This window comes from Nocardia sp. NPDC019395, assembly GCF_040632335.1.
Lineage (GTDB): Bacteria > Actinomycetota > Actinomycetes > Mycobacteriales > Mycobacteriaceae > Nocardia.
This window is the reverse complement of the sequence record NZ_JBEYBT010000007.1, coordinates 57,056-114,726: the sequence shown is the minus strand read 5'-3', so window position 1 is coordinate 114,726 and position 57,671 is coordinate 57,056. Positions and strand designations below refer to the sequence as shown.

Annotated in this window: 50 protein-coding genes and 1 pseudogene (2 of these 51 running past the window's edge); 15 read left to right on the top strand and 36 right to left on the bottom strand. The window is 68.2% G+C overall.

Translation table 11 applies throughout. The features are described 5' to 3' along the window. Together ABZ827_RS19020 and ABZ827_RS19015 are read right to left on the bottom strand one after the other, a co-directional pair. Nucleotides 1–947 carry the 5' portion of a sulfate ABC transporter substrate-binding protein gene (locus ABZ827_RS19020; RefSeq protein WP_357238197.1) on the bottom strand. The gene continues 88 nt to the left of window position 1, outside the view, so the window shows 947 of its 1,035 coding nt (coding positions 1–947); the start codon lies at nt 945–947; the stop codon falls past the left edge of the window. A gap of 139 nt (nt 948–1,086) precedes the next feature. Next, nucleotides 1,087–1,293: a hypothetical protein gene (locus ABZ827_RS19015; RefSeq protein WP_357238195.1), complete on the bottom strand. Its 207-nt coding sequence runs from the start codon at nt 1,291–1,293 to the stop codon at nt 1,087–1,089. A gap of 82 nt (nt 1,294–1,375) precedes the next feature. On the opposite strand from ABZ827_RS19015, the gene ABZ827_RS19010 reads away from it, so the two are divergent. Beyond that, on the top strand, nt 1,376–2,038 hold the full coding sequence (locus ABZ827_RS19010; protein ID WP_357238193.1) for a class I SAM-dependent methyltransferase: 663 nt from the start codon (nt 1,376–1,378) through the stop codon (nt 2,036–2,038). 44 nt (nt 2,039–2,082) lie between these two features. After that, nucleotides 2,083–4,101: a glycoside hydrolase family 15 protein gene (locus ABZ827_RS19005; protein WP_357238191.1), complete on the top strand. Its 2,019-nt coding sequence runs from the start codon at nt 2,083–2,085 to the stop codon at nt 4,099–4,101. Nucleotides 4,102–4,146: 45 nt separating this feature from the next. Here the strand turns inward: ABZ827_RS19005 and ABZ827_RS19000 are convergent, their stop codons facing one another. The 3 genes from ABZ827_RS19000 to lepA all read right to left on the bottom strand — a co-directional run bounded on the left by ABZ827_RS19000 (nt 4,147) and on the right by lepA (nt 10,566). Continuing rightward, nucleotides 4,147–5,952: a dynamin family protein gene (locus ABZ827_RS19000; protein WP_357238189.1), complete on the bottom strand. Its 1,806-nt coding sequence runs from the start codon at nt 5,950–5,952 to the stop codon at nt 4,147–4,149. A 105-nt stretch (nt 5,953–6,057) separates the two neighbouring features. Then, nucleotides 6,058–8,472, bottom strand: a complete 2,415-nt coding sequence (locus tag ABZ827_RS18995; protein WP_357238187.1) for a hypothetical protein — start codon at nt 8,470–8,472, stop codon at nt 6,058–6,060. A 216-nt stretch (nt 8,473–8,688) separates the two neighbouring features. Then, the gene (gene lepA / locus ABZ827_RS18990; RefSeq protein ID WP_357238185.1) at nt 8,689–10,566 is read right to left on the bottom strand and encodes a translation elongation factor 4; all 1,878 of its coding nucleotides are present in this window, start codon (nt 10,564–10,566) and stop codon (nt 8,689–8,691) included. A 123-nt stretch (nt 10,567–10,689) separates the two neighbouring features. On the opposite strand from lepA, the gene ABZ827_RS18985 reads away from it, so the two are divergent. Further along, complete coding sequence (locus ABZ827_RS18985; protein WP_357238183.1) at nt 10,690–11,253, top strand: type II toxin-antitoxin system PemK/MazF family toxin; 564 nt, start codon at nt 10,690–10,692, stop codon at nt 11,251–11,253. 21 nt (nt 11,254–11,274) lie between these two features. On the opposite strand, the gene ABZ827_RS18980 is transcribed toward ABZ827_RS18985, so the two are convergent. Then, nucleotides 11,275–12,072 (bottom strand): aquaporin, encoded by a 798-nt coding sequence (locus ABZ827_RS18980; RefSeq protein WP_357238181.1) that lies wholly within the window; start codon nt 12,070–12,072, stop codon nt 11,275–11,277. Between the two features lie 401 nt (nt 12,073–12,473). On the opposite strand from ABZ827_RS18980, the gene rpsT reads away from it, so the two are divergent. Further along, on the top strand, nt 12,474–12,734 hold the full coding sequence (gene rpsT, locus ABZ827_RS18975; protein ID WP_357238179.1) for a 30S ribosomal protein S20: 261 nt from the start codon (nt 12,474–12,476) through the stop codon (nt 12,732–12,734). Between the two features lie 167 nt (nt 12,735–12,901). Further along, a complete protein-coding gene (locus tag ABZ827_RS18970; protein WP_357238177.1) occupies nt 12,902–13,147 on the top strand; it encodes a hypothetical protein in 246 nt (81 codons plus the stop codon). Nucleotides 13,148–13,163: 16 nt separating this feature from the next. On the opposite strand, the gene holA is transcribed toward ABZ827_RS18970, so the two are convergent. From holA to ABZ827_RS18955, 3 genes are all read right to left on the bottom strand, one after another. Beyond that, a complete protein-coding gene (holA, locus tag ABZ827_RS18965) occupies nt 13,164–14,135 on the bottom strand; it encodes a DNA polymerase III subunit delta (RefSeq protein WP_357238175.1) in 972 nt (323 codons plus the stop codon). 172 nt (nt 14,136–14,307) lie between these two features. Beyond that, complete coding sequence (locus ABZ827_RS18960; RefSeq protein ID WP_357238173.1) at nt 14,308–15,186, bottom strand: GntR family transcriptional regulator; 879 nt, start codon at nt 15,184–15,186, stop codon at nt 14,308–14,310. Between the two features lie 19 nt (nt 15,187–15,205). After that, complete coding sequence (locus tag ABZ827_RS18955; RefSeq protein WP_357238171.1) at nt 15,206–16,465, bottom strand: carotenoid oxygenase family protein; 1,260 nt, start codon at nt 16,463–16,465, stop codon at nt 15,206–15,208. Nucleotides 16,466–16,661: 196 nt separating this feature from the next. On the opposite strand from ABZ827_RS18955, the gene ABZ827_RS18950 reads away from it, so the two are divergent. Next, nucleotides 16,662–17,321, top strand: coding sequence for a GAP family protein (locus ABZ827_RS18950; protein WP_357238169.1), 660 nt, complete (start codon nt 16,662–16,664; stop codon nt 17,319–17,321). A gap of 58 nt (nt 17,322–17,379) precedes the next feature. Here ABZ827_RS18950 and ABZ827_RS18945 read toward each other — a convergent pair whose 3' ends face one another. The 11 genes from ABZ827_RS18945 to ABZ827_RS18895 all read right to left on the bottom strand — a co-directional run bounded on the left by ABZ827_RS18945 (nt 17,380) and on the right by ABZ827_RS18895 (nt 27,487). After that, complete coding sequence (locus ABZ827_RS18945) at nt 17,380–19,005, bottom strand: ComEC/Rec2 family competence protein (protein ID WP_357238167.1); 1,626 nt, start codon at nt 19,003–19,005, stop codon at nt 17,380–17,382. Between the two features lie 88 nt (nt 19,006–19,093). Continuing rightward, nucleotides 19,094–19,990 carry a ComEA family DNA-binding protein gene (locus ABZ827_RS18940; protein ID WP_357238165.1) on the bottom strand — a complete coding sequence of 299 codons (897 nt, stop codon included), beginning with the start codon at nt 19,988–19,990 and terminating at the stop codon, nt 19,094–19,096. A gap of 247 nt (nt 19,991–20,237) precedes the next feature. Further along, a complete protein-coding gene (locus tag ABZ827_RS18935; protein ID WP_357238163.1) occupies nt 20,238–21,080 on the bottom strand; it encodes a DegV family protein in 843 nt (280 codons plus the stop codon). Between the two features lie 3 nt (nt 21,081–21,083). Next, complete coding sequence (gene octT, locus ABZ827_RS18930) at nt 21,084–21,803, bottom strand: diglucosylglycerate octanoyltransferase (RefSeq protein ID WP_357238161.1); 720 nt, start codon at nt 21,801–21,803, stop codon at nt 21,084–21,086. A 19-nt stretch (nt 21,804–21,822) separates the two neighbouring features. After that, complete coding sequence (locus tag ABZ827_RS18925) at nt 21,823–21,987, bottom strand: hypothetical protein (RefSeq protein ID WP_357238160.1); 165 nt, start codon at nt 21,985–21,987, stop codon at nt 21,823–21,825. Beyond that, nucleotides 21,977–22,636, bottom strand: coding sequence for a histidine phosphatase family protein (locus ABZ827_RS18920; RefSeq protein WP_357238158.1), 660 nt, complete (start codon nt 22,634–22,636; stop codon nt 21,977–21,979). Before ABZ827_RS18920 ends, ABZ827_RS18925 begins: the two co-directional genes overlap by 11 nt. Beyond that, a complete protein-coding gene (gene rsfS / locus ABZ827_RS18915; protein ID WP_357238156.1) occupies nt 22,633–23,037 on the bottom strand; it encodes a ribosome silencing factor in 405 nt (134 codons plus the stop codon). The genes ABZ827_RS18920 and rsfS overlap by 4 nt, the downstream gene beginning before the upstream one ends. Continuing rightward, on the bottom strand, nt 23,034–23,708 hold the full coding sequence (gene nadD, locus ABZ827_RS18910; protein ID WP_357238154.1) for a nicotinate-nucleotide adenylyltransferase: 675 nt from the start codon (nt 23,706–23,708) through the stop codon (nt 23,034–23,036). The genes rsfS and nadD overlap by 4 nt, the downstream gene beginning before the upstream one ends. Nucleotides 23,709–23,817: 109 nt before the next feature. Beyond that, nucleotides 23,818–25,224 carry a VWA domain-containing protein gene (locus tag ABZ827_RS18905; protein ID WP_357238152.1) on the bottom strand — a complete coding sequence of 469 codons (1,407 nt, stop codon included), beginning with the start codon at nt 25,222–25,224 and terminating at the stop codon, nt 23,818–23,820. Between the two features lie 2 nt (nt 25,225–25,226). After that, complete coding sequence (locus ABZ827_RS18900) at nt 25,227–26,120, bottom strand: MoxR family ATPase (protein ID WP_357238150.1); 894 nt, start codon at nt 26,118–26,120, stop codon at nt 25,227–25,229. Between the two features lie 101 nt (nt 26,121–26,221). Further along, nucleotides 26,222–27,487, bottom strand: coding sequence for a glutamate-5-semialdehyde dehydrogenase (locus ABZ827_RS18895; protein WP_357238148.1), 1,266 nt, complete (start codon nt 27,485–27,487; stop codon nt 26,222–26,224). A gap of 65 nt (nt 27,488–27,552) precedes the next feature. On the opposite strand from ABZ827_RS18895, the gene ABZ827_RS18890 reads away from it, so the two are divergent. The 3 genes from ABZ827_RS18890 to ABZ827_RS18880 all read left to right on the top strand — a co-directional run bounded on the left by ABZ827_RS18890 (nt 27,553) and on the right by ABZ827_RS18880 (nt 30,271). Next, nucleotides 27,553–28,416: a ribokinase gene (locus ABZ827_RS18890; RefSeq protein ID WP_357238146.1), complete on the top strand. Its 864-nt coding sequence runs from the start codon at nt 27,553–27,555 to the stop codon at nt 28,414–28,416. A 38-nt stretch (nt 28,417–28,454) separates the two neighbouring features. Then, the gene (locus ABZ827_RS18885) at nt 28,455–28,868 is read left to right on the top strand and encodes a hypothetical protein (protein WP_357238144.1); all 414 of its coding nucleotides are present in this window, start codon (nt 28,455–28,457) and stop codon (nt 28,866–28,868) included. Between the two features lie 185 nt (nt 28,869–29,053). Further along, nucleotides 29,054–30,271 carry an RtcB family protein gene (locus ABZ827_RS18880; protein ID WP_357238142.1) on the top strand — a complete coding sequence of 406 codons (1,218 nt, stop codon included), beginning with the start codon at nt 29,054–29,056 and terminating at the stop codon, nt 30,269–30,271. Nucleotides 30,272–30,356: 85 nt separating this feature from the next. Here ABZ827_RS18880 and ABZ827_RS18875 read toward each other — a convergent pair whose 3' ends face one another. Then, on the bottom strand, nt 30,357–30,845 hold the full coding sequence (locus ABZ827_RS18875; protein WP_357238140.1) for a hypothetical protein: 489 nt from the start codon (nt 30,843–30,845) through the stop codon (nt 30,357–30,359). 297 nt (nt 30,846–31,142) lie between these two features. Here ABZ827_RS18875 and ABZ827_RS18870 point away from each other — a divergent pair, with 297 nt between their 5' ends. Then, on the top strand, nt 31,143–31,667 hold the full coding sequence (locus ABZ827_RS18870; protein WP_357238138.1) for a hypothetical protein: 525 nt from the start codon (nt 31,143–31,145) through the stop codon (nt 31,665–31,667). A 246-nt stretch (nt 31,668–31,913) separates the two neighbouring features. On the opposite strand, the gene tnpB is transcribed toward ABZ827_RS18870, so the two are convergent. The 4 genes and pseudogenes from tnpB to ABZ827_RS18850 all read right to left on the bottom strand — a co-directional run bounded on the left by tnpB (nt 31,914) and on the right by ABZ827_RS18850 (nt 35,218). Continuing rightward, nucleotides 31,914–33,344 (bottom strand): IS607 family element RNA-guided endonuclease TnpB, encoded by a 1,431-nt coding sequence (tnpB, locus tag ABZ827_RS18865; RefSeq protein WP_357238136.1) that lies wholly within the window; start codon nt 33,342–33,344, stop codon nt 31,914–31,916. Then, nucleotides 33,341–33,919, bottom strand: coding sequence for an IS607 family transposase (locus tag ABZ827_RS18860; RefSeq protein WP_357238134.1), 579 nt, complete (start codon nt 33,917–33,919; stop codon nt 33,341–33,343). Before ABZ827_RS18860 ends, tnpB begins: the two co-directional genes overlap by 4 nt. Before the next feature lie 53 nt (nt 33,920–33,972). Beyond that, nucleotides 33,973–34,637 (bottom strand): annotated as a pseudogene (locus ABZ827_RS18855) (SDR family NAD(P)-dependent oxidoreductase). Between the two features lie 110 nt (nt 34,638–34,747). Next, the gene (locus ABZ827_RS18850) at nt 34,748–35,218 is read right to left on the bottom strand and encodes a YdeI/OmpD-associated family protein (RefSeq protein WP_357238132.1); all 471 of its coding nucleotides are present in this window, start codon (nt 35,216–35,218) and stop codon (nt 34,748–34,750) included. A 43-nt stretch (nt 35,219–35,261) separates the two neighbouring features. On the opposite strand from ABZ827_RS18850, the gene ligD reads away from it, so the two are divergent. After that, nucleotides 35,262–36,221 (top strand): non-homologous end-joining DNA ligase, encoded by a 960-nt coding sequence (gene ligD / locus ABZ827_RS18845; protein WP_357238130.1) that lies wholly within the window; start codon nt 35,262–35,264, stop codon nt 36,219–36,221. 14 nt (nt 36,222–36,235) lie between these two features. Here ligD and ABZ827_RS18840 read toward each other — a convergent pair whose 3' ends face one another. The 3 genes from ABZ827_RS18840 to ABZ827_RS18830 form a co-directional block, all read right to left on the bottom strand. Beyond that, nucleotides 36,236–38,365, bottom strand: coding sequence for a RecQ family ATP-dependent DNA helicase (locus ABZ827_RS18840; protein ID WP_357238128.1), 2,130 nt, complete (start codon nt 38,363–38,365; stop codon nt 36,236–36,238). Nucleotides 38,366–38,431: 66 nt separating this feature from the next. Beyond that, nucleotides 38,432–39,190, bottom strand: a complete 759-nt coding sequence (locus ABZ827_RS18835) for an ABC transporter permease (RefSeq protein WP_357238126.1) — start codon at nt 39,188–39,190, stop codon at nt 38,432–38,434. A gap of 52 nt (nt 39,191–39,242) precedes the next feature. Beyond that, complete coding sequence (locus ABZ827_RS18830) at nt 39,243–40,523, bottom strand: glycosyltransferase (protein WP_357238124.1); 1,281 nt, start codon at nt 40,521–40,523, stop codon at nt 39,243–39,245. A 26-nt stretch (nt 40,524–40,549) separates the two neighbouring features. Here ABZ827_RS18830 and ABZ827_RS18825 point away from each other — a divergent pair, with 26 nt between their 5' ends. Next, nucleotides 40,550–43,237, top strand: a complete 2,688-nt coding sequence (locus ABZ827_RS18825) for a cytochrome P450 (RefSeq protein WP_357238122.1) — start codon at nt 40,550–40,552, stop codon at nt 43,235–43,237. On the opposite strand, the gene ABZ827_RS18820 is transcribed toward ABZ827_RS18825, so the two are convergent. From ABZ827_RS18820 to ABZ827_RS18785, 8 genes are read right to left on the bottom strand one after another with little or no spacing between them, the layout of a single operon-like run. Further along, nucleotides 43,213–45,072: a Na+/H+ antiporter gene (locus ABZ827_RS18820; RefSeq protein ID WP_357238120.1), complete on the bottom strand. Its 1,860-nt coding sequence runs from the start codon at nt 45,070–45,072 to the stop codon at nt 43,213–43,215. The genes ABZ827_RS18825 and ABZ827_RS18820 overlap by 25 nt on opposite strands. 57 nt (nt 45,073–45,129) lie before the next feature. Then, the gene (locus ABZ827_RS18815) at nt 45,130–46,101 is read right to left on the bottom strand and encodes a hypothetical protein (protein ID WP_357238118.1); all 972 of its coding nucleotides are present in this window, start codon (nt 46,099–46,101) and stop codon (nt 45,130–45,132) included. Nucleotides 46,102–46,144: 43 nt separating this feature from the next. Then, entirely contained in the window at nt 46,145–47,107 is a 963-nt protein-coding gene (locus ABZ827_RS18810; RefSeq protein ID WP_357238116.1) for a ScbA/BarX family gamma-butyrolactone biosynthesis protein, read from the bottom strand. Next, nucleotides 47,104–48,048, bottom strand: a complete 945-nt coding sequence (locus ABZ827_RS18805; protein ID WP_357238114.1) for a nucleoside-diphosphate kinase — start codon at nt 48,046–48,048, stop codon at nt 47,104–47,106. Before ABZ827_RS18805 ends, ABZ827_RS18810 begins: the two co-directional genes overlap by 4 nt. Then, the gene (locus tag ABZ827_RS18800) at nt 48,045–49,121 is read right to left on the bottom strand and encodes an SDR family oxidoreductase (RefSeq protein ID WP_357238112.1); all 1,077 of its coding nucleotides are present in this window, start codon (nt 49,119–49,121) and stop codon (nt 48,045–48,047) included. Before ABZ827_RS18800 ends, ABZ827_RS18805 begins: the two co-directional genes overlap by 4 nt. Continuing rightward, entirely contained in the window at nt 49,118–49,378 is a 261-nt protein-coding gene (locus ABZ827_RS18795) for an acyl carrier protein (RefSeq protein WP_357238110.1), read from the bottom strand. Before ABZ827_RS18795 ends, ABZ827_RS18800 begins: the two co-directional genes overlap by 4 nt. Continuing rightward, complete coding sequence (locus ABZ827_RS18790; RefSeq protein WP_357238108.1) at nt 49,375–52,722, bottom strand: AMP-binding protein; 3,348 nt, start codon at nt 52,720–52,722, stop codon at nt 49,375–49,377. Before ABZ827_RS18790 ends, ABZ827_RS18795 begins: the two co-directional genes overlap by 4 nt. Next, nucleotides 52,709–55,492 (bottom strand): PEP/pyruvate-binding domain-containing protein, encoded by a 2,784-nt coding sequence (locus ABZ827_RS18785; RefSeq protein ID WP_357238106.1) that lies wholly within the window; start codon nt 55,490–55,492, stop codon nt 52,709–52,711. The genes ABZ827_RS18790 and ABZ827_RS18785 overlap by 14 nt, the downstream gene beginning before the upstream one ends. 343 nt (nt 55,493–55,835) lie before the next feature. Here ABZ827_RS18785 and ABZ827_RS18780 point away from each other — a divergent pair, with 343 nt between their 5' ends. The 3 genes from ABZ827_RS18780 to ABZ827_RS18770 form a co-directional block, all read left to right on the top strand. Further along, nucleotides 55,836–56,534, top strand: coding sequence for an ESX secretion-associated protein EspG (locus tag ABZ827_RS18780; protein ID WP_357238104.1), 699 nt, complete (start codon nt 55,836–55,838; stop codon nt 56,532–56,534). A gap of 81 nt (nt 56,535–56,615) precedes the next feature. Next, a complete protein-coding gene (locus ABZ827_RS18775; protein ID WP_357238102.1) occupies nt 56,616–56,987 on the top strand; it encodes a hypothetical protein in 372 nt (123 codons plus the stop codon). 58 nt (nt 56,988–57,045) lie between these two features. Continuing rightward, nucleotides 57,046–57,671 carry the 5' portion of a hypothetical protein gene (locus ABZ827_RS18770; protein ID WP_357238100.1) on the top strand. Its footprint extends 394 nt past the window's final position, so 626 of the gene's 1,020 nt are visible here — the first part of the coding sequence; its start codon is at nt 57,046–57,048; its stop codon lies beyond the right edge, outside the window.

The window sequence follows — 57,671 nt, the reverse complement described above, 5'->3', positions numbered from 1 at the left end:
TCGGCGACGGTGTACAGCGTGACCGGTTGCGGGAAGTCCCCGGCGTACTCCGCGGCGACTCCCGGATCGACCGGGCGGAAGCCCGCCTCCGCCCAGGCCCGCTGCGCGTCGGGGGTGTAGAGAAAGTCACGGAACGCGAGGGCTTGCTCGGGATGCTGGGCATGTTCGAGCACCGCGACCGGATTCTCGATCTTGAAAGTCGACTCCGGCACGATATGTTCCACCGGATCGCCGTGCCGCTCGGCGAAAATCGCCTCGTTCTCGTAGCTGATCAGGACGTCGCCGGTGCCCTGCAGGAAGGTCTCGGTGGCCTCCCGGCCCGATTTCGGCTGCACCCGCACATGGGTGAGCATCTGGTTCAGGTAATCGACCCCGGCCTGCGGATCCCGGCCGCCGGTACTGGCGGCGGCATACGGGGCGAGCAGATTCCATTTCGCCGAACCGGAACTGAACGGGTTGGGGGTGACCACCTCGACATCCGGGCGCAGCAGATCGTCCCAGCCCCGGATGTTCTTCGGATTCCCGGCGCGTACCACCAGCGTGACGACGGAACCGAACGGGACACCCCGGGTGGCGTCGGCATTCCAATCCGGATCCACGAGGCCGGCGTCCACCAGCCGGGTGATATCGGGTTCGAGGGAGAAGCTCACGATATCCGCCGGGGCGCCACGAGCGATCTTGCGGGATTGGTCGGCCGAGGCGCCGTAGGACTGGCGCACCTCGACACCGGAACCCGCCTCGGTCTCGTTGAAGGCGGGAACGACCTTGTCGTATCCCGGTTTGGGAATCGCGTACGCGTACAGATCGACCGTGCCGCCGCTACCGTCGGCCCCACCGCCCCCGACGTCGTCGCTGGAACCACCCGCGCACGCGGTCAGCAGCACCGGCAACGCCGCGAGTACGGCGAGCAACCGGCGGCGTCCGGCCGGACGATTCGCACGGAGCATCGGGGACCTTTCCCCGCGGAAACCACACCTGGCCGGTGCGGACCCGCGGCCATCGGCGCGGATCACAGGGTCAACAGCCAGGCGATGACCACCAGCACCAGCAGCGCGGCCAATGCGAGCTGCACCCGTGAGCGCGGCATCAGCCCACCTCGCTTCCGGTCTCGTGATCGGAGTCCTCGTCGCGGCCCAGCGCACCGGCCGCCACGTGCAGGGTCCGGTCGATGAGGTAGGCGATACCGAAACTGATCGGCACCATGCCCACCAGCACCACGAGGAACTGCGGGATGAAGGGCAGCCCCGCCACCCACAATTCGAACCCATCCCACCAGTCGGCAATACGCTCCACGGCGACCAGCGTAGAACACCGCCCGCCGGGCACTTTCCGCCTGTATTGACCTCAACCCCACTAGAGGTTGCAGGCTGAAGTCATGACTCAGGCCACCGAAGTATGGAACTCCGCCTACGACAACGACACCGCGCCGTGGATCATCGGCGAACCGCAGCCCGCGATCGTCGCCCTGGAACGAGGCGGCCGGCTTCGCGGCCGGATCCTCGACCCCGGTACGGGTGCCGGCGAACACACCATCGCGCTGACCGCGGCGGGCTACGACGTGCTGGGTGTCGACCTGTCCCCCAGCGCGGTCGCCTACGCACGCCGCAACGCCGCGGCCAAAGGCGTGACCGATGCCCGGTTCGAGGTGGTCGATATGGTCGCCCTCGCGACCGCGGCCGATAATCCGCTCGGCACCTTCGACACCATCGTCGACAGCGCACTGTTCCATGTGTTCCTGGAGGACGACGAAGCCCGGGCCGCATATGTGCGCACCCTGCACAGACTGTGCGACCCCGGCGCTCATGTGCACATCCTGGCGCTCTCCGACACCGAACCGGGTTTCGGGCCACGTATCGGCGCCGGCCTCATCCGTGATGCCTTCGCCGGGCCCGGATGGGAGATCGAGGAGTTGCGTCCGGACAGCTACTACGGCCGGATCACCGAAGCCAACGCCGAGCAGGCCCGCGGCCTCGAACCCGACGCGGAGGGCAAGGTCGAACTCGCCGCGTGGCTCGCCCGGATCCGGCGCACCGGATAACCGGTGGTGGACGACTCGGGGTTCGCCGACACATCATGGTTTGTATGCCGAGCCCCGAGCACGCACCGTCGGACAGCGCGATACCGGGCTCCACCGTGACCGCACCGCGCCGCGACAACAATTTCCCGGCGATCGACGACTACGCTTTCCTCTCCGACTGCGAGACCACCTGCTTGATCGCCAGTAACGGTTCGGTCGAGTGGATGTGCGTGCCCCGCCCCGATTCGCCGAGCGTTTTCGGCGCCCTGCTGGACCGCAGCGCCGGGCATTTCCGGTTGGGACCGTACGGGCACCGGGTCCCCGCGGCGCGGCGCTACCTGCCCGGCGGAATGATCCTGGAAACGACCTGGCAGACCGCCACGGGCTGGTTGATCGTCCGAGACGCCCTGGTGCTGGGGCCCTGGCACAGCACCGAGCAGCGCAGCCGGACCCACCGGCGCACACCGACGGACTGGGACGCCGGCCATATGCTGCTGCGCACGGTGAAATGCGTGAGCGGCACCGTCGAGCTCGAGCTGAGCTGCGAACCGTCCTTCGACTACCACCGCGCCGTGGCCTCCTGGGAGTACACCGGCAAGGTGTACGAGGAGGCGACGGCGGTCTGCACCGCGGACCCGACGGCCGGGCCGAATCTGGTACTCACCACCGATCTGCGGCTGGGCCTCGAGGGTCGCGAGGCCCGCGCCCGCACCCGGATGACCGAGGGCGACTGCGCCTATGTCGCGCTCACCTGGACCGAATTGCCCGCGCCGCAGAGCTTCGACGAGGCCGCGGACAAGATGTGGACCACGATCGAATGCTGGCGGCAGTGGATAACACTCGGTGATTTCCCCGACCATCCGTGGCGTCGTTTCCTGCAGCGCAGCGCACTCACCTTGAAGGGCCTCACCTACGCACCGACCGGCGCGCTGATGGCGGCGGGCACCACATCGCTACCGGAAACCCCCGGCGGGGAGCGCAACTGGGACTACCGCTATTCGTGGGTGCGCGATTCCAGCTTCGCCCTCTGGGGCCTCTACACCCTCGGCCTGGACCGCGAGGCCGACGATTTCTTCGCCTTCCTGCACGATGCCACCACCGGGCCCGACGACGAACCGGTGCCGCTGCAGGTCCTGTACGGGATCGGCGGCGAACGGCACCTGACCGAATCGACCCTCGACCATCTCTCCGGCTACGGCCACGCCCGGCCGGTGCGGATCGGCAACGGCGCGTACGACCAGGAACAGCACGATATCTGGGGCACCATGCTCGACGCGGTGTACCTGCATGTGAAATCGCGCCAGCATGTCCCGGAAACCCTCTGGCCCATGCTGAAACGCCAGGTCGACGCCGCGATCGCGAATTGGCGCAAACCCGACCGCAGCCTCTGGGAGGTCCGCGGCGAACCTCAGCATTTCACCTCCTCGAAGGTGATGTGCTGGGTGGCACTGGATCGCGGGGCGAAACTGGCTGAACTACACGGCCAGACGAGCATCGCCCGCCGCTGGCACGAGATCGCCCAGGAGATCCGGGCCGATATCCTGACCCACGGTGTGGACGAACGCGGGCGGTTCACCCAGATCTACGGCGGCACCACGTTGGATGCTTCGCTACTGCTGGTGGTGCTCACCCGGTTCCTGCCGGCCGACGACCCGCGTGTCCGGGCCACCGTGCTCGCCATCGCCGACGAGCTCACCGAGAACGGACTGGTGCTGCGCTACCGGACCGAATCCACCGACGACGGGCTCTCGGGCACCGAAGGCACCTTCACCATCTGCTCGTTCTGGCTGGTTTCGGCGCTGGTGGAAATCGGTGAGGTCAATCGCGCCCGCGTCCTGTGCGAGCGGCTGCTCACCCACGCCAGCCCGCTCAAGCTCTATGCCGAGGAAATCGACCCGCATACGGGCCGCCACCTCGGTAACTTCCCGCAGGCCTTCACCCACCTGGCGCTGATCAACGCAGTCACCCATCTCATCCGCGCCGAGGGCGCCGAACCGGCAGGCTCCTTCCGGCCCGCGCACAGCAAATCCAACAGCTCCACCCCGTGGCGCAGCCGCCCTCGCGATATGGGCGGGATCCACTGAGGAGCACATCTCGTGGCCTGCCCGCGTTCGATCCGACGGCAACCGTCAGGCGGCGGCGATACTGCCCGCCTGCTGCTTGAGGTCGCGCAGCTTACTCAGATCGGTATCGAGCCGGGCGAGCCGTTCGGCACCCCGATCGCCGTACTGAGCACCGGCTTCCTCGGCTACCCGCAACGCCTCGTCGGCCGCGCGCAGCGCCTCGGTGGCGATATCGGTGAAATGGTCACGTAGTACCCGCTGGATCTCCCGCAGCCGGGTCCGCGATTCCTTACCCACCTGGAAGATCACATCGTCCATCAACCGCGACAGCGCCACCTTCGCCTCGGCCTGCCGCCGCAACCGGCGCGCCCGGCGATCCTCCCACAGCGCGTGCAGGCCGAGCAGGATGCCGGCCCCGGCGGAATACCAGTTCACCAGCGACATTCCGAGCAAGCTGGTGGCGAGGCCGACCATCAGGATACCGCCGTAGGAACCGCGTAACGCCGAGAGGAACTGTTCGGTGACACCCGCTTTCGCGCTCTGCAGCGGTTCCAGCGGTGCGACGTCCTCCAGCAGATCCGACGGGTACTGCGGACGGATATCCGGCAGCTCGGGCCGGCGATGCTCGGCGGGGAATCGCGCGGCGACCTGTTCGCCGAGTTCCTCGGCCCGATAGTTGGCCGTATCGAAATTCTCCGCGATGGCCTCGGCGATCCGGCCCTCCAACTCGGTGCCGAACCGGTTCCAGCGGGTCGTCGGATCGGTTCCCGAGATCTCGGATTCGGCATCGCGCATCACGATCCGCAACCGATGCCGCAGATCGTGCTCGATATCGGCCATCAGTTCGGTACTGCCGTCGGCGAGGGTGATCTGCCAGTTGGCGCTGCGCTGGCGCAGCTGGTCGGCCTGGTCGCGGGCGATCGCCAGCTGCTGGGTGACATGCGCGCGCCGGCGCGGATCGCGCAGCGTATCGGCCTCGGTGCGCAGCTCGACACCGAGATGATCACCGACCAGCTGGATATCGCGTACGGCCGACTTCACGGCCATCGCGTCGGCGTGGGCCACCACATAATCGCGCAGATGGTCGATCAGTTGGGGTAGCCCCGATTCGATCGCACGCTGCTGGTTACCCGCCCGCTCCGCCTGATAGTGCAGCTGCGCCGAAACCGGCGCCACCGCGTATCCCAGCCCGGCCTCGTCGAGCAACTCCCGGTTGTTCTCCTGGATATGCGCCCAGTGCGGATTGCGGTCGATCTTGTTGAGAACGCAGATCACCGTGGGGCAGATCTGCCCGATCCGCCGCAGATGCGCGATCTGGTCCTGGGTGTACTCGGCACTCGCGTCGCTCACATACAGCACCGCATCGGCCGCGGCGATCATCGACCAGGTCGTCCGGTCCTGCACGGCGGCGCCGGGAGCGTCCATCACGACGATCCCCTCGGCCAGCAGCGGGCTCGGCTGGGTGAAATCCGCGCGGATAACCCCCTTGGCCGACAGCGCCGGAGCCGGATTCAGGGGGTCGACCGGCTGACGCCGGACCCGGCCGCCGCCTTCCCGCTGAATCAGGGTGGCCGTGGGTTCCGGGCCGTACTCGACGATCGCCGGCACACTGATCGGGCTGTCCGTGGCGCTCACCGGGGCGCCGGCGAGCGCGTTCACCAGAGTGCTCATCCCGCTCTTCGGCGGACCGACCACCACCAGCCGCACCCGCGTATCGGCGACCCGGGCGCGGACCATCCCCAGCCTGCCCCGTAGATCGTTACGGCTGGCAGTACGGGAAACGTCCCGCAACTCGTCGATGATCTGGATGAGCGGCGCCATCACATCCGGGTTCTTCACCGTCGCGGCCCGCGGTCCGGCTACGGCAGACAAGGCCTGCTCCTTCACTCTCGGTCACAACACGTCACTCGACCAGGATCAGCCGATATCCTCCCCCGCCCACCCGACCGGACCGAATCCGGGATCGTCTGTGAACCGTCAGAAATATACCCAGAAAGCGTGGTCGGCAACCGAATCATCGATCATCTGCGTCGGATGTGGCAGCAATCCGGCCGAAAGGCCGGCAGTCAACTCGCCGCCACCGAAACCGAGCACGCTGTGATCGGTATACGGCGTAACACCGACGGCGTGCACATCGTACGGAACGGCCGCTGCGCCGTGATCGGCGATGGGCTGGATCTGTGACCCGGGCAACGGTGTCGGCATCGGATGCGGCACGGCGGGTGGATCCTGGAAGCTCGGCTGCTGTGTCGGCACGCTGACGGTGGGTACCTGCGGCGCGGGCTGATCCACGGTCGGCTGCTGGTGCGTGGGGATGTCGACCGTGGACGGGCCGGTGCCCGAGGACGGACCGTCCTGGGCGGGCGCGCCGGTTCCGGATCCGTCGATGGGTTCGGTGGTACTGCCGGCGTCACCGGTGGTCGGGCTGGGGCCGGTGGTGGTCGCACTGCCGGATTCGCCGGTGGTCGACGAACCTTCCGTGGCGGTGCTCGACTCCGCCGAGGAGCTCGGCGTGGACGATCCGCCGGTCTCGGTGGTCTCGGTGAGCTCCGATGTGCTGGTAGCGCCGTCGGATGTGGTGGTAGAGCCGTCGGACGTGGTGGTGCTGCCGTCCGAAGTGGTGGTACTGCCGTCCGGGCCGGTCGTCGTGGACCCGTCCGCACCGCTGGTCGTGGAACCGCCGGGGCCGGTGGTGGTCGTCTCCGGGGTCGTGGTGGCGTCGCCGGAGGTGGTGATGGGCGCCGTAGTGGTCGGCAGCACAGATGTGCTCTCTCCCGGCAGCACGGGATGCGCCGGCGGCTCCGGCGCCGGCGGGACCGGTTGCGGGAGCCGATGGAACAGGTCCGGCAACTGCGCGGCCGGTGCGGTCAGCGGCGACTGTCCCGCCGGCGCCTGGAAAACGTGTGCGACCGGTGTTGTCGCGACATCCGGCTGCACGGTGGTCTGCAGCGGGGTCGCCGCTACCGGCTGTACGGCAGGTACCGCGACAGCGGGGACGACCGGCGGCGGGACAGGTGCCGGGGCGACCATCGGGACGGGTGCCATCGGCGCCGATGCCATCGGGGCGGGGGCCACCGGACCGGCCGACATCGGTGCCGGAGCCGGAGCCATCGGGGCGGGGGCCGCCACGCCGGGAAGCGCTCCGGATATCCCCGGGGCACCCGGGGCCGCGGCTGCACCGGGCATCGCCCCCGGGCCGGAAGACACAACCGGACCGGTCCCGGGGGCACCGCCGATCGGAGTCGCGGAGCCGTCCTTGTGCGGTGCTCCGTCGATATCCACCGGTACGGCGGAGTCGGACGAACCCGGCTGCCCGGGCGCTCCGACGCCGGCCTGCATCCAATCCAGGTACTGGTCGAGCTGATCGTCGACCATGGTGGGGTCGCCCGTTGTGATGTCGTACTCCCACTCGCCGGCCACCCGGACACCGTCCGGGCCCGCCGAGATATCGAGACCCATATCCCGCTCGATGGTCACCGACCCGCCGACGCCGCCGACGGAGAAGCCGCCGAACCAGTCGGCGTCGGCGTCGATGGACAGGGTGAACCAGTCGGCATCGGCATCAGCGCTCACGATGCCGGCGGAACCGTTGTCTGCCGCAATGGATTGCGGGCTTCCCGAGAGATCGGGCAGGCCGAGGCCCCAGTCCGGGGCAGCGGGATCCGATGTCTGTGCCACCGGCTTCGCCGCAGCGCCGGCGCCCGGCCCGAATCCGGGCAGGTCGAAGATATCGGTGCGGAAGGCGTCGCCGGGCGCGGGCAGCCCGAAATCACCGGGGACACCGAACCCTTCGGCTCCCGGAACCGGAAACTCCCCACCGAGACCCGGAATATTCTCGAACCCCGGGATTCCCCCGGGGGGCTCCGGCGCACCGAAGCCGGGCATACCCGGAAAACCCGCGTCCGGCACACCGGTGCCGGGCCCGGACCCGGCATCGGGGGCACCGGATTCCGGGCCGCCCGGTACCAGTTCCAGCCCGGGTACCTCCTCCAGATACGGCGCCCGGTAATCCTCGAAGTCGAAGTTCCCCGGTTCGCCGAACTGGATCTCGATATCGAACGTTCCGTGTGGCAAGGGCATGGTGACGCTCGCGTCGTCCGGGGAGCCGAACGGCATATCCCCCGGATCGATCGGTTCCGGATCCGGGAACGTGACCACGGGGCTCGGCTCGTCGGGATCCGGATCGACGCTGCGCGCCCACCCGGCATTCCGGCTGTCCAGCTCGCTGGGCGGTGCGGGGGTCCCACCGCCGTTGGCCGCTATCAGCGCGCCGCCGGTCACGTAGGCGCCGCCGCGGGCAACTCGCGCAGTGGCGCTGGCAATACGGTAGGCGGTGTCACCGCCTTGTTCGGCGACCTCTTCCGCACCGTCGAACGGCAGATCACGCGCCATTCCTCAACTCCACTCTTCGCGTTCACCAGCGACCGCACAGCCGTCGATCCGTTACCAGCCTATTGTCGACATCTACAGCTGTCACATTTTCGTTATCAGCCGATATCCAGTACCGGTCGGGCGGCGGTGATCACCGCGGTGGGCCGGGCTATCGCACAGCCACTTTCCACGTGGGAGCAGCGGGCGGACACGTACCTCGCGAACGGGGGACGGCGGCTACTTCTTGTCCTTCGGCTTATCGGACTGCGAATCCGAGGACAGCGCGGCCACGAACGCCTCCTGTGGAACGTCCACTCGGCCGATGGTCTTCATCCGCTTCTTGCCTTCTTTCTGCTTCTCCAGCAGTTTGCGCTTCCGGCTGATATCGCCGCCGTAGCATTTCGCCAGCACATCCTTGCGGATGGCGCGAATGTTCTCGCGGGCGATGATCTTCGAACCGATCGCCGCCTGGATCGGCACCTCGAACTGCTGGCGCGGAATCAGCTCACGCAGTTTGGTGGTCATCTTGTGGCCGTAGGCCTGCGCGGCATCGCGGTGCACGATGGCACTGAACGCGTCGACCGCCTCCCCCTGCAGCAGGATATCGACCTTGACCAGCTGCGATTCCCGTTCGCCCGCCTCCTCGTAGTCGAGCGAGGCATAGCCGCGGGTCCGGGATTTCAGCAGATCGAAGAAGTCGAAGATGATCTCCGCCAGCGGCAGCGTGTAGCGCAGCTCGACGCGGGTCTCGGACAAGTAGTCCATTCCGCCCAGGTCACCGCGCCGCGATTGGCACAGTTCCATGATGGCGCCGATGAATTCGCTCGGCGCGATGATGGTGACCTTGACCACCGGCTCGAAAACCTCGCGTACCTTGCCTTCCGGCCAGTACGAGGGATTCGTCACGGTATGTTCCGCGGCATCCTCCATCGTCACCCGGTAGACCACGTTCGGTGCGGTGGAGATCAGGTCGAGGCCGAACTCCCGCTGCAGCCGCTCCCGCGTGATCTCCATATGCAGCAGACCCAGGAATCCGCAGCGGAAACCGAACCCGAGCGCCACCGAGGTCTCCGGCTCGTAGGTGAGCGCGGCATCGTTGAGCTGCAGCTTGTCCAGCGCGTCGCGCAGATCCGGATAATCCGACCCGTCTACCGGATACAGCCCCGAGTACACCATCGGCCGCGGCTCGCGATACCCGGTGAGGGGTTCGGTGGCACCGTTGCGGGCGGAGGTGACGGTATCGCCGACCTTCGACTGCCGGACATCTTTCACACCGGTGATCAGATAGCCGACCTCGCCGACGCCCAGCCCCTGGGTGGCCTTGGGCTCGGGTGAGACGATCCCGATCTCCAGCAGCTCATGGGTGGCGCCGGTGGACATCATCTTGATCTTCTCGCGCGGGGTCAGTTTCCCGTCCACCACACGGACATAGGTGACGACGCCGCGATAGGTGTCGTAGACCGAGTCGAAGATCATCGCCCGGGCCGGTGCGTCCGCTTCGCCCACCGGCGGCGGCACCCGGTCGATCACCCGGTCCAGCAGTTCGGTGACCCCCACCCCGGTTTTCCCGGATACCCGCAGCACATCCTCGGGCTCGCAGCCGACGATATGAGCGAGCTCGGCGGCGTAGCGCTCCGGATCGGCGGCCGGCAGGTCGATCTTGTTCAGGACCGGGATGATCTCCAGATCCTTGTCCAGCGCCAGATACAGATTCGCCAGTGTCTGCGCCTCGATGCCCTGCGCGGCGTCCACCAGCAGGATCGCGCCCTCACAGGCCTCCAGCGCCCGCGACACCTCATAGGTGAAGTCCACGTGCCCCGGAGTATCGATCAGGTGCAGGACGAAATCCTCACCCGCGTGCTCGCCGGATCCGGGCGTCCAGGGCAGTCGTACGTTCTGGGCTTTGATGGTGATACCGCGTTCGCGCTCGATATCCATCCGGTCCAGGTACTGCGCGCGCATCTGCCGTTCCTCGACGACCCCGGTGAGCTGCAGCATCCGGTCGGCCAGCGTCGACTTGCCGTGATCGATATGCGCGATGATGCAGAAGTTCCGGATCCGCGACGGATCGGTGAACGTCGTATCGGCGAAGCTGGCGGGCACTCCACTCCTCATGAGGTATCGGGCGTACTGGCCCCCATCGTCCCATGGTGGGCCGGGCCGCTCGTCCCCCAGGTCCCGCAGGCCCGCGTGCCGCGGCAATAGTCGGCCGGCCGGGCGGGCCGTTATCCTCCTGGCATGGCCCGCAGTTGGAACAGTCTCGGCAAGCAGCTCACCGCGATCGCGATACAGCAGGGGCCGAAGCTCGTACGGAAACAGGCACCGCGACTGGTGGCGGCCCTGATGGGCGCCCGCACCGCACCGCGCACGCCGGCCGGCCCCAAAGCCATCCCGGTGCGCCCCGCCGCCTCCACTCCCGTGCCCACCGCACAGCGGGCGCGGCAGCTCGTCTACGCCCCCCAGCTCGACGGTCGCGCCGATCCCGGCGAGATCGTGTGGACCTGGGTGCCCTTCGAGGAAGACCCGGACAACGGCAAGGACCGCCCGGTGCTGGTGGTCGGGCGCGATAGCGACACGCTGCTGGGCCTGATGCTCAGCTCGAACCCGAACCGCGAGAACGATCCCGACTGGGTCGGCATCGGCGCCGGCACCTGGGACCATCAGGGCCGGTCCAGCTGGGTCCGGATGGACCGGGTACTCGACGTCCCCGAGGACGGGATCCGCCGCGAAGGCGCCATCCTGCCGCGCCCGCTGTTCGACCGGGTCGCGCATCGCCTGGTCCGCGAATACGGTTGGAGCTGACGCGCGCCCGGCCGCCCGCGATCAGGACTTCAATTCGCGGGACCGCCCGAACAGCAACCCGTACAGCAGAGCTCCGAGCACGCCGCCGATCAGGGGGAACACGATGAAGGCCCACAACTGGACCATCGCCCCGTCCTGGTAGGGCGCCACGGCGAGGCTGCGGGCCGGGTTCACCGAGGTGTTGTCGATCGGGATCGAGATCAGGTGGATAACCGCCAGGGTGAAACCGATCGCCAGGCCGGCCTGCGGCGCGTCGGAGAGCTGATCGGTCGAAGCCAGGACGACGAAGACCAGCAGCGCGGTCAGCATCACCTCGATGATGATCATCGCGGCCAGCCCGTATCCCTCCTGGATCACCAGCTGGCCGGCCGGGCCGGTCACCGCCGACGGACTGTGCTCACCCCAGCCGTTGGCGCCCAGCCCCGACTCCGCCCGATCGTAGGAGGGGAGGTTCTTGGCGATCGCGAACAGCACCAGACCCGCCACCAGACCGCCCACGGCCTGGGCCACGATGTAGCCCGCCGCGCTGATGGGTGACAACCGGCCCAGCAGCAGCTGCCCCACCGTGACCGCCGGATTCACGTGGCAGCCGGAGATCGGCCCGATCGCGTACACGAGCACCAGCAAGCTCAGGCCGAAGGCCAGCGCGACCCCCAGCGGCCCGACCTTGTCCCCGGCGATCACCGCCGTGCCGACACCCCCCATCACGAGGACGAATGTGCCCACCGCCTCGGCCGCCCATTTCTTCGTCTCGGGCTGCTCGTTGGTCACTTCGTGACTGGCCTGGACGACCTGCTGTTCCTGCGCGCTGGAGGACATAGAAAGACCGCCTTCCGAGAGGATCACTGCGCCGCGGGGGCACACACCGGATAATTCCTGGTCCTGCTGGGAAACACTGGGTCCTGCTGGGAAACGCGTGCTGTATTCGATTCGGTATGAGCGAGGCCCTACGTGATTACACTTCGCTTCCGGGCCCGGCTCGCTCATACCGGAGATTTCCTGGGACGTTACGCTGGACAAACGATGTTCTCAACGGCATCGGGCCAGGTCGTGGTGTGACACAGCACCCATGATTTCGCTGCCCCGCCACGTGCTGGTAATCTGACCAACCGGCGTTGCCGTACCCCGTGCCCGGAGAAATCCAGGTCGACCGAATCCAGGGCCGGGACGCGCACAAGAGACTTTCCGACCGAACCAGACAGGAACCAGAGGATACCGGCGTGGCCAATATCAAGTCCCAGATCAAGCGGATCCGCACCAACGAGGCGGCGCGGCAGCGCAATCAGTCGGTGAAGTCCGAACTGCGCACCCATATCCGCGCATTCCGGGCGGCTGCCGCGGCCGGTGATAAGGACACCGCCGCCGACCGTCTCCGTTTCGTGAGCCGCAAGCTCGACAAGGCGGCCTCCAAGGGCGTCATCCACGCGAACCAGGCCGCCAACAAGAAGTCGGCGATGGCCCTCGCGCTGAACAAGCTCTGATCGACCGAACTCTTTCGCACAAAGCCGCCGCGGCGTCGACGACCACGGCGGCTTTTGGTGTACCCGGGCTCGGTCAGACCGCGTTTCCGGAGCGGTCAGAGCGTGTTTTCGGAGGCAGACCGGATGGCGGGCGCCCGGAGTTCGAGCACCTGTCGTAGCATGCGGCCATGGTTATGTTGTATGCGAACCAGTCGGTCGTCCAAGCCGAGGATCTGCCCGGCGTCATCCGCGCCGCCGAGGTGCTCGGTATCGGCGTGAAAATCGAGAATGTGCTGGTATCCGCCGATGACGACGGCAGCCAGGTCGCCGTCTGGATGGTCACCCGCGACGAAGAGACCCCCGTCTACGAAGAGTGGGAGGGACGCTTCGAGGAGGTCGCGGAGGAGGCGCTGGAACTCAGCGCCGTGGAATAGCCGCCCACGATATCTCTCAGCCGCGGCCGTGGAGGGCCAGTAGCTTCAGCACGGCATCCTCCAGCGCGAACCCGGAGTCCGCGGCTCCACCCTTCACATCAGCGTTCAGTGTCGCCACGACCTGTAGCGCGGAGCCGATCGTGGCCGGGGTCCAGCCACGGGCCTGCCCCTGCGCCTTCTTCACCTTCCACGGCGGCAAGCCCAACGGCCCCGCGAGTTTGAACGGGTCGCCGCGACCGGCCGAGCCGACCTTCGCGATGGTGTGCACGGAATCCGCCAGCGCGTCCGCGAGAACCACATGCGGGACCCCGCGGTCCTGCGCCCAGCGCAGGGCCTCCACCGCCCCGGCCCGGTTCCCGGCAACCGTCAGGTCCGCGACCTCGAAACCGGATACTTCGGCCTTCCCGGAGTAGTACCGCCGCACGGCGGCGAGGTCGAGCTTCCCACCGGTATCGGCGACCAGCTGCGAGCAGGCCGCGGCCAGTTCACGCAGCTCCGATCCCACCGCGTCCAGCACCGCCTGCACCACATCGCCGGATACCCGCGCCCCCGCCGCCCGGAACTCGGCGCGCACGAATTCCGCCCGTTCCGATGCCTTGGTGAGCTTCGCGCATTCGTGCACCACCGCCCCGGCCTTGCGCAGCGACGGGACCAGTGCTTTGGCCCTGCCGCCCCCCGAATGGACCACCATGAGCACCACACCCTCGGGCGGCGCGGCCACCGCATCCGATATCACGGCCACGGCATCCTTACCGGCCTGATCCGCCGATTCGAGGATGACCACCCGGTCCTCGGCGAACAACGACGGGCTCAGCAGCTCCGCCAATTCCGCGCTGCCGGCGTCGCCGGCACGCAACCGGTCGACCGGTACCCCGTCCGGGTCGGGCGCGGCCGCCCGCACCTGCGCGGTCACCTCCGCCACCGCCCGCTGGATCAGCAGCTCTTCTTCTCCCAGAACCAGATGCACCGCCGCCGCTCGCTCGCTCACGGGTCCGATCGTACGGCCGAACCAGGGTTGTCCCCGGGAGCGGCCTCACCCGGCAGGGCGGCCGGTCCGCAGGCGGACCGTGCGGGCGTCGAGATCGAGTTCGCGGCCCTGGGCGATATCCACCCGGATCATCCGCCTGCTCTCCAACGTTACCGGTGCGACCGTAGGCCGATCAGCGGCGCGACCCCGGGCTCCCGAGCACGACGGTGAGCCCGTCGAGCAACCGTTCGAGACCGAAGGCGAACAGGGAGTCCAGATCCACCTCCGCCCCCTGATCGGCGATCCGGGCCACCAGCGGCCCGTCGACGCTGAGCCGGGCCCTGCCCCATTCCGTGCTGGTCATCCCGGTATCCAGCAGCGCGACGGCCTCGGTCTCGATATTCACCGCTGTTCCGCGCACATAGTTGACCAGGGTCGCGTACACGTGCAACCGGGTGCTCGGGTCGAGGTCCAGGCCGTCGAGCGCACGGAGGGTCCACACTCCGTATGCGAGCAGCCCGGGCAGCGGGGCCGGCCGTGTGATGGATACGAGCCGCGGCAGCCACGGGTGACGCTGATATGCGGCCCACTGCAGCTCCCCGGCCACACGCAGGTGGGAACGCCATCCGGGCGGCGGCTCCGGATAGTCGATTTCGGCGAAGGCGGCGTCGGCGATCAGCTGCGTTAGTTCCGCTTTGTCGTCGAGGTGCCGGTAGAGGGTCATGGTGGCGACGCCCAGCTCGCCGGCGACCGCGCGCATGGACAACGCCTGCAGACCACCGGCGTCGGCGATCCGCACCGCCGCGCCGACCACCCGGTCACGTTCGATACCGCGGGCCGAACGTGCGGGTTTCCGCTGCGCTACCACCGCGCCCACCCGGGCCCTGGACTCGATCGACCCGTCCTGTTTGAGCACTGCCAATGCCTTGGTGGCAGTGGCCATCGCGACCCCCCAGTCGCGCATGATCGCCCTGGTTGTGGGAACCGGGTCACCGGGCCGCAGTTCCCCGCCGGCGATCCGGCGCTGGATATCGGCGACGATCCGGAGGTATGGCGGCTGCCCGGCGTTCACCGCCCCATGCTGTCACGCTTCACCGATCGGGCATCCAGTTGCCGTGCAGACCGAGCGGCACCCTGGCCGGGAGGTGCACGCGGGCCACCGGGTCGCCGGTGAAATCCTGGGCCGCGAGGATTACCAGGTCCGCGGCGTCCCGTTGCGGATTGTGTACGTAGGTGAGCAGATACCCCTCGTCCTCCCCGGCCCCCGAGGCAACGAACACAGCTTCGCCCACCGCCTCGTCCACACCGAACCCGTGCACCTCGGCCGTGCCGCGGACCAGATCGTGTTTGACCAGCGCGTTGGTGAACGCGCCGTCCGGCGGTGCCCCTTCCGCGGCGAACGGAATCCCGTACAGGGCCGATGCGGACGTATAGCCGTACCGATACGGGCGTGCGGTATACACCTCGTTCACCCGCGGGAAGTCCTGCGGCCGATCGTCGACGCGCTGTTGATGGATCCGGTCGGCGGTAATGGTCCAGCGGTCCAGGACGGGCCGGATCGCGCCGGGGTCGGCGGGGTCGAACGGGCCCTCCGCCGTCACCACGTCGACAACGATCGACTCGCCGTCGTCATAGGCGTTCAGCGTATGGCTGATATGCACCGGATCGATATCCAGCCAGCGCATATCGCCACCGGTCCGCGGCATGACTCCCACCCGCGTGGGATGTTCCGGGTGCCATCGGCAGTCGAATCCGTCGAAACCCAACGGGGTATCCCACAGCACCACATGGTCGCGGGTGAGCGCGAAATCGTGCAGGAACGGCGTCCGCGCTATCGGCACGACGGTGATTCGGGTGACGTCTCCCCCGGCTTCGGTGACGATGTGCTGGACGAAGTCACGGCCCGGCATATACGACAGCGAATGCAGTTCGCCGGTGACCGGATCGTGCTTGGAATGCGCCCCCGCGGTGAAACCCTCCGGCGAACCACCCAGTTCACCGATACCCACGGTGTTCAGCTCATCGTCCAGTTCGGCAGGCGGAAGGCCACCCTCCGCCAGAGCGAACACGCGCCCGGCGTGAGCGAGCACATGCACCATGGGAGCGAAGGCCGGCATGCGGACGAAGCGGTTGCGGTACCACTCGGCCCCCCCGTCACGCAGTCGCACGCCGTGCACCATGCCCTGGCCCATTCCCCAGATATGCGCCGCGGGATCCTCCACTCCCAGCGCGTTGGGTCCGTTGCGCAGGTAGCGCCCGTTCAGCTCGTCGGGGATCCGCCCGGTGACCGGGAGGTCGAACGCGGTGATCTCTTCGGTGACGGGCGCGAAATGTTCGTCCAGATACCTCATGTGAACAACGTATGCATCGGGCATGGAAATACCTCGCGGCAAGGAGAAATAGCTCGATGTGCCCTAGTGCAGACCGGGCCGGGGCCGGCGTACCGGACCGATCGGCGGGCACGAGGCGGTCACGATGGGGCTACGACACCGGGCCGCGCCCACCGAACGAGAGGTGGACGGCCAGTTCTGCTCTACCGTCCACAGAATGGGCAATGTCCTGGGCGATCTGCTTCCGCTCGCGATCGGGGTGGCGATCTCACCCATCCCGATCGTGGCGGCGATTCTGATGATCCTGTCGGCCCAGGCCGGCAGTGCCGGCCGCGGGTTCGCACTCGGCTGGGTTGCGGGTATCGCCGCGGCGACACTGATCGTCACATTGCTGGCCGGCCCGTTGGGCGGTTCGGACGACCGGGAACCCTCGGCCGCGGGAGCCTGGCTGAAAATTCTGCTCGGGATACTGCTGCTGGCATTGGCCGTGGTGCAGTGGCGAACCCGTGATGATCACGAGGTGCCGGGATGGATGCGAGCCGTCGACGAGCTCACCGTCGGCCGAGCGGCCGGGATGGGTGTGCTGCTGTCGGCCGTGAATCCGAAGAATCTGCTGCTGTGCTTGTCCGCGGGTCTGGTGATCGGTTCCAGCGGCACCGGTTTCGGCGGGCAGGTCGTCGCGATCGTGGTGTTCACCGTATTCGCCGCCTCCAGCGTGCTCGCGGTGATCCTCGGCTACACGCTGGCCGCGGACCGGCTGCGCGCCCCACTGGAGCAGCTGCGGACCTTGTTGCAGGACAACAATCACATCGTGCTGGCGATCGTGCTTCTCCTCATGGGCGCGGTCCTGCTCGGAAAAGGTATCGGCGGCGTTTGAGCCGTCGCGGCCGCACCGACGGCGGAGAATAGTCTCCGGTGCGCCGAGCTCTACCCCCTCAGCCGGAGAGCCAGAGGATCACCGGCACGTATGCGGTGAGGACGCCGAAGGTTACCGACAGCAGGTATCGCCGGACCGTGGCGAGCCGGAGCGCACCGATCCCGACAGCGACGAGCAGGGCGGCGAACAGACCGCCGGGTGAGCCGCCGGGGACGGTGATCACCGCGCCCGGTACGGCCGCCGCCTCGGTGGCCACCGTGAGCAGCCACCAGAGCGGAGGTCCGGTAATACGCACGATCAGCTCGGCGAGCGGATGCCAGCAGATGGCCGTCACCGCCGCCGTCGCGCCGATGATGGTGATCGGGGCGACCACCGGAGCGACAAGGATATTCGAGATAACGGCGACCAGACTGAGCGTGCCGGAGATCGCGATGCTGATCGGCGTCGTGACGACAAATGCCGCGGCGGCCACCGCGACCAGTTCGGCAGGTAGCCGCCACCAACCGCGATCGCGCAGATAATCGGCCCAGCTCGGGGCCAGGAGCAGCAGAGCCCCCGTAGCCAGGACCGAGAGCGCGAAACCGGCCTGGACAGCGAGCGCCGGCCAGATCGCGAGCAGCCCGATCACGGAGGCGCAGAGAGCGGGCAGGGCTTGTTTACGACGGCCGGTCAGCAGGGCGAGCAAGGTGACCGAGCCCATGGCGGCGGCCCGCAGAACACTCGGATCGGGCCGGGCGATGATCACGAAGAACACCAGGGCGGATCCCGTCACCACGAACGACATTCGTGGACCACAGGTGAGCGCCCGGGCGACCGACAGAACCGCTGTCATCAGCACGGTGAAATTTGCGCCACTGACCACACAGAGGTGCTGGAGACCCGCTGCGACGAAATTCTCGTGCACCTGATCGGAAAGCCCCGATGTATCCCCGACGACCAGCGCGGGCAACAGGCCGGCCGCATCGGGAGCGAGCCCGGCACCCGCGACCGCGGACAGATCGGATCGCACTCCATCGGCCAGGGCCTGCCACCGGGGCAGCGGGCCGGCCGGAGCCGGTGCACCGACCGGGCGCAGGGTGACAACGGTGAGATCGTGTTGCCGCGGAGGCATGGTCCGGGCCCGGAATTCGATCGGCCGGCCGGGTAGCAGTTCACCCCAGTGCGGGCCGGCAGCCAGGACGACCACCGCGCCGCCGGTGCGGACCACATTGCCGCGATAACGGAACTCCCGCAGTCCGGCCCGTAACACCCAGAGCCGTCCGGCGCCGGAACCGCTGCTCCGCACGGGTTTCGGATCGTCGGCCGGCGTGATCACCACATGTACCGTCGCTTCGCCGGGTACCGCGCGGAGCGGATGAACACTCACCTGATGTTCGCGCCACGCCCCGGCGAGCGCGAACCCTGTACCCAGTACAGCGGCACCGAGTACCGTCGTCGCGATTACGCGGTGCCGCTCGCTGCGGTGAGCGATACCGGTCCACAAGAGTGCCCATGCGACCAACGCCGCCACCGCCAGGCCGACCGCGATTCCGGCCCCGGTCACCCACCCCGCGCCCACGGCCGCGATCGTCACCAGCCAGCAGGTCAGGGCGGCTGGGAGCAAGCGGGCGTCGAGCGAGGGTGCGGCACTGCCCGCCGGCCGGTCGCCCGGTTCCGGCGCCTTTTCGCTGTCCGCGCCCGTCACCGGAGCAGTCGCACAGTCGCCCGCACTGCCCACCAAAGGAAACGGGTACCGCGGGCACCGCGTCGTGAGCTGCCGATATCCACCCCGTTCATACCGTCACCAGTTCACGAAGCCGAGCGAGCCGGGCGGGGCCGATACCGTCGACCTCGGCCAGTTGTTCCACAGCCGTGAACCGGCCGTTCGTCTCCCGCCAGGCGATGATGGACTTCGCGGTGACCGGACCGACACCGGGCAGTGCGTCGAGATCGGCCTCGGTGGCGGTGTTCAGGTTCACCGGGGTTTCTGCGGCTGGTGCAGTGTCGTCGGCCTCCGGCGTATCCGCCGATGCCCTACCACCACTCACTGTGGTGCTGCCCGCCGGCGGCACAGCGGGGTCGGTGGCTCCGACCCGCACCTGATCACCGTCGGCGAGCCGCTGGGCCAGGTTGAGACCGGCGAGGTCGGCGCCGGATTGCGCACCGCCGGCGGCCGCGAGCGCGTCGGCGACCCGGGCTCCCGGGGGTAGCCGGACGAGACCGGACCGGTGAACCAGCCCGACCACACTGACCACCAGCTCCGCCGGCGGCTGCTGGGCCGGCCCCGGCTCCGGCGCGGCGATCGGAACACCGGACTCCGGTGCCGCGGCGGGCAGGGCAGCGGGATGCGCGGCCGGTAGCGGCGGAACAGGTTGCTCGACAGGACGTTCCCAGAAAATCACGACCAGCGTGACCAGGCAGGCGAGCAGGCCGATACCCGCCATTGTCGCCATACCGCGGCGGCCCGGATCCACCCGCGCGCCCTGGAAACGCTGTGGTATCAGGCGCTCTCGCCAGGTGAGCTGTCCGGGTTCGTCGGCGAGCCATCGAGGTGTGCGTACGCCGTCGTCATCATCGGTGAGCGCGGTATCCGGGCGTGGCGCGCCGATTTCGTGAACATCGCGCGGGCGTCCCCCGAAATACCCGCCCAGTTGCCGGTGTACCCGTTCCCGCTCGTCTTGTCGTGCCATGCCCGCGACGCTAGGCCCGGGACAGCGTCCACCCACCGCCACCACCAGGCACTTCAGTTGCCCTGTGGACAACGCGACCCCTGTGGACAACCCACACCGCGAGTGGGTACGGAACTCGGCGCACCCGGACGGACCGGCCGCGGCCGCATATGGTCACCGCCCTGATGACCGCGGCGCGTTCGAGGGCCGGAACCACCACATCACTCCGGTCCCGCATACCCGGGCGCGGCACGGAAGACGCCCTGTGTCAGCCGAATCCGCCCGGCAACACCAGCACCCCCAGCGCACCGACCCCGAGGTGCACCCCGAGTGCGGGACCGAATTCCGCGGTGAGGATCTCGCGAATATGCGGAAGGCGTTCGCGCAGCTGGCTCGTCACCGACTCCGCGGCCTCGGCGGCATCCAGATGCTGCACCCCCAGCACGGCCTCCCCGGAACCGGCAGCCGCCACGGCCGCCGCTACCAGCTTCGCGACCGCCTTCGAACGCGTGCGCACCTTTTCCCGCAGTTCCAATCGGCCGGCCACCAGCTGCAGGATCGGTTTGCTCACCAGCTCGCTGGCGAAGAATCCCGCCGCGGTGCTGAGCCGGCCACCGCGCCGGAGTTGTTCGGTGCGGTTGACCACGATGAAAGTATGCGAATTCTCCGCCGCCGTAACAGCGGTCCGGTGGACCGCGTCCAGCGACGCCCCGCCTGCCGCGGATCGGGCGGCGGCCAGCGCCGGCAATCCCGTCGCCAGACCGGCGCCGAGCGAATCCACCAGCCGCACGGAACCTTCGGCGTCCATATCCCGGACCGCCTGCCGGCCCGACTCCCAGGTGGCCGACAACTGCCGGGACAGATGCACCGCCACCACCCCGTCGCCGCCGCTGCGCGTCAGGGCCTCGGTATAGGCGCGCCGCAGCTCACCCGGTGACGGCGCGGAGGTACTGACCGTATCCGCGGCGTAGTCGATATCGAGTTCGTCGACACCTTCGCGAAGCGCGGTATCGCCCACCAGGACGTGCAGGGGCACCACATCGATACCCAATTCGCCGATCAGGTCCGCGGGCAAGCTGGCGGACGAATCGGTGACGACTACGACCGCCATACCTCACTCCACCTCGCGCAGTGTTTTCACCATCGCCTTGGCTACCTCCGTATGCCCGTCCCACCCCCAGTGGATACCGTCGGGGTTGGCGTCGCCGGAGAAGATGTTGTCGTGCACGGCCGCCTTCAGGTCGACAAGTGGCACACCGGTGCGCTCCGACCATGCCTCGAGCGCCCGCACCGCCGGTTCCCGGCCACTGTGTACCCGCCCGTAGGCCTCGCAATCGTGCACCGAGGGCAGAACCGCCACCATCGACAGGTCGGGCCGCAACTGGGCCAGCGCGCTACGGCACTGTTCCAGATAATCCACGCTCACTTCCGGCGGCAGCGCCACCCGGCTGCCCAGTTTCGCCGCCCTGGGCTGGACCCACTGGTAGGCCGACCGCACCACCCGCCGCAGCCCCGCGGGCCGCACGTAGCGGATCAGTTCACGCAGCGCCGTGGGCAGCGGCGAAGGCAGCGAATCCATACCGCCCACCGCGAAAACCACCGCGCCCGCATGCGGTACGGCCGCCCATATCCGGGGGTCGCCGATCAACGCCCAGTAGGCGTCCCGGCAGGTCCAGCCGATGCGGGCGACGAGCTCGACATCCCAGTCGAGCTCTGTCGCCACCAGATTCGGCCAGATCCGGGGATGGTCGGCGGGCAGACCGCCTTTCGGCCCGAAATAGGACAGCGAGTCGGCGATCACCAGCAGTACGGGCCGATCCGACGTGGCTGTCACGGTGAAGTCCTCCTGATGATCAGACTGCCTTCCGGATATCGCCGTCGGTGTCCTCGGCGTCGTCGGCCGGCGCCGGTTCGGTCGCCGGACCGAACAGCGCATCGGGTAGCGCACGCTCCGGTTTCGCGGAAACCCGCTGGAACAGTTCGTCCGGAATGGCCCGGTTCAGGTCTTCAGATGACATCGGGTGCTACTTTCGCCGCTGCGTTCCACACATCGAGGCGCCAGCCGGGCTTCTCGATGCTCGGACCGTGACTGCTCAGCTGCACCCAGCTGGCGTTGGCCAGGCCACCGAGGGCCGGCCAATTGCGGGGCGGTAAGTCGAGCAGCGCGGCCGTGAGCGCGGCGATCAGCCCGCCGTGCGCCACGAGAATCATAGTGGCGCCCGGCCAATCCCGCCGCTCGACGAACAGTTCCTGCACGACAGGGAGCGCACGTGCCCCGACCTCGAGCTTGGATTCACCGCCCGGCGGGGTGAAGGTGGCGTCCATCCGCCATTCCAGGCGAGCGCCGGGATACTGGGAATCGACCTCGATATCGCCCATCCCCTGCCAGTCGCCCAGATGGGTTTCCCGCAACCGCGGTTCCCGGACCACGTCCAGGCCGGAATGCTCGGACAGTGCCTGCGCGGTCTCGTAGGCCCGGGTGAGATCGGACGAGATCAGGCCGACGGCATTGTGGGACACCAGCTCTCGTGCGGCTTCCTTGGCCTGCCGCCGCCCCAGGTCGGTGAGATCGGTGTCGATCTGGCCCTGCATTCGATCGTTGGCATTCCATTCGGTCTGCCCGTGGCGCAACAGGATCAGGGTGCGCACACCGGTTTTCTGTGTCACTCGGTATCTCCAGCACTTTCTTCCCCGGCGGCCCGTGGCGCACCGATCCCCTCGACCGGAACGACAGGGCAGTCTTTCCACAGCCGTTCCAGCGCATAGAAATTACGTTCGTCGTTGTGCTGGATATGCACCACCACATCGACATAGTCCAAGAGTGCCCAGCGGCCCTCGCGGGTCCCTTCCCGGCGGACCGGTTTGTGCCCGGCGTCGCGCAGTTTCTCCTCGACATTATCGACGATGGCGTTCACCTGGCGCTCGTTCGGCGCCGAAGCGATCACGAAGCAGTCGGTGATGACCAACTGCTCCGAGACGTCGAGCACCACCACATCGGCAGCCAGTTTCTCGTCCGCTGCCAACGCGGCAACGGTCGCTATCTGCACTGCTTCGGCCGTCGCAGTCATGTGGTGCCCCCTGAGGCCTGGTTCACGCTTCCATTACCTTCCGCTTGTGCCGGCACGTAGAGGTGCCGTTTCGATATGTATTGCACGACCCCGTCCGGCACCAGATACCAGACCGGCCGGCCCTCGGCCGCACGGCGGCGGCATTCGCTCGACGAGATGGCCAGCGCGGGGATCTCGATCATCGTGACCGCGTCCTCGGGCATCCCCCGCAGATGTTCCGCCAGATGGTCGATATTCAGCTCGTATCCCGGCCGGCTGACGCCTACGAATTTCGCCAGCTCGAACAGTTCGGCCCAATCCTGCCAGGTGAGGATGCTGGCCAGCGCGTCCGCCCCGGTGATGAAGTAGAGCTCGGCGCCCGGATACTGGGCGTGCAGATCACGCAGAGTGTCCACCGTATAGGTGACCTTGCTCCGGTCCACATCGGCCCGGCTCACCGAGAACCGTGGATTGGACGCGGTGGCGATCACCGTCATCAGGTAGCGATCTTCGGCTGCGCTGACCAGCCGCCCGGACTTCTGCCAGGGCTGCCCGGTCGGGACGAAGATGACCTCGTCCAGGTCGAATCGCTGCGCGACCTCACTGGCCGCGACCAGGTGCCCGTGGTGGATGGGATCGAAGGTGCCACCCATCACCCCCAGCTTGGGTCCGCCCCGGTCTGTTCCGCGCATGAGTGCCGAGCTTAACGGGTCGGCCATAGGTCCCTTCCGGCCGATCAGCCTTCGCCGATGGGTCTGCCCGTGGACCGGCGGTGGCCGAAGCGCCGGCGAAAGTATCGCATCAGACCGGCAGCAGACGGGAAACCACGGCGGTCAGCTGCGCCGCGGACCGGCATTCGTGCATCTCGATGAGCTGCTGATAGCGGTCGGCAGCGGAGTCGCCGGAACCCCAGTTCGTGCGCGGTTCGGGATTCAGCCAGTGCGCGTGCTTGGCGACGGCGACCAGATCGGACAGGGTGGCCAGCTCCGGGTCACGGTAGTTGGTGCGGGCGTCGCCGAGGATCAGCAGCGCACTGCGGCTGGTGACCGCGTCGGGAAATCCTTCGGCGAAGCTGGTCAGCGCACTGCCGTAGTCGGAGTGGCCGTTGAAGCCGACGATATCGGCCTCGGCGAAGATCCGCTGCATGGCCTCGTCCAGCTGAGTGTGCGGATCGAAGAACCGGGTGACTTCGTCGGTGTTATCGACGAAAGCGAAGATCCGCACCTTCGAGAACTGCTCGCGCAAGGCGCTCACCAGAAGCAACGTGAAGTTGCTGAACCCGGCGACCGAACCGGAGACATCGCACAGCAGGACCAGCTCGGGCCGGCCGGGCCGGGGTTTGCGGTTCACCAGGTCGATCGGCACGCCGCCGGTCGACATCGATCGGCGCAGGGTTTTGCGCAGATCGATCTCGCCGCGCCGGGCATGCCGCCGGCGCACGGCCAGCCGGGACGCCAGGATCCGCGCGAGCCGCTGGGTGCTGCGTTTCAGTTCGGCCAGTTCGGTCTGCGAGGCCCGCAGGAAATCCACATCCTCGGCCTGGCGGGCCACCCCGTAGGAGGCGACCCGCTCCCGGCCGATCCGTTCGGCCACCCGCCGCCGGGTTTCCGCCTCCACGGTTCTACGGAATTTCTCGATCCTGGTCCGTGCGGCCCGGCGGGCGATTTCGGTCTCGAAATCGCTCATCCCCGGCGTGGACATACCGGCCAGGATCTGGGCGAGCAGCGTCTGCGGCTGCACATCCTTGAGCGCCTGATAGGACGAGAACGACGCGCCCCGGGCCGATTGGTACTGGCCGAGCTGGTCCACCAGTTGCGCGGCCATCAACGCCTGAGCGGGCCCGGAATTCTCGTCGGCGAGCAGTTCGGCCAGCATTTTGCGCAGCTCGGGCACATCGAGGCGGCCGTCCGGCCGGTACGGCAGTTCGATCTCCGCTGCCGCGTCGCGCTCACCGATCGCGATCGGGAACCACAGATCGAACAGCCCGTCATAGGTTGCGCGGTGCGTGGTGCGCCGGAGCAGAGCGCAGGCCAGACCTTCCCGCACGGCCTCCCGGTCCATGAGGTCGAGGACGGACAGCACCCGGCCGGCGTCGAGGGTTTCGGAGGGACCCACCGGGATCCCGCGGGTCCGCAGCGCCTCCACGAACCCCACCAGATGTCCCGGCAGACCGTGTGGAGCCAGTGGCCGGTCCTCGGTGACCGCCATGATCAGGCCGGTTTCAGCTCGGCCAGCGCGCGCTGGTGATCGCTGCGATGCTTGAGCACCACGCCGAGAGTTTCGCGCACGGTTGTATCGTCGAGCTCGGTATGGCCCAGCGCGAGCAGCGTGCGGGCCCAATCGATCGATTCGGCGACCGAGGGCAGTTTCTTCAGCTGCATACCGCGCAGCACATGCACGATCCGTACCAGCTGCGCGGCCACCGCCTGCGGGAGTTCCGGCACCCGGCTGGCCAGGATGCGGCGCTCCAGATCCTCGTCCGGGAAATCCAGGTGCAGGTAGAGACAACGCCGTTTGAGCGCCTCGGACAGTTCACGCGTCGCGTTCGAGGTCAGCACCACGAAGGGTTTACGGGTGGCGGTGATGGTGCCCAGCTCCGGAACGGTCACCGCGAAATCGCTGAGGATCTCGAGCAGCAGGCCCTCGATCTCCACATCGGCTTTATCGGTTTCGTCGATGAGCAGGACGGTCGGATCGGTCCGCCGGATCGCGGTGAGCAGCGGCCGGGAGAGGAGGAACTCGTCGGTGAACACATCGGCCTTGGTCTCGGCCCAATCGTTCTCGCTGGAGGCCTGGATCCGCAGAATCTGTTTGGCGTGATTCCACTCGTAGAGCGCCCGGGCCTCGTCCACCCCCTCATAGCACTGCAACCGGACCAGCTCCGCCCCCGCGGTCTGCGCCACCGCCCGCGCCAGCTCGGTTTTACCGACACCCGCCGGCCCCTCGATGAGCAGGGGCTTACCCAGGCGATCGGCGAGGAACACCGACGTCGCGGTGGCCTTATCGGCCAGATATCCGGTCTCGGCGAGGCGGCCCACCACCTCATCGACCGACGCGAAGATCGGCTCCTGAACCGGCGGGGTGGGGGAACTCGCGGGCTCCATGGGCGTCCTTCCGTCGAACTCTGCCCATCCCACGCTACCGGTCACCCGCCCAGCAAGCCTCGTCCCCCGTGGCCAACAGCCCCCGCACCGAGCCCCGCCGGTCACACAGGCCGGATCTGACCCGCCCCCCGGACGACCCATTTCGACGAGGTGAGTTCCGGCAACCCCATCGGGCCGCGGGCGTGCAGTTTCTGCGTGGAGATACCGATCTCCGCACCGAACCCGAACTGCTCACCATCGGTGAAGGCCGTTGAAGCATTGACCATCACCGCCGCCGCGTCCACCCGCCGGGTGAATTCGTCCGCCGCCGCCAATTCGCCGGTGACGATGGCCTCGGTGTGACCCGTCCCCCACGTGTTGATGTGGTCCACGGCCGCGTCGAGATCGTCGACGACCTTCACCGCGATATCGAGCGTCAGGTATTCCTCGCCCCAGTCCTTGTCGGTCGCCGGCGTCATCCCGTCGAGATCACCGTGCAGCGTGACGCCCTTGTCGGCCAGCGCCTTGCCCAGTCGCGGTAACGCGGATTCCGCGATGGCCGCGTCGATCAGCACCGTTTCGGCGGCATTGCACACGCTGGGACGGCGAGTTTTGGCGTTGATCAGGATCTCTTCGGCCATATCCAGGTCGGCACCGGCGTGGACGTAGACGTGGCAGTTACCCGTGCCCGTCTCGATGGTCGGCACCTGGGCATCCCGGACCACCGCGTTGATCAGGCCCGCCCCGCCGCGTGGGATGACCACGTCCACCAGACCCCGCGCCTGGATCAGGTGGGTCACGCTGGAGCGGTCCTCGCTGGGCAGCAGTTGTACCGCGTCGGCCGGCAGACCCACCCCGGTGAGTGCCTCCCGCAGTACCTCGACCAGTGCCGCGTTCGACCGGGCCGCCGACGACGATCCGCGCAGCAGCGCCGCGTTCCCGGATTTCAGTGCCAGTCCGAACGCGTCGACCGTGACATTCGGCCGGGCTTCGTACACCATGCCGACCACGCCGAGCGGCACCCGGACCTGCCGGATCTCCAGCCCGTTCGGCAGCGTCGAGCCACGTTCCACCACACCGACGGGGTCGGGCAGGGCCGCCACCTGACGCAGGCCCGACGCGATCCCGTCGACCCGATCCTTGGTGAGCCGCAGCCGGTCCAGCAGCGAATCTTCGGTTCCGGCCGATTTCGCGGCGACCAGATCCTCGCCGTTTGCCTCCAGGATCGGATCGGCGGCGGCCAGCAGCGCGTCCGCCGCGGCGTGCAGCGCCTCGTTCTTCTGCGCCGTCGTCAGCTGGGCGAGCACCCGGGACGCGACCCGGGCCCGGCGCGCGGCCTCGTGCACGGCCTCGCGCATATCGAACTCAGCGGTGGTCTCTGCCGTCATGGCTATACAGCCTACGCACCCGGAAAACCGGATTTCACCGGCGTTCGCGGGTTAGGTTCTCCCATGTGACCACGCCGCTGATCGCCGTCCTCGGCAGTATCAACATGGACCTCGTGACCACTACCGCGATCCGCCCCGCGCCGGGTGAGACGGTTCTCGGCCACGACTTCACCATGGTGCCCGGCGGAAAGGGAGCCAATCAGGCGATTGCGGCGAGCCGAGCCGGCGCAAAGACGATGTTCCTGGGCGCGATCGGTACGGATGTGTTCGCCCCGCGTCTGCGTGCGGTGCTGACCGAATCCGGTGTGGACACCACGTGTCTGCGCACCGTCGAGGGGCCGAGCGGGATCGCGACGATCGTGGTCGACGATTCCGGGGAGAACAACATCATCGTGGTCGGCGGCGCCAATACCGCGATGACCGATCTGAGCACTGCCGACCTCACCGCCATCGCCGCGGCCGATGTTCTCGTATGCCAGCTCGAGACCCCGCTCGCGACGGTAACGGCCGCCGTCCACCACGCTCACGTCCACGACACCACCGTGATCCTCAATCCCTCACCGGTACAGCACCTTTCCGACGAACTGTGGGATCACGTGGATGTCGCGGTGGTCAACACGGGCGAGTCCGAGCACCTGGGCGGTGTCCTGGATCGGGTTCCGCATGTGGTGGTCACCCTCGGGGCGGACGGCGCCCGGCACCGCGGCCCGGACGGCGCGCACACCACGGTCACCGGTCCGGTGGTCGAGGTGGTCGACACCACCGGCGCGGGCGATACCTTCACCGGAGCACTCGCGGTGCGCTGGGCGCAGGGCCCCGCAACCGCGCTGCGCTTCGCCTGCGCGGCGGGCTCGCTGGCCACCACCACCCTCGGCGCCAGCGCGGCGATCCCGTGGCGCACCGATATCGATGCCGTGCTCGAGCAGTGAGATCCGGGCAGCGGGCAATAGTTCGCGATACTGGCACTGTGGAAAATTGGGACGAGGTGGCGAGTTCGGCGGAGGCCCGCCAGGACTGGGATACGGCGATTTACGCGGTCAGCACCTACGCCGAGTGCTACAGCCCCGACCACACCCGGCATCGTGCGCATCTGTGGCATATGGATCTGCTCGCGCAGGCCGGTCGCTTGGACGAGTTGGCCGCGCTGGGCGGGACCGACAAGCACGCCAGACGCAAACTCGACCGCTTCCTGTACGAGAACGGGCGCGACAGCGATCTCCGGCTGCGGGCCCGGAACGGGGACAAATCAGCGCTGTACTACCTCCTGCGGCTGCTTCGTCAGCGCGGGGAGCACGCCGCCGCCGAACAGGCGGCGGCCGATATCGATGCGGACAACGAATATGCGCGCCACATCGCGACCAGACCTATGACCGGCAACTGATCCCGCGTCGTCGGCACCGGCGTCGGTCCGGGCATCGGGCCGCGTGGGGCGAAGGCCGCTACCGGGGCCGAACCGTCCGGATGCGGATCGTCGCCGCCCGAAATTCGGATGCCCCGCCCCGCTCCCTCGGCCTACCGTGAAACACGGAGGCGGACACCGGTCCGCCCAAGGGAAGGATCGAAACAATGTTTCCCGTCGAGCTGTCCGGTACCCGGGCACGGACGTTGATGTGGGCCCAGGAGAACGAGATCGACGCGGCGGCGCTGCAACAACTGCGCAATATCGCCCGGCTGAAATGGGTCCACGGTGTCCGCGTCATGCCGGATGTACACCTCGGGAAGGGTGCCACGGTCGGTTCCGTGATCGCGATGCGCGACGCGGTCGCCCCGGCTGCGGTCGGGGTCGATATCGGTTGCGGGATGGAGAGCGTGCGGACCGACCTCACCGCCGCCGATCTGCCCGATGATCTGCGCACCCTGCGGTCGGCGATCGAGGCGGCCGTACCCGTCGGCTTCAACGCCCACAAGAATCCCGTCCAGGTGAACAAGCTGGCACCCGGCCCTTCGGGTGTCGCCACCCCGACCCTGCGCACCGGCTGGGACCGTTTCTGGTCCGCCTTCGGCGACCTCGACGACGCGGTGGCACCGCGGGAATCCAAGGCGCACAAGCAGATGGGTTCACTGGGCGGCGGCAATCATTTCATCGAAGTCTGCCTGGACCAGGACGACCAGGTATGGATCCTGCTGCATTCCGGTAGCCGCAATATCGGCAAGGAAATCGCCGAGCGGCATATGGCGGTGGCCCGCAAGCTCCCGCACAACCAGAACCTTGTCGACCGTGATCTCGCGGTGTTCCTGGCGAAAACCTCCGAGATGGACGCCTACCGGCACGATCTGACCTGGGCGCAGGAGTACGCGGCGCGCAACCGCGCGGTCATGCTGGCACTCGTCTGCCAGGCGGTTCGGGACCAGTTCCCGACCCGGGACGTGCTTTTCGATACGCCTATCTCATGCCACCACAATTATGTGGCCGAGGAGAAGATCGACGGTGCGCCCATGCTGGTGACCCGCAAGGGCGCAGTCCGGGCGGGCGCGGGCGATATGGCACTCATCCCGGGGTCCATGGGCACCCGCTCCTACGTGGTGCGAGGCAAGGGCAATCCGGACTCCTTCCAGTCCGCCTCGCACGGCGCGGGCCGCCGGATGAGCCGTAACGCGGCCAAGCGGCAGTTCAGCGTCGCGGATCTGGTCGCCCAGACCGAAGGCGTGGAATCCCGTAAGGACGCGGGCGTCCTGGACGAGATCCCGGCCGCCTACAAGAACATCGACGAGGTGATCGAAGCCCAGCACGATCTGGTCGATGTGGTGGCGACCCTGCGCCAGGTGCTGTGTGTGAAGGGGTGACCGTGTGGCGGGCCGGCTGGTCCGGCCCGCCCCAATGACGCCCGGCACGGGTCATCCACCGGATACCGCCGCGGGTTGATGCTTGTCAGGTCGGGGTGAGCCGGCGGCGCAGCAGCGCGGCAGTGAGCCCGGCGCCGAACAGCAGGGCGCCGAGCAACAGCACCACCCCGCCCGACAGCCAGTTGTGCAACGCGCGGTCCAGGTCGGTGGGTAGGCCCGGCAGCGCCGAGATGAGCCGGTAGGTGTCCTCGGGTACCACGATCTGGAGCATGCCGGGGGCGATCCCCCATACCGCTCCCGCGATCATCGGTGCTGTCGGCACGGAGACCGCGAGCGACGCGACCAGCAACAGCAGGAGCGCACCGAGCACCGACTGGGCCGGGGCGAGCCAGCGATCGACCGGGTCCCACCATCGTCCGGCCAGGACGGCTCCGTTCGCGGCGATACCGACCGCTACCGGGGTGAGCACCAGGGCGATCGGCCATGTAGCGACCGTCCGCCACAGCCCGCGCGGAAATCGGCGGGCGACACCCGGCGGCGGCCCCGCGGTCGGGTGCTCGACGAGATCGGTCATTCACCACTCCTCCGGGGCGATCGGCGCACTCTGGCGCAGCCATTGTCGCTGCCCCCGAGACCGGCCGCATCGAACCCTTTCAAATCGAGGTTCGCGGACTTGACCGGCCGGTGCACGGAATGCGCCTTCGAGAATTCAGCCGGCAGGCTTCCGGGACGCCATCTCCGGCGTGACAGCGCACATCGAATCGAACCTTGACTAGTTATCAGTCGATGCATACTCTTAGTAATCAGTCGATAATCACAACTCTCACCCCGCACTCCGCCCTGACCGGCCACCTGCCTCCGAGGAACCGCCATGTTCGGCACCCTGATGCTTTTCGTCGCCCCCACTCTCGCCCTGCGCCTACTCGGCGTTCTCGGCGTCCGGCGCTTCGCCACCTGGCGCGTCGCCGCCGCCCACGGCCTCGCGTTCCTGTTCACCATGACCGGTCTCGCGCATTTCATGCCCGACTCGGTCACCGTGATGCCCAGTCACAACGATCTGGCGGCCATGGTGCCGTCCGCGATCCCGTTCGCGCATTTCGCCGTCTACGCGACAGGTGTGCTGGAACTGGCAGGCGCGGCGGGCCTGGTATTCGCCGCCACCCGGCGCTGGGCCGGGATCGGCCTCGCCGCCCTGCTCGTCGTGATGATCCCGGCGAATATCCATGCGGCAGTGGAAGATATCCCACTCAACGGTGAACCGCCGACGCCGCTGTGGTTCCGGATCCCGGAGCAGATCGTGTACTTCGTTCTCGCGCTGTGGGTTTCCCGGACCCTACCCGTGGCCTGGTACAACCGTGCCGCTGAGCGGCCGCGCACGGCGGTCGCCGGGAACTGACCCTCATACGGCCGGACGGTCCCGCTCCGAACCGGAGCGGGACCGTCCGTGTCCCGGCAGATCACCGTCACATCGGATAAGGGACCCAGCCGCTCAGCCCTGCTGAGTCGGCACCAGGATCAGCTCGGCAATATTGAGCCGCGGCGGCACCGACGTAGCGAACGCGATCGCGCCGGCAATATCCTCGGGCTCCAGAATGGTGAACCGTTGCCTTCTGGTGAGCAGACGTGAGTGTGCTCTGTTCCATTAGGCAGCCTCGCCTTGCGGTGAGGCGCTTCCGTTGCTGGATTCAGGTTTCGCAGCCACCAGCGCCGCCGGAGCGGTCGTCTTACGGTCGGCTCCACCACTATCGAAGCAGGCACTCTGCTCCGCCCGCGCCAAACGCGCGAGGTTGATCGCGGCGTTGAGATCACGATCGATCCGCAACCCGCAGTCGTTGTTGTCGCAGACGTAGAGGCGTTCTGCCAGGGTCAGTTTGGCTTTCACCGACCCACAGCCGGAACACGTCTTCGAACTCGGGTACCACCGGTCGGCCCGCACACGCACGGACTTGTACCAGATGGTTTTGTAGTCGAGCTGGCGGGAGAACTCACCCAAACCGGCATCAGCGATTGCGCGGTTCAACCCTTTCTTGCGGGTACCGCCCGAGGCCATCATGTTCTTGACCGCAAGGGTCTCGGTACCGATCACATCGAAAGACTGCGCCAACACGGTCGTCAGCTTGTGCAGCCGGTCGCGGCGCAGATTCGCTACCCGCACATGCTGTTTCGCGATGGCCCGCTGCGTACGCAGCCACCCGGCCGAGGGCTCACGCCGGGTCTTGGCCGGCGCGTCCCACGGGCCTTGCCGGCGGGCTGCCTTACGCTGCAGCGCCCGCAGCTTCCGAGAGGCCTGCTTGAACTCTTTCGGGGCGCAGACGCGCATGACCTCGTCGCCTTCCGGCGTGGCCGCGATAACCAAGTCTTTGACGCCGACATCGATACCGACTACCGGCGCGACGCGCTTCACGTGGGCGGGCCTTCGCGCTGCGCGTTCGACGACGCAGGTGAAGCTCACCAGCCAGCACCCGCGTTCCAACCGCACCGTCGCCTTCAACACCCGCGCGGTGCCTTGTTCGAGTCGTCGGGCGAGTTTGCGGGTCGACTCGTGCACCCGCAACGTCCCCAATCGAGGCAGTGTCACGTGATGGCGGTCGGCCTCGACTTCGATCGTGCCGGTGGTGAACGCGAACTTCCTGGTCGAGCGCTTGGATTTGAACGACGGAAACCCGACACGAGGACCTTTACGTTTGCCTTTGTCGCTCTCGTCCCAGTTCTTCAACGCCGCCGCGAGGTTCTTACAAGCGTTCGCGTACGCCTCTTTCGAGTTCTCGGGCCACCACGGCGTCCCGTCCTCGCGCACGGCCACCTGGTGTTTGCGGCGGTTGAAGTCGTTGCGCAGGGACTGGAACGACCACGACAGGCGCGGGGTGAGATCAGCGGTATCGATACCGTACGAGCGTTCGGCGTCGCGTTGGGACAGGTTGGCTTTCACCGCCCGCAGCATCGTGTTGTACGCGAACCTCGCGCCACCGGCATGCGACTCCAACGCGGCACGCTGAGCCGGAGTCGGGTCCAGCGCGTACTGGTACGCCTGCAACACCCACCCGTCAGCAACCTCGAACTTCCCGGCCGTCACGCCGCCCCGGTTTCGGCCTTGGTAGCGGTGACCGCCCGCATCGCACGGTTGCGCGCGCCGCGCCGCCCGTAGAGGCGCGCGCACATCGAGGTCAGCACCTCGATCATGTCCCGGACAAGATCGTCGGTGGTCTCGCCCTCGTCGGTCACCACGATCCGCCGCCCCTGCGCCGACAGCGCCGCCTCCAGCTGCTCGACACCGAAACGGGCCAGCCGGTCACGATGCTCCACAACCACCACACTCGCAGAGGGATCGGACAAAACCCGCCGGATCTTCGGACGTTTCCCGTTCAGCCCGGATCCGACCTCGGTCACCACCTCGCCCACCACATGCCCGTTGGCGGTTGCCCACTGGGTCAGACGCGCGACCTGCCGGTCCAGATCACAACGCTGATCATGCGACGACACCCGCGCATAGACCACCACCCGCCCGGCAGTCGAAACTTCGGCGACATCAACCCAGATCGTCCCCGAGTCCAAGCGGCGAGCAGGCACCGGCATCCGGTCCTCCCGAAACCACCGATACGCAGTCTGCGGATGCACGCCCTGCGTCCGAGCCCACTCAGCCAACTTCACCCACACAGTGAAACACACATTCGATCACGTTTACTCACATATCACCGAACAGTTCACAACCCCGTACGCCAGTGCTCCAACTGGGCCCGCTGCTTCTCGTCACTCATCCCGGCACCGAGTTCGGTACCCACGAAACCCGGTTCGACGTTCTTCACCCGCACCCCGCGGGGCCCGTACTCGGCGCGCAGGTTGCGCGTCAGGTGCGCCACCGCGGCCTTGGTAGCGCGGACCTCGGTAGCGCAGTACACCGCGTATTCGGGAAACAGACCGTGCCCGCCGACGGATCCCACCAGTCCGAGGTCGGCCCGGCGGTCGTCGTCCGCCGCGGCCAGCAGATCGTCGATGAACGCCCGCACCGTGTAGAGCAGCCCGGTCACGTTGGTGCCGACCATCTGCTCCCACTCGTCGACCTCGGCAGATTCGAACGCCGCACCGAGCATCACGCCCGCGTTCGCCACCACCGATCGACCGCGCCCAACGCCGCGCGCACCGTGGCCGCGGCGTCACGCACCGACTCCCGATCACCCACATCCGTCACCACCGCGGCGGCGCCGCCACCGATTTCGGCGGCCAGTTCTTCGATCCGTTCCTTGTGCCGGCCCAGCAGGGCGACCTTCGCGCCGTCCGCGGCGAGCCGGCGCGCGGTCGCGGCGCCTATTCCGCTGGAAGCTCCGGTCACCACCGCTACCCGGCCTGTCAGATTCTCGTTGTCGGTCATGGCCACTACGTGCGACGTCGGCCAGACCGCCTGCCAGGTCGCGGGCCTCCTGGTAGTCGCACGGCCACCCAGCCCATCCGACCCGCGCATACCGCCGGTCACGCGACCGCTCAGGCGGACAACTCGGTGACGATCTTCTCGATCCGGCGGGCCCTGGTCTCGGGGTGCTCGGCGGATTCGACCGCGATCACGTGCGCGCGGCGTTTGCTGTAGGACAGTGCGTCGAATACGTCCCGGGTTCGCGGGTCGACGGCCAGCGCGGCCGCGAGATCGTCGGGCACGGTGACCGTCCGTTCCGCAGTGTCGAGTTCGATGCCGACCGTGACCGTATCGCCGGCCGCGACCCCGGCGGCGTTTCTGTTCTCCGCGTTCAACGGGATCATGTACTCCCCGCCGTAGACCGCGACCGTACTGCGGTAGGTATGGCCGCCGAGACTGACGATCACCTTGGGTTTCTTCCCGCTACCCAGCGTTTCGACCACTCGGGCGGGCACCCGGAAACCGGTGGCGGTCTTACCGCCGAGTTCGATCACAGTGTCGAAGGTGGGCACCGATTCCTCGCCTTCCAGCCGACTCGTCACGTATCGCCGAGCTTAGCCGGGCGGTGGCGATTAGGGTCGGTACATGGGCAGCGGCGCGGGCGCGGCGGTGGAGCTGACGGTGGGTGACCGCGAGGTGCGGATCTCCAACCCCGACCGGGTGTACTTCCCGGAAAGCGGCGCCACCAAGCTGGATCTGGTGCAGTACTACCTGAGCGTGGGCGACGGAATCGTGAACGCGCTGCGCGACCGGCCGTGCATGCTGCACCGGTTCCCGAAAGGCCTCGCGGGCGACAAAGTACATCAGAAACGGCTACCGGCCGGCGCGCCGGAATGGGTGCCTACTGTGCGAGTGTTCTTCCCGCGCTACAACCGTCATGCCGACGAACTCTGCGTCCGGGAGCTGGCCGATGTCGTGTGGGCGGTGCAGATGTCCACGGTGGAATTCCACCCCTGGAACTCGCGGCGGGCCGATACCGAGAGCCCCGACGAATGGCGGATCGACCTGGATCCGATGCCGGACTGCCCGTGGTCACGAGTACAGCGCGTAGCCGGGGTGGTGCACGAAGTGCTGGACGAGATCGGCGCGGTGGGCTGGCCGAAAACCTCCGGCGGCAAAGGGCTGCACATCTACGTACGGATCGCGCCCGAGTACGGGTTCCAGCAGGTGCGCCGGGCTGCGCTGGCCTTCGCGAAGGAGGTCGAGCGCCGTGCTCCCGACGAGGTCACCACCACCTGGTGGCGTCGCGACCGAGACCCGGAACTACTGTTCGTCGACTACAACCAGAACGCTCGCGACCACACCATCGCCGCCGCCTACTCGGTCCGCGGCGTCCCGTCGGCGACCGTATCCACCCCGGTGACCTGGGCGGAGATACCGGATATCCATCCGCGAGATTTCACCATCGCCACCGTCCCCGAGCGCTACCGCCGCCTCGGCGATCTGCACGCCGGCATCGACGACGCGGTCTTCGACCTCAGCCAACTGATCGACTGGGCCGACCGTGACGAGGTCGACCTGGACGACGACGGCGAAGAAGCCTAGATACCCGCTCCGTCTCAGGTCGGGGTGGCCAGGGCGAACGGCAGGACCGCGGGGGCGCCGGCGCGGCGCAGGGTCCAGGCGGCGACCGTGAAGGTCCAGCCGGAGTCGGTGAGGGTGTCCACCAGCAGGATCGGACCGTCGGCGGCGGACAGGTCCGGGACCTCCCAGGAGTCGTACAGCGCGGCGACCCGGTGTGCGGAGTTCACGGCCGAAACCGGTGGGAGGTCGGGGCGGGTGTGCAGGACGCCCAGGTTGCGGAGGCGGCCTATTTCGGCCAGTCGTTCGGCCAGGGAGACGGTGAGCGTGGGATGGCTCGGGGATTCCAGGGCCAACACCGCGGTGGGCCGCACAGTCCAGTCCCATTCCCGTAGAACGGGAATGCAGGCCTCGACCACTTCGTCAGGGACCGGGCCGTCGGGTCCGTCGAGGATGGGGCGCAGCCGGCGGCCCCAGCCGAGTGAGTTGAGGCGGCCCAGGACACGGCCGGTTTCGGCACCGGCGGTGATCTTCCCGGACAGCGAGATGCCGAGTTTGGCCATACCGGTCGGCCACTGTTTGCGGGGTGCGAGATCGAAACCGGGGCGGTCGAGCCGGGCCCGGGTGGCGGCGACCGCGTCGGTATCGACGGTGGTGTCGCGGTGGTCGCCGGTGCAGTTGTCGCAGCGGCCGCAGGCGCCGGTACCGGGTGCCGCGGCGGTGAGGGCAGGGTCGTCGAGCTGGTGGCGCAGGAACTCCATCCGGCAGGCGGTGGTGCTCTGGTAATCGAGCATGGCCTGCTGTTCGGCGGTGCGGGCCGCATCGAGCCGCTCGTAGCGGTCGGCGTCGTAGGTCCAGGGCTGCCCGGTCGCGAGCCAGCCGCCGCGCACCCGGCGGACGGCGCCGTCGACATCGAGCACCTTCAGGACCATGTCCAGGCGGGATCGGTTCAGCTCCACCAGTGGTTCGAGCGCCGCGGTGGATTGCGGGCGTTCGCGGTCCAGGGCTTCGAGGACGGAGCGGACCACATGTTCGCGGGGGAAGGCGACCGAGGCGAAGTAGCTCCAGATGCGGGTGTCCTCGGGGCCCGGTAGCAGGACGACCTCGGCGCGTTCGGTGGCGCGCCCCGCGCGGCCGACCTGCTGGTAATAGGAGATCGGCGAGGAGGGTGCCCCCACATGCACCACGAACCCGAGGTCGGGTTTGTCGAACCCCATCCCCAGCGCGGAGGTGGCGATGAGGGCCTTCACCTCGTTGTCCAGGAGTGCGGCTTCGAGTGCTTCGCGTTCGGCGGGATCGGTCTGGCCGGTGTAGGCGGCCACTCGGTGGCCGTGCGAGGTGAGGACATCGGCGAGGTCGTGTGCCCCGGCGACGGTGAGGGTGTAGACGATGCCGGAACCGGGCAGCTGGTCGAGGTGACCGCTGAGCCAGGTGGTGCGTTCCACGGCATCGTCGAAACGGACCACCGACAGATGCAGTGATTCGCGGTCCAGGCTGCCGCGCAGTACCAGGGTGTCGGTGCCGATCTGGCCGGCGACATCGGTGACCACCCGGTCGTTGGCGGTGGCGGTGGTGGCGAGGACGGGCACGTCGGTACCGAGGTCGGCGATGAGGGTGCGGATGCGCCGGTAGTCGGGCCGGAAATCGTGGCCCCAGTCCGAGACGCAGTGCGCTTCGTCGATCACGACCAAGCCGGCGTCGGCGGCCAGCCGGGGCAGGACCTGATCGCGGAAATCGGGATTGTTCAGCCGCTCCGGGCTCACCAGCAGCACATCCACCGCCCCGGACGCCACCTGCTCGTGGATCTCGTCCCATTCGGTGACATTGCCGGAGTTGATGGTGGCCGCCACGACACCGGCGCGGCGCGCGGCCGCCACCTGGTTACGCATCAGCGCCAGCAGCGGCGAAACGATAACCGTGGGCCCGCGGCCCCGCGCCCGCAGCAGTTTGGCGGCGATGAAATACACCGCCGATTTCCCCCACCCGGTGCGCTGCACCACCAGGGCCCGGCGTTTGTCCACCACCAGCGCCTCGATCGCGACCCACTGGTCTTCGCGCAGGCGCGCGGCCGGACCTGCCAGTTCGCGCAGCAGCCCCTCCGCCTGCTGCCGTAGTTCTCCGGCGACCTCGCCGGTCCGGCCCACTGTGCTGCCCGGTGCTGTCGTCATACGGCCCATACTGCCGGAGACCACCGACAGCGCCCCTGCTGCGGGGTGGCGCGACCGGTTCGCGCGTCATCGGTATCTGCGCCCGAACAACACGGCCGATACGGCGTACCCGGCCACCGCCAGGCTCACGCACCAGAGCACCGCGACCCCCGCCGCCTGCTGACCGGTGCCGGTGAGCAACCCCCGGATCGCGGTGAGTACCGGCGTCGCGGGCTGGTTCTCGGCGAAACCGCGCAACCAGGCCGGCATGGTCTCGGTGTGCACGAACGCACTGCTGATGTAGGGGATGAACATGATGGCGTAGGTGAACCCGCCCGCCGCCTCCGGCATCCGGGCCAGCAGCCCCATCGCCACCGCGATCCAGGTGACCGCGAGCACGAACAGTGTGATGATCCCCGCTGCCGCCAGCCATGCACCGAGGCCGGCATGCGGCCGGAACCCGAGCACCACAGCCACCGCGATGAGTACCCCGATCACCGCGAGATTGCGGACCACGCCCTCCACCACATGCCCGGTGAGCAGCGCTTGCCGATGAATGGGCAGGGTGTGGAACCGCTCGACCGCCCCCGTGCGGATATCGGTGGCGACCCCCGTCGCCGTGATGGAGGAACCGAAACCGGTGCACAACAGGATGACGCCGGGAACCACGTAGTCGATGTAGCGCATACCGACGTCGATGGCCCCGCCGAACACGTAGACGAAGAGCAACATCAGCAGGATCGGCAGCAGTAGCGAGACGAGCAGTGTGTCCCGGCCGCGCACGCTCCGGCGCAGGACCCGGCGGAACATCACCGCCGAATCGGAGACGATTCCGGGCGCGAACACGTACCGGTTTCCGCCGGCCCGATTCATCCGCGGCCGCCCTTCCCGGCCCCGGTCACCCGGCCGCGGCCTCGACGATATCGGCCGTGCGGGTGGTCGCATCCGATCCGGACCGCAACGATTCGGCCAGCGAGGCGGCGCGGCCGGCGATCGACGGTTCCAGCAGGGCGCGTACCGCGGCGGTCAACCGGCCGGTCTCGAGCTTCGCGAACGGCAGATGCACGCCGACCCCCAGGCGTTCCACCTGCCCGCCCCACATCGGCTGGTCGAACGATACCGAGCAGACCAGGGTCGGCAGCCCGGCCCGCAGGCTCTCGAATGTGGTCCCGATTCCGCCGTGGTGTACCGCGGCCGCGCAGTGCGGGAAGACGAGATCGTGGGCCACCGGGCCGACCACCCGCACCTGCGGGCCCGCTTCGGCGTTCGCCGTATCGAGATCGCTCCAGCCCGCGCTGACCAGCGCCCGGCGCCCCAGCCGCCGGCTCACCTCCGCCACCATGGCCAGCACCTGATGGGTATCGCGGATCGGCATACTGCCGAAACCGTAGTAGACGGGCGGTTCGCCCTCGGCCGCCCAGGCGAGCAGGTCGCTGTGGTCGTCGGCGAGTTCACCGACGGCTTCGCGGGCCTGCCGCGGCAGCGCCAGGAACCCGACCAGCGGTCTGCGGTCGCCCCAGTCCTCGGCGAGCCCGGGGACGAGGGCCGGATCGTAGATCTGCACCTCCGGCACGTTCCGGGCGGCGAGCATCGCCGCCGGACTCCTGGTGGTTCGCGGCAATCCCAGGTCCCGGCGCAACTCGTTGAGGTAGCGCATGAACACCACCCGCCGCAGATTCTCGGCGACGGTCCAGGTGGCCCGGTTGACCGGCGCCGGTGGACGCCGGCCCGGCGGCAGCGCGCCCGGGAACGGGTAGGCGCCGGTCTTCCGCCCGGGGAAACCGTGCATGGTCACCATCGGGGTACCGGAGGCCTCCGATACCGAGGCCACCCGGTCCTCGGTGAGCAGGGTCGATACGATCACGTCCGCGTCCGCGCATACCGCGACCACTTCGCTGTTCATCCGCTGCGCGTATTCGGCCATCTGCTTGCCCACCAGCTGCATCAACCGCAGACTGCTGCCCGCGGCGAGGGCCTTCTGGCCCTCGTCGGAGGAGTACAACTGCTGGACGTCCGGGCCGCAGCGCTGTGCGGCGAGACCCGTCGCCGTGGTGAAATCGACGAGATTGGGAGGCGCGCCGACCATTACGTCGTGACCCCGGGCGCGCAGTTCCAGCCCGAGCGCGAGGGCGGGTTGCACATCACCCCGGGTTCCGGTCAACGGAATTGCGACTTTCATCAAGGCTCCCTGACTACCGTGGCGATATGCATATCGCGCTGTTCACCGATTTCCACCCCGGGACCGTCGGTGGTATCCAGACCTCGGTCGCCGCCCAGCGCCGGGGTCTGCGGCGCGGCGGGCACCGGGTGACCGTATTCACCGCTCCCGGGCCGGAATCTACCGAACCGGACCCGGACCTCGTGGTTCTTTCGGGCGTGCCGGGGCTGTCGGTGAACGGTTTCGCGACGGTATTGCCGACCCGGGCCAACAACCGGCTGATCGATACGATCCTCACCGCCCGCGGTCCGGTCGACCTCGTGCATACGCACACCACCTACGGGGTGGCGATGGCCGGAATCAAAGCCGCACGGCGCCATGGCATTCCACTGGCGCAGACGCTGCACAGCCGCGACGACGCCTTCATCGAACACACCTCTCCCGCACCGTATGCGACGGCTCTGGCCCTGCGTACGCTCCACGGGATATTCGTCCCGCATCGGGGCCGGATGCCGGCCAACCCGGAGTCACGTGCCGCGCGGCACGCCTGGCGGACCATGACCGCGCAGGCGCAGGCGGCCGATACGGTGATCGTGCCCTCGGCGTATTTCGCCCGTCTATTGCGGTCACACGGGTACGTCGGCCCACTTCATGTGGTGTCCAACGGAGTTGATGATGATCTCCTCGACGGCGTCGGGCCGGCGAACGACGCCGCAGCCATACCGGTCGCGACCGCACCCGGCAGTTCGATCGGAAGCAGCGGGGAGCGGCGCGACAACGAGCAGCCGGCGGAAGCCTCCGGCGGGCCGGGCCACCGGCTGCGGGTGCTGTGGTGCGCGCGCATGTCCGCCGAGAAACGGCCGCTGGCGGCTGTCGAGGCCGTTCTCCGGGTTCCGGGCTGCCGGCTGGACGTCTACGGCGAGGGTGATCAACTCGAACCCGCCCGCGCGCTGGTCGCCGCCCGCGGCGCGGGTGGCCGAGTGCACTTCCACGGTGCGCGACCGAATCCCGAATGCCTCCGGGCCATGCGCGAGCACGACATCCTGCTGTTCCCCTCGTGGCGTGCCGAAACCCAGGGGATGGCCTTGCTCGAGGCGGTGGCCATGGGATTGCCGGTGGTGCACTGCGATCCGGACCTGAGCGAATCGATCCCCGCCGACGGCGGGATATGCACTCCGGGCCTGGATCCAGGGGATATCGCCGCGACGCTACGGGAGCTGGCAGCGAACCCCGACCGCCTCGTCTCCATGCGGGCGAAGCTTGCCGCCGAACAGGGTTCGGTACGCCAATCGAAACTCACCGCCCGGATCACGGAAATCTACGCCGGCCTGATCACCGGCAGCCCGCGCCACCGGATGCCACGCACGCTCGCCGAAATACCCACCGCACCCGGACGCCTGCCGCTGCTCGGCCACAGCCTGCGCGCCCTCGGCGGAAACAGCCTCACCTTCGTACGCTCCCTCGCCGCGACCGGCCCGGTCGTGCGCGTCTACCTCGGTCCCCGGCCCGCCTATGTGCTCACCACTCCCGATCTGGTCCGCCAGGTCGGATTCGGTACGGCCGGCGATTTCCATCGCGACGATCTGGGCGATGCCGTACACGAGGTGATCCGCGGCGCCTCCAATGTGCTCAGCGGCACTCCGCACGATCTGCGCCGCCGGATGATCGCCCCTGCCCTGCGGCAGCGCCGGCTACACGACTACGCGACGGTGGCGGCGGATCTGGCCGGTTCGTGGGCGGACGCGCTACCTACCGGCCGTCGCGTGAACCTCATGGACGAGGCGCACCGGCTGGTTCTCGATACGCTCTCCTCCACCCTGTTCACCGCCGATTTCGGTGCTTCCGCCAAAACCGAAGTGCGCGAGAATGTTCCGTGGCTGCTGGGGCAGGTGGTCCAGCGCTCCGCCCTGCCGGCGCCGGTACGCCGGCTTCGAATAATGGCGAACCGCCGCTTCGCCACCAAGGCTGCCGCTCTACGCGGCGAGATCGGCGCCGTGGTCACGGCCTACCGCACCGCCGACCACGATTTCCACGATGTGCTTTCCGCTCTGGTCCGGCATCGCGACCCCGAGACGGGTGCGACGCTGAGCGATGAGGAGATCATCGACGAACTGATCCTGATGCTCGCCGCGGGTGTGGGCTCCACCGCGTCGATTCTGGCCTGGGTCTGGTACGAGATACTGCGCGACCCGGAGATCGCCGGAAGTGTGCGCGCGGAACTCCGCACAGTGGCCGGACGCGGCCCGGTCCGGCCGGACCACCTCGACGCCCTGCCCTACCTCCGGCAGGTGATCCTGGAAACCCTGCGGCACTGGGGCCCCTGGGTGAGTATCCAAAATGCCTCCGGCCCGGTAACTTTCGACGGCCTGACCCTTCCCGGCGACGCCACGGTGGTCTACAGCCCGTACCTCATCCACCACGACCCGCACTACTACCCCGATCCGTGCACCTTCGACCCCGATCGCTGGTCACCGGCACGGATAGATCAGATCGACAAGAAGGCGATCCTGCCGTTCGGAGTCGGCACCCGCCACTGCCCGGGCAACAACTTCGCGATGATGACCATCACCCTGGCCACCGCCGCACTGTTCACCCGCTGGACTCCGGTCCCGCACCCCACCTACCGGGTCCGCCCGTCGAACGGCGATTTCGTCCCTTCCCCGTCCCGGCTACCGGTGACTCTGCACCCCGTCCACTCCACTGCTCCCGGTCACCCGAGAAGTTCGTCGGTGTAGCACCAGCGCCATGCTTCACCCGGCTCGACGCTACGGATGACCGGGTGACCGGTGGTGGCGTAATGCCCTGCCGCATGGTTACCGGGCGAGGAATCACAACAGCCGATATGCCCGCAGCCCAGGCACATGCGCAAATGCACCCAGGTCAGTCCCTCGGCCACGCATTCGGCGCAGATATCCGGGCCGGGCGATTCGCACACCAGTGGCGCCGCTCGCAGATGGGTGCAGTCGGCGGCGGGGTCGCCCGGGCCCAGTAGCGGTTCGGCCTGCTGATCGTCCTCGGTTTCGTCGAACCGGTCGATCATCGATTCCTCGAGGTCGAGCCGGGCCAGTACATGCTGCAGGATCTCGTAGTCGGCCCCGCCGGAATCACGGACCCGCAGCACTGTCTCCCGTTCGGCTCGCAACATCTCCAGACGCAGCCGGCGGTATTCGGCTGTGGGCGTGGCCTGTTCCGCTTCGGGCCGTCCCAGCCGCTCCCAGGCGGCGTTGGTCCGCCATGCGTCCCGGTCGCGTAGCGAGCGCACCACGTCCTCCGGGGTGTCCGGGCCGATCGCGGCGTCGAGCGCGGCCAGTCCTGCCGTGGAGGCCTGGCTCAGCAGAGTGGCCTTCTGCAGTGCGTCCTCCGCGCGGCTCGGCCCCCGCAACCGCAACCGCCGCACCAGCCACGGCAGCGATGTGCCCTGCAACAGCAGAGTGCCCGCCACGACCACCAGGGCCAGCAGCTTCAGCACCGGAAGTTGCGGGGTATCCGCCGGCAGCAACAGCACGGCCGCCAGCGTCACCACACCGCGCATACCCGCCCAGGAAACCACCGCGGGATGAGTCAGCGGTACCGCCGACCGGCCGGTCGCCCGCCCGAGCAGAGCCCAGGCGAAAACCCATACCGGCCGCGACACGATCACTGCCAGCAGCACCGCGAACGCGGTGACGATCAAGGTGCCGTGGTCGAGCCCGCTCTCCCACGCGCCCTCGATGATCCCGCGCACCTGCAGTCCGATGATCAGGAATACCGCGCTCTCCAGGAGGAACTGCACGGTGCGCCAGTTGACCCGTTCGGCGGTCCGCGAGGCCGCGCTCTGCCAGGTCTGCGCATTGTGCCCGAGGATCATCCCGCAGGTCACCACGGCGATCACCCCGGATGCGTGGATCTCCTCCGCGGGCAGATAGGCCAGGAAAGGCGCGAGGAACGACAGCGAGGTATCGAGCACCGGATCGGTGATCCGCCGCCGTAACAGGGCGAGCAGGTAGGCGACCGCGATACCGACCACCGCGCCGCCGCCCGCGGCGAGCAGGAAATCCCCGCCGGCTTTCCACAGCGATACCGCGCCCGCCGAGGCGGCGATCGTCGTCCGCAACGCCACGAGGGCCGTCGCATCGTTGAACAGCGATTCGTCTTCCAGGATGGTGACGATCCGCCGCGGCATACCGATCCGCCGCGCCACCGCCGTGGCGGCCACCGCGTCCGGCGGCGCGACCACCGCCCCCAGCGCCACCGCCACCGCGAACGGCACCGGTAACAGCCACCACACCACGGCTGCCACCGCGAACGTGCTGAACAGCACCAGCCCCACCGACAGCAGCGCGATGGTGCCGATATCGGCCCGGAAATCCACCAGCGAGGTACGTATCGCCGTGGTGTAGAGCAGCGGCGGTAACAACCCGAGCAGTACGATCTCCGGTTCCAGATGCACCTCGGGGACCAACGGCAGGTACGAGGCCGCCACTCCGGCCAGTGTCAGCACCAGCGGTTCGGAAAGACCGAACCGCCGGGCCAGCGCTGCCACCAGTGCGGCCGACGCCACCAGGACCACCAGGCCGATCGCTATGTGCACTCCGGCATTCTCGCAGGTCCATCCCGGTATACCGGACGCCCGACCGCCCGGCGGGTGTCAGGCGGGAACCGTTGCCTGCGCGATGAGAAGCAGATAGAAGGTCACGATGAACAGCACCGCGGGCGCCAAGGGGTATTCGGCGGCGCGGTCGCGCAGGAACCGGAACCCGCCGTAGACCGGCAGCGCGGCCGCCAGGATCGGCAGCAGTCCCAGCACGCGACGGAGACCCTCGTACTCCCACGGCCGTACCAGTACGAGGTCTGTGCCGACCGCTACCGCGACGAAGAGCACGGAAACCACGCAACTCGCACCGGCACCCAGGGTGTTCGAGTAGTAGTGCTCACCGGGCCGTCGCTCGTGCGCGGTTTTGCGGGCGAGCTCGAATTGCAGGAACGCCCCCGCGAAGATCACGGCGACCGGGGCCAGGGACCAGAACGCCGCCGGGCGGCCGTCGCAGACCGTGCACGGTTCGTAGGCTGCCCAGCCCGCGGGAACGCTGCTGGTATCCAGCACCGAGAGCAGTACGTAAGCAGTGAGCAGAAGCTGGACCGGATAGGTGATCACGAGATTGGCCAGAATGTTGTCCCTGAGCCAGGGCGATAATCGTTCGGCACCCCACAGCGCGAGCCCGTAGACCAGGACGACGGCGACGGCGATCGCGGAGCGCACCGAGAGCAGCAGACTCGCCGCGATCGCGACCACCCCCAGAACCGCCGTACCGAGTCGCAGATCGGGCGCGGTGACCGCGCCGGTCACCAGGGGCCGATCAGGATTGTGGACCCGGTCGTATTCGAGGTCCTTCTGTTCGTCGACCATCCGCAGGTACAGCAGGACGACCGCGACGACCACCACCCGGCCCAACGTCGCCCAGCCGGGCCGCCAGGCATCCCACGGCGCCGTGAGCAGGGCGATGGTGGCCTCCAGCGCGAAAACCCACAGCACCCCGTAGAGCAGATAGTGCGGTTTGTACATGACCACGGTGAAGTGCAGTAGGCGCGAGAAGACACCGCCCGGCGCACGCGAACTCATCCGCACCTACCCCGTCGCTTGTTCGAGTTCCGGACCGCTGTATTCATCCCGCGGCCGCGTCCAGGAATGCGAGGTCCAGTTCTGCGGTGGTCGTATCGCCCTGCCGGATCGCGCAGTGCGCCTCGACCCGTCCCGCGGCCGATCCGGTCGGCTCGGCGCGGCATTCCGTCGCCAGATCCAGTTCGGTGAAACGGTCGAAACGGCTGGCGATCCCGATCAACTGCGGATAGTCCGGCCCGCCGGGGAGCAGCAGCGCGGTTTGCCGAGCCGCTTCCAGTAGTGCGCTGCCGGGAATATGGTCGAGCCGGTGGTCGAAGAGGAACGGGTGGCCGGGGTCGATGGCGAGGCCCGCGATCCCGCGATCGGCGTCCCGCTCGACCGGGCTCACCACCACATTGCGGGGATCGCGCCGGCCCACCGCGGCCGGCTCGGTGCCCTTGGTGGAAACAACCGGGCCGACAACAGATCCCAGCCCGCGCCGCTTCCGGAATCCGGTGCGCAGCCCCGACCACCGCTCCGGCGAAAGCCAGGAGAACGATCCGTCCACCGTCGCCAACAGCGCTCCGGCACTATAGATCTCGAGAACGATATCGATCCCGCAGACCGCGCTACCGCTGCCGTGCAGATTCAGGACCTCGGCCTCCAGTACCAGATCAGCAGGTTCGGGCCCGCTCGCCCAAGCCGGCCCGGGCACCCCCGTTCCGTTGAATGTCCGCACCAGGAATCCCGCGTCCAAGGGGACCCGATAGAACTCGTGCGTTATCGCGATGGACGTCTGCCGCGCGGTCTCCATCACCGCGAGCAGATCGTGCCTGGCGGCGAGTATCCCGAGGTGATCCCCGTAATAGGCGTGCATCCTGGGCAGTTGCGCACCGGCCACGAACCGTCCCGGGGCGCGTGCGGCCAGCGAGGTGACGAAAACCTCCGAGACCGCCGCCCGGTGGGCGAGCTCCCGGCGGATCGGTTGCTGATAGGAGACCTCCGTCTCCACGGCTTCCACACTCATCCCCAGCCCTCCCGCCAGTCCGCGGCGGTCACCGGCGGCAGGGTTTGCGGTCCGGTTCCGATACGCATGGGCAGTACCTGGGAGCCGAGCACGACAGCCGACCATGGGTCGATCTCCTGGCCGGCCACCAGAGCACGGTTCAAGGCGGCAGCGCGGGCGGCGGCGTCGGTATCGAAATCCGGTGGGACGGGCGTACCCGCTCGTTCGAGATCACGCCGCACCCGATCGAGGGCGACCTCCGGGTCGAACGACCGGCGCGGGGTGCGCGCGTACAGAGCATCGGCGAGTTCACGCGCGGATTCGGCGCGGTCCGCGCCGGTATAGGCGCGGGTGATCACCTCGGCACGCTGGTTCTCGGCGAAATAGATCGCGAGTTCGCGCAGGACATCGGCGGGATCGTCCGGAGTGTGCACCAGATTGAGCAGGAAGTTGTGCTGCCCGAGCAGATGGCGCAATTGCCCGGGTTGCCGCTTACGCGGATCGGTGGGCCCCTTGGCCTCGGTGAGTCGTACCGGGGTCGGGAGGTCACCGCACCCGCTGACCACCAGCAGCAGCGAGTCCGAGAGCGCGGCCAGTAGCTCGGCCAGGCGGCGGCGCTCCGGCGAGGCGATATTCCAGGCGTAGTACCACAGTGCGCGCACCAGATGCCGGTTCACCGGCACCGTCGCGGCGTACACGACCCGGAAATCGTTGCCGGCCAGCCATTCGAGTGTCGGTTCCACCGCGCGGGCGGCGATACCGTCGGGCTTCAGCAGCAACAGCGAATGCCCCATCGCGAAAGCTCCGGCGTCGATTCGCAGCCGCGCCAGTTGTTCCACGCTTTCGAGCACATAAGTATCGGCCTGGTAGGCGGTCACCTTCGCCGGCTGTGGTGTGAGCGAGGCCAGCAGGGCCGGCAAGGCCTGCGGCCGCGGGACCGCGGGCGTTCGGTGATCGATCATATGTTCCACTCCGTACCCGTTCCGGCCAGCACTTCCTCGATGGTCGGCAGTGGGTCACCGAGGTATCCCGACTCCAGGCAGTGGTCCAGCAGCAGGCGGAGATATTCCTTCCCGGATTCGGGCGGCGGGTGCCCGAGCAATTCCTCGGCCTGCTCGGTGCCGAAGGTCTGCCGACGGCTGAAATAGCTGGTGTAGAGGGAGCCGATCCGGCGATAGTATTCGCGTTCGATCGGGCCGAGATCCGTTTCGGCGAAAGTGGTTTCGGGGACGAAGGTCGCCACCGCGAACGACGGATACTCCGCCAGCACATCCGAGATCTCGCGCAGTGACAACGTATCCCGGCCGACGGCATGCAGGGTCCGTCCGGACGCGGCAGCGAAATCGAGGACCGCGGCCGCCACCACATCGGCGACATGGTCGACCGGTGCCAGTGTGACGGTGGCGTCGTAGCGGCCGGGTAACGACCGGAGCTTGCCTTCCACCATGAGTTTCACGACGGTGTAGAGGTTCTTGTACTCGCGGATCTCCCCCGTACCGGAGGATCCGGTGACTATGCCGGGACGCACCACCGACCAACGCAGCCCAGCGGCCGCCCGGACCGCCCGCTCGGCAGCGAATTTCCCTTCTTCGTAGCGTGTTCCGAACCGCTGACCGCTGTTCAGTTCGTTCTCCTGGATATGCCCGTCCCGCATACCGCACACATAGGCCGTGCTGAGGTGGATCAGCGCGGCATCCCACTCGCGAGCGAGTTCGATGGCGTTTTCCGTACCACCGATATTCAGCTCGGCGTATTCCTGGTCGGCGGCGTCGAAGGCAGTGGTCGCGGCGCAGTGCACGATGGTTTCGACGCGACCAGCGAGTTCGGCCCGCACCGCGGTACTCATCCCGAACCCGGGCCGCCGGATATCACCGACCCGGAAATCGGCTGCCTCGATCCGTTTTCCGGCATTGTCGACGATCGCGGATTCGGTGTGCCGCAATGCCACCACTTCGCGCCCCGCCGCCACCAGCCGCGCGACCACCTCCGCGCCGACGAGCCCACTCGCGCCGGTGACCAGTACCGCGCCGGTCATATCCGGCCCTCCCGGGCCAGGCCGGTACGGATCAACCGCACGACCTGATCCACCCGCAGCACTCCGGCCAGTTCCTCGGGCCGATACCCGGGCAGGCCGAAGGTGCGTTCGAGAACCACGGTCAGCTCCATGAGCCGCAGTGAATCGAAGCCGAGATCCTCGATCAGCCGGTCGTTCCCGGCACAGGTGGTATCCGGTTTCGGCGCCATCGCGGCGATCACCCGGTACACCTCCCGCGCCACGTCGGCATCGTTCACGACTCCTCACCTTCCCGGATATGCGGTTGCCGGCCGCCGGAGGTCAGCAGGTCACGGGCTTCGTCGAGCGGTAGTTCGGCGTCCAGGTAACCGGCCAAACGCAACCAGTCGTAGCCGATCCCCAGTGTGCTGCGCCACTGTTCACGGGAATCGAACGAAGCCGGGAAGTCCTCCTCCCCCGCGACGGAACGGACCAGGGTGACGAATTCCTCCAATACCCGCAGCGCCGCGGCGGTATCCCCGTCCGGGCCGCCGAACCGCACCTGCCGCGCCGCCCGTAGCGCGTCGAGTAATTCATCCCGGCGGCCGACCTGCGCGGGCAGTATCCGGCCCACGGTCGATACCGGCGCGATATCGGCCGGTATCGGATGAACACCGAAGGCGCTCAGCAGTACCCGCACCGCCATCGCGAGCAGCCGATGCGCCGCGATCTCGGCGACCGCCCACTGTCCGTCTTTCACCGCACCCGTCAGATCCTCCCGGGCGTTCTCCAGCACGATATTCGACCAGACCAGCCCCATCCCGCAGGCGACGAACCGCTGCGCGGGCAGCGGCGACAGCTCCACCGGCCGACCCGTCCCGGCCGCTCCGCTCACCCCGAGCGCCGGGAGCACCGGGCACGGCGGCGGGGTATACGGACCTACCGGCGGGCACATGGCGAGCGCGGCCGTGATGGCACCGTCCCCACGCCACTGCAATCCCACGAAACCGAGTCGCACGAATTCGGCCAGGTCCGTCCCGATATCTCCGGCCCGATCCAGGATCGCGACCACCGGTCGCCGGAACACCACCGAACGCCAGGCCCGCGCGGCGGCACCGGACAGGACGAACACTTCGCTGTCCCCGCGCAGAACGTGGACACGTTCCCCGATCTGCCAGGTGGTCACACCGGGCACCCGGGTGAGTATCACCCGAGCCGGGTCATCACCCACCCCGTCGACACCGAGTTCGGCGGCGAAATCCAGGACCCGCGCCAGGTCCACGCAGCCGCCCCGGCGGAGCTCCTGGTATCCAGCGGAAACCGATCCGCCGTCGGCGGCGAGCCGATTCAATTGCTCCGGAACCCATTTCGTCTCGAGATAGGTTTCCCCGCGCCGGGCCGCCCACGCCTTCACCGCCTGCAACAGACCGTCGGCGGCCCAGTCCGCCGCATCGTCGCCGGCCCCCAGCGCACGCCACGCCACCGCGTACCGCAGGGCCTGCCGGGCCCGCTCCGCCCACCAGCGGGCGATCCGCTGCGCGAATTCGTGGTGGGTGAGCACAGCGCGCAGCGCCGCGATATCCACCTGGTCGCCGGGGCGAACGAGGGTGGATCGCAGGAAACGCTGGCATCTGTTCAGCACATCCTCGTCCAGCACCGCTGCATCCTCCGCCGCGGCGACCCTCGTCAGCTGCCGGTGCAGTTGCGCGACCGACCGGGTCCGGACCTCCACCCGCCGGCCCTCGACGAACAGCACCGTCGGCAGTGTCGGCAATTCGTCCGAACCGGGAGCCACCACCAGGAAATCCACGTCCGAGCCCGCATTACCGAACCCCTCGGCCAGCGACCCTTCGAACAGCACAGCTGCCCCGGCGGGCACTGCCACCTGGTCCAGCGCCGCATCCAGCAGCTGGGTGATACGCCCGGGCGGCAGCGACGGGCGGGGCGCGCTTCCCGGCGCCGGATGAACGACCGGCCCCTCGAGCGTCCCCTCCCGAAACCGCTGCCACATATGCCTGCGGCGCGGTTTACCGCTGGACGTCCGCGAGATCATGCCGCGCGGCCCCGTCACCACGGTGACCGTCTGCGCGGGACCCAACTGTCCCGCGACGATGCCCCTCGCCTGTGCGATCCACTCCCCCGGCGCGGCTTCGGCGAACAACGCGATGCCCTGCTCGCCGGCATCGGGTATCGCCACCGCCGCCAGTTTTCCCTTGGTGATCCCGGTTTCCTGGGCGACCCGCGACTCGATATCTTCCATGAACACCGGACGCCCACGCACCTTCAGACTCGAACCCATCCGGCCGAGCACGAAAACCTCGCCCCGATAGAGGAATCCGGCGTCGCCGGTGTAGAGCACACCGTCGGAAATTCGCGTCGACGAGGCGGCCACCGGTGGACCCGAATAGCCCAGCGCCACCGAATCACCGGCGACGGCCATCTCACCGAGCGTCCCCTCGGGCAGCGGACGTCCGTCCGCATCCACCACCCGCACCGTCGATTCCGGAGTCGAGAAGCCGAGCCCGTTGATCCAGCCGGACCCGGTCACCGTATGACCGTCCGAAAGTGCCTCGGTAGCCAGCACGGTGACCGGTTCGCCGAAGCGCAGCGCCGCGGTGTCCAGGCGCAGCGAGGTGATCGGCCGGTCGCGGGCGGAGGACGTCACCATCAGGGTCGCCTCCGCCAGGCCATAGGCGAGCGTATAAGCGTTCATAGAAAAGCCTTGTGGAGCAGTGAGTTCGGCGAACGACTGCAGATCGGCCACCTCCACCGGCTCCGAACCGACCGCCAGCGTCCGCCAGCCCGACAGATCCAGGTCCGCGATATCCTCCGGCCGCACGCGGTGCGCCACATACCCCAGCGCGAACGACGGCGACGGGGAATGCTGAGCATGGGTCATCGCGCGCAACCAGCGCACCGGATCGCGCACGAACTGGTCCGGGCGCATCAGATGCAGATCACCCTGGTTGGTGACGGTGGTGAGAAACGCGCCCACCAGGCCCATATCGTGGTAGAGCGGCAGCCACGACACCATCGCCTCGCCCGGCCGCCAGTCCACGAGCGTGGAGATCATCGCGATATTGTTCGCCAGGTTGCGCCAGCTCACCCGCACGCCGCGCGGTGTTCCGGTGGACCCGGAAGTGAACTGCAGCAGCGCGCATTCGTCGGGTTCGGCGAGTTCCCGCCGCTCCGGCGCGGCCGGTAGCGAGCCCGGATCCACCACGACGGGTTCGTCGGTGCGACCGGCCGCCTCATGCGCCTGCCGCGCCAGATCCCTGAACTCCGACGAGGTCAGGACGAGCAGCGGCTGTGCCTGCCGGAGAATCGACCCCACATGCGCCACATACTGTTCCATATCTCCGTACATCGGTGGCGCCACCGGCGTGAACACGCCGCCGCAGGCCCACACCGCGTAAAATGCCGCGGCGCAGGGAAATCCGGTCGGCATGATCACGCAGACCCCCGCACCGGCCCGCATACCGTGCTCGCGCATCAGCGCGGCGACCGACCAGCTCAGCTCGGCCAGATCGGTGTAACTGCGGTAATCCCAGCCGGTCCCCTCGTCCGCGAAGTACACGCCGGTATCGGACGCGGGCCGGACAAGCCAGCCCCGCACCGACGCCACATGATCATCCGGTTCCATCGCCGTGATCTCCTCCCGAGAGCACCGTCACGGTGCCCGCTGCTCCGTCGACACGGATCCGCATCCCCGTCCGCAGTTTCCTGCTGCTGCCCGGGACCTGGACCACCGTCGGCACCCCGAGTTCCCGGGCGACGATCGCCACATGGGTGAGCGGGCTCCCCCGTTCGATCACCAGCGCGGCAGCCGACGGCAGCGCCGCCACCCAGCCCGGATCCGTACGGTAGGCGACGAGGATCCCGCCCGCCACATCACACGGTTCGTCCACCACCACAGCGGTTCCCTCGACGACTCCCGCCGCCGACGGTGACCCGGCCAGGACATCGCCGGGGACGGCCGGCGGGATATCGGCCAACGGAACCCACCCCTGCGCCGCCAGCTCCGCATCCGGGAAATCCGGTCCCACTGTCGTGAAACGCGCGGGCGCGACGAGTCCGGCATCGGCGGTACGCGCCACTTTGCGTGCCGCGATCCGATCGGGCAGATCCGGCATCGGCACCTGGTCGTAGCAGTTCCGCAATTCGTCCACGGTCAGGTAGAAGACGTCGGCGAAATCGTCGATGATCCCGCGCTCGGCGAGATCGCGGCCCATCACCCGGATCATCCGTTTGACCATCCCGAAGGCACGGGTCCGGCAGAACCGCAACCGTTCCCGATGCGCGGCGCAGCGCGCGGTCTTGGCCCGCACCCGGTTGTAGAGCCACCGGCGGATACCGCCGAGCTGTTCGTCGAGATAGGTATCCGGGTCGATCGCGGGCTCGGCACCTGCCGGTTCCGGCGCGCCGACCCGGCCCAGCGCGCTGCGCAGCAGCACGAACAGTCCCGCCGGTTCCTCACGCAGATCCGGTGCCTCCAATTTCAGTTCGTCGACGCTGCGGTATCCGTACCGATCGAGATATCCGTCGATCGCGTCGAGGAACTCCCGGTAGCCACCTGCCCGCAGCGCCTCGTAGGTCCACTCCGGGTCCGTCGACAACACCAGCGCGGCCAGCTCCGGGTCGGCGTGCGCGTACCGCGCGAGATCGGTCATCGCGCGGGCCGGTTCCGCGGATTCGATATCGGCGCCCGGGCCCACCATCGCGTACAGGAGAGATTCCGGCGCCTGCGGCAGGAACGCCTTGGTCAGCAGGTACATGGCGCCGGTGAGGGTCAGCAGGATCGCGTCCAGCACCATCATCGGCCCCCACCGCAGCACGAGGTCGCGGTCCACCCGCCGATACGCCGCGTAGGCGTGCTCCCCGTGGACGTATTCCATCGCGTCGTAGCGGTCGTACACACGGTAGAACTCGGTACAGAATTCCCGCATCATCGCGTCGATACCGAATATCCGCCGGAGATAGATGGCGGTGGTCCGGGCCCGCGACAAGGCCCGGTGCGCCGGTGATCCGAAGGTGAAGGGGCGCAGCGTGTTCGCGATATCGTCCGGCAGCGGTTCGGCGACACCGAGCGCCGCCTCCAGCACCTTGCGGTTCAGCGGGTATCCGGGCGCGATCCCCACCATCCGGTACCAGTGCAGCAGGTTGTAGTACACCCGGCCGTGGAAACTGCCCAGCAGATACGGCGTCCACGAATCCAGCTGCCGCACCTGTTCTTCCGGTACACCCAGCGATTGCGCATACCCCCGGTACACCCGGCCGTAGATCCCGGCGGCGACGGTGAAGGTCAGCGGCGAGGTCAGACCCTGGAAACTCTCGATGATGTTCGAGTTGTCCCAGATCCGGGGTTCGCCCGGCGGCACCGGTTCTCCCGCTCCGCGAAGCACCGCCGTCCCCGCGGCCGGGCGACCACGGACCAACCGCAATCCACCGCGCCCACCGGCCGGCGGCCGCGCGCTCCCCGGTGCATCCCGCAGTGCCGTGATGGGCCGGGCCTGCAGAAACCACAGCCCGTCGGCATCGATCGCCCATTCGATGTCCTGGGGTCCGCCCAGCGCGGCGGCCAGTGCCCGGCCCCGGCCGGCCAGCAGCGTCACCTCCTCGTCACCGAGAACGGGTGCACTCCGCCGCGGCGCCGCCACATCCAGCACCGTCACCCCCGCACCGTCCGCGGGCACGTACTCGACATCCTTATCGCCGACCACCCGCTCGACGATCGTTCCCGACGCGTCCACCACCACCGTGTCGGCGTCGACAGTCCCCGAGACCAGCCCCTCCCCGAGCCCGTACACGGCACTGACCACGACCTCGTCGGCCGACCCGGTCGCCGGGTTCCGGGTGAACAGCGCCCCACCGGCCCGCGCCACGACGAGCCGCTGCAGCAGTACGGCGATCTCGGTCGCCGGCGGTCTGCCCCGCAGGAACGCGTACCGGATGACTCGCTCGGCGAAACAGGAGGCCCAGCAGGCCCGGACCCGATCGCATACCGCGGCCTCGCCGGTCACATTGAGATACGTTTCGAACAGTCCCGCAAAGGAATCCGTATCGCCGTCCTCGCCCGCTACCGAGGACCGCACGGCCACAGGTCCACCGCCGAGCCTGGTGTACGCGTCTCGGACGACCTCCCACGGCCCGTCGAGGGCGGCGTCGCCCTCCCCCGCCAGCTCCGCTCGTATCCGCCGGCCCCGGTCCAGTGCTGTCTCGAGATCCCCGGCCCGGATGTACTCACCGATCAGCTCCCCCAGACCTGCCGCGGCCACGAATCCGGCGAAGACATCCGTACCGAGCACCAGCCATTCCGGAACCCGCGCACCCGCCGCCCCCAGCGCATACAGTCCCCGTGCCTTACCTCCGCCGAAAGCCGCGATATCCGCTTCGGCGTCATCCGCTCCGAGCACCCGCAAGAACCGACCTCCAACCCCGTCTGCCGTAGCAGAACTTCGTCGTCCGTTCCGCATGAGTAAACCCGAGGAATACTCCGTGTATCGCGTATTCGGGCCCGGCGTTATCCCTGACTCTCTGTCCGGCCCGCCCCGGGACCTCGCTACCACCCACCGACCGAGGCCGGCGCCTGCACGGAACACCAGGCGTGCCCGCTCGTGCCCGGCTCCGCCCGACGGCGCCCACCAGGCGTATCTCCACTTTCGATCCGGCCGTGCGCGGAGTGCCGATGGTCTCCGCCCGGCAGAACCCATTAGGCTGTTGTAGCCCGCGCAGGTATCGGTGAGGATGTGATTCCGCGTGAGTTGGAGCCTGACCCCCGACGAATTCGCGCACGTATGGCGCCAAGCCGACCTGGACCGGCTCCCGTATCCGTTGCGCGTCCTCGAAACGCCCCGGACCGAACGCGATGCCGAGTTCCTGCACGCCGAACTCGCACAACGCCTCCCACCGGACCCCGATCTCGACGCCTGCCTGCGCATCCTCGCCACCCCGCAGACCCGCGTCGTCGCCATCGGCGCGACCGCCGAACCGGGCCGGGAACTGCGCGCGCTGGGCTGCGTGGTCTACGACCGCGCCGTGCTGGCTGTCCAGGAACCGGGACGCACCCCGGAGTTCGGCGGCACCGTCCGGCTGTCCATCGGGCACAGCGCGAAACTCGGCACCCGCCTGGCGGCCGTCCTGCCGTCCGCACGCGCCGGCCGTCAACCGGCACGCACGGCCAGCGCCGCGGCTGTCCGCGATACCGAGACCATCGTCCAGGAGGAACGCGCCGCCGGGCCGATCCGCAAACTGCTGCGCTCCCCGCACACCGCGCAGGGCCATATCCGGATCGAGTCCCACCTCGATCAGCCCACACCGACCCCACCGGTGCACTACACCTGGCTCGATCTGGAGAACGACGGCCGTTATCTGCTCAAGGCCGACGAATCCGTGCATATCGTGCCCGCGTCCACCGAGCAGCTCGCGACGCATCTGCAGAAGCGGATTCCCGCCTGACGCCGTATCACCGCCGACCGGCTGCCCGGAGCCCCCGGTTGCGGCTAGGCTGAGCGGGACCGACGGAGGGGTACGCCAGTCATGATCGAAGACAGTCGAGCCGAGATCGTCCGTTTCCGCCAGGCAGCCCATGCGGGAACCGTCAAGTTCGATCCGGAAGCGGCCCGCCGCTGCGCGCAGTTCTACGACCGGCAGGCCGACCGGCTGATCCAGCTGCGGCAGAACCTGGACGATGCCGCCGATCCGCGCGGATTCGGCGGCCTGATCTCCGCCGAGCAGTTACAGGCCGGATTCGGCCACAAAGCCCGCGACGCCGCGGCCCTGCTCGACCACTACATCGAGGCCGCCTACCGCATGAAGGAGGCGTTCCTGGTCAGCGGCGGACTGTACGAGGAAGCCGACGCCGCGAACGCCGCGGCCCTGCGCGCCGTCGAAGCGAGGATCACCCGATGATGCGATACCTTCGCTGCGGTCTCCGCCGACCGCATGTACTCCCCTCGAAGGAGGCGTCGTGACAGGAACGGATCCGGATTACATCAGCGCGATGGAGCATTTCGAAGGTATGCGCCACGCGGATATCTACCGGGCCACCCAGCAGATCGATGCCGGCGAGATCCTGCGGATCTCCGGTACCTGGATGCAGGCCGCCGCCACCTTGCACAGCATCTTCCCGGTCACTCGCGCGAACGCCGATCTGGTGATGAACGAGGCCGAATGGGAGGGCGATGCCGCCGATGCCGCATTCGCCTGTACCCGCAGTTTCTCCGAATCTGTCGAGGAACTGGCCGGGGTGATCGGACAGGTCGGTATGCGCCTGGGCGCGGTGGCCGCGGCCGCGGAAGCGGTGAAGATCGCGGTGGTCCCACCCGGCGATACCGGACCGGTCGGCGCACTGGCCCGGCTGCTGGAAGCGGCGAAGGTGATCGACGCGGACATGGTGCAGGAGGTACTGCGCCAGGAAGCGATCCTCACCATGAACATGGTCTACAAACCCGCCTACAGCACGGCCGGCAGCGGCGTCCCCGCACTACCCGAGCCGCCGCCGCCCCCGGGAGCCCTGCCCCCGCTGTCCCCACCCATCACCACGCCGCAGCTCGCACCGGACCCCGCACCCGAACCGTCGTCCACCGGCACCGC

What these genes read in the sequence shown, in the direction of transcription:
- ABZ827_RS18800 (WP_357238112.1), bottom strand. Translation starts at nt 49,121, where the DNA reads ATGACCGGCGCGGTACTGGTCACCGGCGCGAGTGGGCTCGTCGGCGCG.
- ABZ827_RS18840 (WP_357238128.1), bottom strand. Translation starts at nt 38,365, where the DNA reads ATGACGACAGCACCGGGCAGCACAGTGGGCCGGACCGGCGAGGTCGCC.
- ligD (WP_357238130.1), top strand. Translation starts at nt 35,262, where the DNA reads ATGGGCAGCGGCGCGGGCGCGGCGGTGGAGCTGACGGTGGGTGACCGC.
- ABZ827_RS18950 (WP_357238169.1), top strand. Translation starts at nt 16,662, where the DNA reads ATGGGCAATGTCCTGGGCGATCTGCTTCCGCTCGCGATCGGGGTGGCG.
- ABZ827_RS18900 (WP_357238150.1), bottom strand. Translation starts at nt 26,120, where the DNA reads ATGGAGCCCGCGAGTTCCCCCACCCCGCCGGTTCAGGAGCCGATCTTC.
- ABZ827_RS18985 (WP_357238183.1), top strand. Translation starts at nt 10,690, where the DNA reads ATGGCCCGCAGTTGGAACAGTCTCGGCAAGCAGCTCACCGCGATCGCG.
- ABZ827_RS18980 (WP_357238181.1), bottom strand. Translation starts at nt 12,072, where the DNA reads ATGTCCTCCAGCGCGCAGGAACAGCAGGTCGTCCAGGCCAGTCACGAA.
- ABZ827_RS18810 (WP_357238116.1), bottom strand. Translation starts at nt 47,107, where the DNA reads ATGAGTGTGGAAGCCGTGGAGACGGAGGTCTCCTATCAGCAACCGATC.
- ABZ827_RS19005 (WP_357238191.1), top strand. Translation starts at nt 2,083, where the DNA reads ATGCCGAGCCCCGAGCACGCACCGTCGGACAGCGCGATACCGGGCTCC.
- ABZ827_RS18970 (WP_357238177.1), top strand. Translation starts at nt 12,902, where the DNA reads ATGGTTATGTTGTATGCGAACCAGTCGGTCGTCCAAGCCGAGGATCTG.
- ABZ827_RS18940 (WP_357238165.1), bottom strand. Translation starts at nt 19,990, where the DNA reads ATGGCACGACAAGACGAGCGGGAACGGGTACACCGGCAACTGGGCGGG.
- ABZ827_RS18925 (WP_357238160.1), bottom strand. Translation starts at nt 21,987, where the DNA reads ATGTCATCTGAAGACCTGAACCGGGCCATTCCGGACGAACTGTTCCAG.
- ABZ827_RS19010 (WP_357238193.1), top strand. Translation starts at nt 1,376, where the DNA reads ATGACTCAGGCCACCGAAGTATGGAACTCCGCCTACGACAACGACACC.
- lepA (WP_357238185.1), bottom strand. Translation starts at nt 10,566, where the DNA reads ATGAGGAGTGGAGTGCCCGCCAGCTTCGCCGATACGACGTTCACCGAT.
- ABZ827_RS18895 (WP_357238148.1), bottom strand. Translation starts at nt 27,487, where the DNA reads ATGACGGCAGAGACCACCGCTGAGTTCGATATGCGCGAGGCCGTGCAC.
- ABZ827_RS18935 (WP_357238163.1), bottom strand. Translation starts at nt 21,080, where the DNA reads ATGGCGGTCGTAGTCGTCACCGATTCGTCCGCCAGCTTGCCCGCGGAC.
- ABZ827_RS18880 (WP_357238142.1), top strand. Translation starts at nt 29,054, where the DNA reads ATGTTTCCCGTCGAGCTGTCCGGTACCCGGGCACGGACGTTGATGTGG.
- ABZ827_RS18875 (WP_357238140.1), bottom strand. Translation starts at nt 30,845, where the DNA reads ATGACCGATCTCGTCGAGCACCCGACCGCGGGGCCGCCGCCGGGTGTC.
- ABZ827_RS18995 (WP_357238187.1), bottom strand. Translation starts at nt 8,472, where the DNA reads ATGGCGCGTGATCTGCCGTTCGACGGTGCGGAAGAGGTCGCCGAACAA.
- ABZ827_RS18955 (WP_357238171.1), bottom strand. Translation starts at nt 16,465, where the DNA reads ATGAGGTATCTGGACGAACATTTCGCGCCCGTCACCGAAGAGATCACC.
- ABZ827_RS18825 (WP_357238122.1), top strand. Translation starts at nt 40,550, where the DNA reads ATGCATATCGCGCTGTTCACCGATTTCCACCCCGGGACCGTCGGTGGT.
- ABZ827_RS18905 (WP_357238152.1), bottom strand. Translation starts at nt 25,224, where the DNA reads ATGGCGGTCACCGAGGACCGGCCACTGGCTCCACACGGTCTGCCGGGA.
- rsfS (WP_357238156.1), bottom strand. Translation starts at nt 23,037, where the DNA reads ATGACTGCGACGGCCGAAGCAGTGCAGATAGCGACCGTTGCCGCGTTG.
- ABZ827_RS18790 (WP_357238108.1), bottom strand. Translation starts at nt 52,722, where the DNA reads ATGGAACCGGATGATCATGTGGCGTCGGTGCGGGGCTGGCTTGTCCGG.
- ABZ827_RS18815 (WP_357238118.1), bottom strand. Translation starts at nt 46,101, where the DNA reads ATGAGTTCGCGTGCGCCGGGCGGTGTCTTCTCGCGCCTACTGCACTTC.
- ABZ827_RS18870 (WP_357238138.1), top strand. Translation starts at nt 31,143, where the DNA reads ATGTTCGGCACCCTGATGCTTTTCGTCGCCCCCACTCTCGCCCTGCGC.
- nadD (WP_357238154.1), bottom strand. Translation starts at nt 23,708, where the DNA reads ATGCGCGGAACAGACCGGGGCGGACCCAAGCTGGGGGTGATGGGTGGC.
- ABZ827_RS18775 (WP_357238102.1), top strand. Translation starts at nt 56,616, where the DNA reads ATGATCGAAGACAGTCGAGCCGAGATCGTCCGTTTCCGCCAGGCAGCC.
- ABZ827_RS18830 (WP_357238124.1), bottom strand. Translation starts at nt 40,523, where the DNA reads ATGAAAGTCGCAATTCCGTTGACCGGAACCCGGGGTGATGTGCAACCC.
- ABZ827_RS18805 (WP_357238114.1), bottom strand. Translation starts at nt 48,048, where the DNA reads ATGATCGATCACCGAACGCCCGCGGTCCCGCGGCCGCAGGCCTTGCCG.